At 51.0% G+C, this 57,671-nt stretch carries 51 protein-coding genes and 6 pseudogenes (1 of these 57 running past the window's edge); 43 read left to right on the plus strand and 14 right to left on the minus strand.

Going from position 1 to position 57,671, the window contains the following annotated elements:
* Positions 1-228 precede the first annotated feature (228 nt).
* Positions 229-489, plus strand: a pseudogene (locus tag ACLBWT_RS15320) (thiol reductant ABC exporter subunit CydC); the annotation flags it as partial.
* 491 nt (positions 490-980) lie between these two features.
* Positions 981-1,514: a TetR/AcrR family transcriptional regulator gene (locus ACLBWT_RS15325; protein WP_447664000.1), complete on the plus strand. Its 534-nt coding sequence runs from the start codon at positions 981-983 to the stop codon at positions 1,512-1,514.
* Between the two features lie 27 nt (positions 1,515-1,541).
* Here the strand turns inward: ACLBWT_RS15325 and ACLBWT_RS15330 are convergent.
* A pseudogene (locus ACLBWT_RS15330) lies at positions 1,542-1,940 on the minus strand (TetR-like C-terminal domain-containing protein); the annotation flags it as partial.
* 53 nt (positions 1,941-1,993) lie between these two features.
* Positions 1,994-2,201: pseudogene (locus ACLBWT_RS15335) on the minus strand (TetR/AcrR family transcriptional regulator); the annotation flags it as partial.
* 196 nt (positions 2,202-2,397) lie between these two features.
* On the opposite strand from ACLBWT_RS15335, the gene ACLBWT_RS15340 reads away from it, so the two are divergent.
* From ACLBWT_RS15340 to ACLBWT_RS15350, 3 genes are read left to right on the plus strand one after another with little or no spacing between them, the layout of a single operon-like run.
* Positions 2,398-3,342 carry an ABC transporter ATP-binding protein gene (locus ACLBWT_RS15340; RefSeq protein WP_447664001.1) on the plus strand — a complete coding sequence of 315 codons (945 nt, stop codon included), beginning with the start codon at positions 2,398-2,400 and terminating at the stop codon, positions 3,340-3,342.
* Positions 3,326-4,231, plus strand: a complete 906-nt coding sequence (locus ACLBWT_RS15345; RefSeq protein ID WP_447664002.1) for an ABC transporter ATP-binding protein — start codon at positions 3,326-3,328, stop codon at positions 4,229-4,231. Before ACLBWT_RS15340 ends, ACLBWT_RS15345 begins: the two co-directional genes overlap by 17 nt.
* Positions 4,224-5,009 carry an ABC transporter permease subunit gene (locus tag ACLBWT_RS15350; RefSeq protein WP_447664003.1) on the plus strand — a complete coding sequence of 262 codons (786 nt, stop codon included), beginning with the start codon at positions 4,224-4,226 and terminating at the stop codon, positions 5,007-5,009. The genes ACLBWT_RS15345 and ACLBWT_RS15350 overlap by 8 nt, the downstream gene beginning before the upstream one ends.
* A gap of 107 nt (positions 5,010-5,116) precedes the next feature.
* On the opposite strand, the gene ACLBWT_RS15355 is transcribed toward ACLBWT_RS15350, so the two are convergent.
* On the minus strand, positions 5,117-6,061 hold the full coding sequence (locus ACLBWT_RS15355) for an NADP-dependent oxidoreductase (protein WP_447664004.1): 945 nt from the start codon (positions 6,059-6,061) through the stop codon (positions 5,117-5,119).
* 173 nt (positions 6,062-6,234) lie between these two features.
* On the opposite strand from ACLBWT_RS15355, the gene ACLBWT_RS15360 reads away from it, so the two are divergent.
* From ACLBWT_RS15360 to ACLBWT_RS15410, 11 genes and pseudogenes are all read left to right on the plus strand, one after another.
* Positions 6,235-6,438, plus strand: coding sequence for a hypothetical protein (locus ACLBWT_RS15360; protein ID WP_447664005.1), 204 nt, complete (start codon positions 6,235-6,237; stop codon positions 6,436-6,438).
* Positions 6,435-6,629: an HXXEE domain-containing protein gene (locus ACLBWT_RS15365; protein WP_447664006.1), complete on the plus strand. Its 195-nt coding sequence runs from the start codon at positions 6,435-6,437 to the stop codon at positions 6,627-6,629. Before ACLBWT_RS15360 ends, ACLBWT_RS15365 begins: the two co-directional genes overlap by 4 nt.
* Positions 6,630-6,856: 227 nt before the next feature.
* Positions 6,857-7,237 (plus strand): MerR family transcriptional regulator, encoded by a 381-nt coding sequence (locus ACLBWT_RS15370; RefSeq protein ID WP_447664007.1) that lies wholly within the window; start codon positions 6,857-6,859, stop codon positions 7,235-7,237.
* A 29-nt stretch (positions 7,238-7,266) separates the two neighbouring features.
* Positions 7,267-7,933, plus strand: a pseudogene (locus ACLBWT_RS15375) (MFS transporter); the annotation flags it as partial.
* Positions 7,934-8,790: 857 nt separating this feature from the next.
* Positions 8,791-9,363 carry a hypothetical protein gene (locus ACLBWT_RS15380; RefSeq protein WP_447664008.1) on the plus strand — a complete coding sequence of 191 codons (573 nt, stop codon included), beginning with the start codon at positions 8,791-8,793 and terminating at the stop codon, positions 9,361-9,363.
* Between the two features lie 534 nt (positions 9,364-9,897).
* Positions 9,898-12,819: an EAL domain-containing protein gene (locus tag ACLBWT_RS15385; RefSeq protein WP_447664009.1), complete on the plus strand. Its 2,922-nt coding sequence runs from the start codon at positions 9,898-9,900 to the stop codon at positions 12,817-12,819.
* Positions 12,816-13,118 (plus strand): hypothetical protein, encoded by a 303-nt coding sequence (locus tag ACLBWT_RS15390; protein WP_447664010.1) that lies wholly within the window; start codon positions 12,816-12,818, stop codon positions 13,116-13,118. The genes ACLBWT_RS15385 and ACLBWT_RS15390 overlap by 4 nt, the downstream gene beginning before the upstream one ends.
* Before the next feature lie 302 nt (positions 13,119-13,420).
* Positions 13,421-14,029, plus strand: coding sequence for an SDR family oxidoreductase (locus tag ACLBWT_RS15395; RefSeq protein ID WP_447664011.1), 609 nt, complete (start codon positions 13,421-13,423; stop codon positions 14,027-14,029).
* Positions 14,030-14,047: 18 nt separating this feature from the next.
* Positions 14,048-15,052, plus strand: coding sequence for a glycosyltransferase family 61 protein (locus ACLBWT_RS15400; RefSeq protein WP_447664012.1), 1,005 nt, complete (start codon positions 14,048-14,050; stop codon positions 15,050-15,052).
* Between the two features lie 32 nt (positions 15,053-15,084).
* The gene (locus ACLBWT_RS15405; protein ID WP_447664013.1) at positions 15,085-16,329 is read left to right on the plus strand and encodes a glycosyltransferase family 4 protein; all 1,245 of its coding nucleotides are present in this window, start codon (positions 15,085-15,087) and stop codon (positions 16,327-16,329) included.
* 406 nt (positions 16,330-16,735) lie between these two features.
* Positions 16,736-18,241 (plus strand): glycosyltransferase, encoded by a 1,506-nt coding sequence (locus ACLBWT_RS15410; protein ID WP_447664241.1) that lies wholly within the window; start codon positions 16,736-16,738, stop codon positions 18,239-18,241.
* 447 nt (positions 18,242-18,688) lie between these two features.
* Here ACLBWT_RS15410 and ACLBWT_RS15415 read toward each other — a convergent pair whose 3' ends face one another.
* Positions 18,689-19,882, minus strand: a complete 1,194-nt coding sequence (locus ACLBWT_RS15415; RefSeq protein WP_447664014.1) for a glycosyltransferase family 4 protein — start codon at positions 19,880-19,882, stop codon at positions 18,689-18,691.
* A 240-nt stretch (positions 19,883-20,122) separates the two neighbouring features.
* On the opposite strand from ACLBWT_RS15415, the gene ACLBWT_RS15420 reads away from it, so the two are divergent.
* From ACLBWT_RS15420 to ACLBWT_RS15495, 16 genes and pseudogenes are all read left to right on the plus strand, one after another.
* Positions 20,123-21,400: a nucleotide sugar dehydrogenase gene (locus ACLBWT_RS15420; RefSeq protein ID WP_447664015.1), complete on the plus strand. Its 1,278-nt coding sequence runs from the start codon at positions 20,123-20,125 to the stop codon at positions 21,398-21,400.
* A 28-nt stretch (positions 21,401-21,428) separates the two neighbouring features.
* Positions 21,429-22,397 (plus strand): NAD-dependent epimerase/dehydratase family protein, encoded by a 969-nt coding sequence (locus ACLBWT_RS15425; protein WP_447664016.1) that lies wholly within the window; start codon positions 21,429-21,431, stop codon positions 22,395-22,397.
* A gap of 42 nt (positions 22,398-22,439) precedes the next feature.
* Entirely contained in the window at positions 22,440-23,606 is a 1,167-nt protein-coding gene (locus ACLBWT_RS15430) for a glycosyltransferase family 2 protein (RefSeq protein ID WP_447664017.1), read from the plus strand.
* A 13-nt stretch (positions 23,607-23,619) separates the two neighbouring features.
* Positions 23,620-24,348, plus strand: coding sequence for a GT-D fold domain-containing protein (locus ACLBWT_RS15435; protein WP_447664018.1), 729 nt, complete (start codon positions 23,620-23,622; stop codon positions 24,346-24,348).
* Positions 24,349-24,354: 6 nt separating this feature from the next.
* Positions 24,355-25,149, plus strand: coding sequence for a glycosyltransferase family 2 protein (locus tag ACLBWT_RS15440; protein ID WP_447664019.1), 795 nt, complete (start codon positions 24,355-24,357; stop codon positions 25,147-25,149).
* 20 nt (positions 25,150-25,169) lie between these two features.
* Entirely contained in the window at positions 25,170-26,183 is a 1,014-nt protein-coding gene (gene galE, locus ACLBWT_RS15445) for a UDP-glucose 4-epimerase GalE (protein ID WP_447664020.1), read from the plus strand.
* A gap of 13 nt (positions 26,184-26,196) precedes the next feature.
* A complete protein-coding gene (locus ACLBWT_RS15450; protein ID WP_447664021.1) occupies positions 26,197-26,964 on the plus strand; it encodes a GT-D fold domain-containing protein in 768 nt (255 codons plus the stop codon).
* A 528-nt stretch (positions 26,965-27,492) separates the two neighbouring features.
* Positions 27,493-28,482, plus strand: coding sequence for an aldo/keto reductase (locus ACLBWT_RS15455; RefSeq protein ID WP_447664022.1), 990 nt, complete (start codon positions 27,493-27,495; stop codon positions 28,480-28,482).
* A 46-nt stretch (positions 28,483-28,528) separates the two neighbouring features.
* Positions 28,529-28,927: a MerR family transcriptional regulator gene (locus ACLBWT_RS15460; protein ID WP_447664023.1), complete on the plus strand. Its 399-nt coding sequence runs from the start codon at positions 28,529-28,531 to the stop codon at positions 28,925-28,927.
* Between the two features lie 259 nt (positions 28,928-29,186).
* Positions 29,187-30,038, plus strand: a complete 852-nt coding sequence (locus ACLBWT_RS15465; protein ID WP_447664024.1) for an aldo/keto reductase — start codon at positions 29,187-29,189, stop codon at positions 30,036-30,038.
* Positions 30,039-30,253: 215 nt separating this feature from the next.
* On the plus strand, positions 30,254-30,730 hold the full coding sequence (locus tag ACLBWT_RS15470) for a nuclear transport factor 2 family protein (RefSeq protein WP_447664025.1): 477 nt from the start codon (positions 30,254-30,256) through the stop codon (positions 30,728-30,730).
* A 12-nt stretch (positions 30,731-30,742) separates the two neighbouring features.
* The gene (locus tag ACLBWT_RS15475; protein WP_447664026.1) at positions 30,743-31,054 is read left to right on the plus strand and encodes a hypothetical protein; all 312 of its coding nucleotides are present in this window, start codon (positions 30,743-30,745) and stop codon (positions 31,052-31,054) included.
* A 41-nt stretch (positions 31,055-31,095) separates the two neighbouring features.
* Positions 31,096-31,923, plus strand: coding sequence for an SDR family oxidoreductase (locus tag ACLBWT_RS15480; protein ID WP_447664027.1), 828 nt, complete (start codon positions 31,096-31,098; stop codon positions 31,921-31,923).
* 573 nt (positions 31,924-32,496) lie between these two features.
* Positions 32,497-33,198, plus strand: a complete 702-nt coding sequence (locus tag ACLBWT_RS15485) for a hypothetical protein (protein ID WP_447664028.1) — start codon at positions 32,497-32,499, stop codon at positions 33,196-33,198.
* Positions 33,199-33,237: 39 nt separating this feature from the next.
* A pseudogene (locus ACLBWT_RS15490) lies at positions 33,238-33,467 on the plus strand (GlsB/YeaQ/YmgE family stress response membrane protein).
* 1,169 nt (positions 33,468-34,636) lie between these two features.
* Positions 34,637-35,155, plus strand: coding sequence for an AAA family ATPase (locus tag ACLBWT_RS15495; RefSeq protein ID WP_447664029.1), 519 nt, complete (start codon positions 34,637-34,639; stop codon positions 35,153-35,155).
* Between the two features lie 678 nt (positions 35,156-35,833).
* Here ACLBWT_RS15495 and ACLBWT_RS15500 read toward each other — a convergent pair.
* Together ACLBWT_RS15500 and ACLBWT_RS15505 are read right to left on the minus strand one after the other, a co-directional pair.
* Complete coding sequence (locus ACLBWT_RS15500) at positions 35,834-36,376, minus strand: GNAT family N-acetyltransferase (RefSeq protein WP_447664030.1); 543 nt, start codon at positions 36,374-36,376, stop codon at positions 35,834-35,836.
* Between the two features lie 76 nt (positions 36,377-36,452).
* Positions 36,453-36,836 (minus strand): VOC family protein, encoded by a 384-nt coding sequence (locus ACLBWT_RS15505; RefSeq protein ID WP_447664031.1) that lies wholly within the window; start codon positions 36,834-36,836, stop codon positions 36,453-36,455.
* Positions 36,837-37,211: 375 nt separating this feature from the next.
* Between ACLBWT_RS15505 and ACLBWT_RS15510 the strand changes: the two genes are divergently transcribed.
* Complete coding sequence (locus tag ACLBWT_RS15510; RefSeq protein ID WP_447664032.1) at positions 37,212-37,394, plus strand: hypothetical protein; 183 nt, start codon at positions 37,212-37,214, stop codon at positions 37,392-37,394.
* A gap of 204 nt (positions 37,395-37,598) precedes the next feature.
* Here the strand turns inward: ACLBWT_RS15510 and ACLBWT_RS15515 are convergent.
* Positions 37,599-38,272: pseudogene (locus ACLBWT_RS15515) on the minus strand (SDR family NAD(P)-dependent oxidoreductase).
* A gap of 304 nt (positions 38,273-38,576) precedes the next feature.
* Between ACLBWT_RS15515 and ACLBWT_RS15520 the strand changes: the two are divergent.
* Positions 38,577-39,389, plus strand: coding sequence for a serine/threonine protein kinase (locus ACLBWT_RS15520; protein ID WP_447664033.1), 813 nt, complete (start codon positions 38,577-38,579; stop codon positions 39,387-39,389).
* A gap of 471 nt (positions 39,390-39,860) precedes the next feature.
* Here ACLBWT_RS15520 and ACLBWT_RS15525 read toward each other — a convergent pair whose 3' ends face one another.
* Positions 39,861-40,637 (minus strand): phytanoyl-CoA dioxygenase family protein, encoded by a 777-nt coding sequence (locus ACLBWT_RS15525; RefSeq protein ID WP_447664034.1) that lies wholly within the window; start codon positions 40,635-40,637, stop codon positions 39,861-39,863.
* A gap of 139 nt (positions 40,638-40,776) precedes the next feature.
* Between ACLBWT_RS15525 and ACLBWT_RS15530 the strand changes: the two genes are divergently transcribed.
* Entirely contained in the window at positions 40,777-41,664 is an 888-nt protein-coding gene (locus ACLBWT_RS15530; protein WP_447664035.1) for a helix-turn-helix domain-containing protein, read from the plus strand.
* A 74-nt stretch (positions 41,665-41,738) separates the two neighbouring features.
* On the opposite strand, the gene ACLBWT_RS15535 is transcribed toward ACLBWT_RS15530, so the two are convergent.
* Complete coding sequence (locus ACLBWT_RS15535; RefSeq protein WP_447664036.1) at positions 41,739-42,620, minus strand: helix-turn-helix domain-containing protein; 882 nt, start codon at positions 42,618-42,620, stop codon at positions 41,739-41,741.
* 145 nt (positions 42,621-42,765) lie between these two features.
* Here ACLBWT_RS15535 and ACLBWT_RS15540 point away from each other — a divergent pair, with 145 nt between their 5' ends.
* On the plus strand, positions 42,766-45,687 hold the full coding sequence (locus tag ACLBWT_RS15540) for a family 78 glycoside hydrolase catalytic domain (protein ID WP_447664037.1): 2,922 nt from the start codon (positions 42,766-42,768) through the stop codon (positions 45,685-45,687).
* Between the two features lie 404 nt (positions 45,688-46,091).
* On the opposite strand, the gene ACLBWT_RS15545 is transcribed toward ACLBWT_RS15540, so the two are convergent.
* Positions 46,092-46,244, minus strand: a complete 153-nt coding sequence (locus ACLBWT_RS15545; protein WP_447664038.1) for a hypothetical protein — start codon at positions 46,242-46,244, stop codon at positions 46,092-46,094.
* A gap of 144 nt (positions 46,245-46,388) precedes the next feature.
* Here ACLBWT_RS15545 and ACLBWT_RS15550 point away from each other — a divergent pair, with 144 nt between their 5' ends.
* The 4 genes from ACLBWT_RS15550 to ACLBWT_RS15565 all read left to right on the plus strand — a co-directional run bounded on the left by ACLBWT_RS15550 (position 46,389) and on the right by ACLBWT_RS15565 (position 49,334).
* On the plus strand, positions 46,389-47,273 hold the full coding sequence (locus ACLBWT_RS15550) for an ABC transporter permease subunit (RefSeq protein WP_447664039.1): 885 nt from the start codon (positions 46,389-46,391) through the stop codon (positions 47,271-47,273).
* Positions 47,270-48,190, plus strand: a complete 921-nt coding sequence (locus tag ACLBWT_RS15555; protein WP_447664040.1) for an ABC transporter permease — start codon at positions 47,270-47,272, stop codon at positions 48,188-48,190. Before ACLBWT_RS15550 ends, ACLBWT_RS15555 begins: the two co-directional genes overlap by 4 nt.
* 229 nt (positions 48,191-48,419) lie before the next feature.
* Entirely contained in the window at positions 48,420-49,073 is a 654-nt protein-coding gene (locus ACLBWT_RS15560) for a C40 family peptidase (protein WP_447664041.1), read from the plus strand.
* 75 nt (positions 49,074-49,148) lie between these two features.
* A complete protein-coding gene (locus ACLBWT_RS15565; protein ID WP_447664042.1) occupies positions 49,149-49,334 on the plus strand; it encodes an alanine racemase C-terminal domain-containing protein in 186 nt (61 codons plus the stop codon).
* Between the two features lie 11 nt (positions 49,335-49,345).
* Here ACLBWT_RS15565 and ACLBWT_RS15570 read toward each other — a convergent pair whose 3' ends face one another.
* A complete protein-coding gene (locus ACLBWT_RS15570; protein ID WP_447664043.1) occupies positions 49,346-49,909 on the minus strand; it encodes a DinB family protein in 564 nt (187 codons plus the stop codon).
* A gap of 103 nt (positions 49,910-50,012) precedes the next feature.
* Entirely contained in the window at positions 50,013-51,422 is a 1,410-nt protein-coding gene (locus ACLBWT_RS15575) for a HEAT repeat domain-containing protein (protein WP_447664044.1), read from the minus strand.
* A 112-nt stretch (positions 51,423-51,534) separates the two neighbouring features.
* On the opposite strand from ACLBWT_RS15575, the gene ACLBWT_RS15580 reads away from it, so the two are divergent.
* Positions 51,535-52,365 (plus strand): helix-turn-helix domain-containing protein, encoded by an 831-nt coding sequence (locus ACLBWT_RS15580; RefSeq protein ID WP_447664045.1) that lies wholly within the window; start codon positions 51,535-51,537, stop codon positions 52,363-52,365.
* Positions 52,366-52,441: 76 nt separating this feature from the next.
* On the opposite strand, the gene pepF is transcribed toward ACLBWT_RS15580, so the two are convergent.
* Entirely contained in the window at positions 52,442-54,241 is a 1,800-nt protein-coding gene (pepF, locus tag ACLBWT_RS15585) for an oligoendopeptidase F (protein WP_447664046.1), read from the minus strand.
* Between the two features lie 175 nt (positions 54,242-54,416).
* On the opposite strand from pepF, the gene ACLBWT_RS15590 reads away from it, so the two are divergent.
* Positions 54,417-55,070 (plus strand): TetR family transcriptional regulator, encoded by a 654-nt coding sequence (locus tag ACLBWT_RS15590; protein ID WP_447664047.1) that lies wholly within the window; start codon positions 54,417-54,419, stop codon positions 55,068-55,070.
* Positions 55,067-56,344: an MFS transporter gene (locus ACLBWT_RS15595; protein WP_447664048.1), complete on the plus strand. Its 1,278-nt coding sequence runs from the start codon at positions 55,067-55,069 to the stop codon at positions 56,342-56,344. The genes ACLBWT_RS15590 and ACLBWT_RS15595 overlap by 4 nt, the downstream gene beginning before the upstream one ends.
* Before the next feature lie 220 nt (positions 56,345-56,564).
* Here the strand turns inward: ACLBWT_RS15595 and ACLBWT_RS15600 are convergent, their stop codons facing one another.
* Positions 56,565-57,671, minus strand: the 3' portion of a protein-coding gene (locus ACLBWT_RS15600; RefSeq protein ID WP_447664049.1) for a beta-L-arabinofuranosidase domain-containing protein. 756 nt of this gene lie beyond the right edge of the window; the window shows 1,107 of its 1,863 coding nt (coding positions 757-1,863); its start codon lies beyond the right edge, outside the window; the stop codon is at positions 56,565-56,567.

Genomic DNA, 57,671 nt, shown 5'->3' on the forward strand with positions numbered 1-57,671 from the left:
CGACATGCCCGTATTCGTGGATATAACGGGAGAAGCGGTCAGCGCCTTTCGGGCAAAGGCGCTTCCGACTTCCATTCTTATCTCTCCGGAAGGAAAGATCGCCCGTATCGTCCAAGGACAATTCCAAAGTGTCGCGGACATTGAGAAATCCCTTGCTGAGGCATTATGAACACCGAAAAACCCACTTCGATTGAAGCGGGTTTTTCGTTTTTCTAAAGTCTGCGCTAAAACCTGTCGGATGGAGAGAAGCAGCGACTCGCGCTGGCGCGGGCGATACTCCGCAACGGACGGTTGGCAGCTATTCAGACAGGCTACGGACGATACGCTCCTCCTGATTTGCCATCGGCTTGCCGGTTTGGAGGCGATGGACCGAATTGTGGTCATGGATCAAGGCAGCATCGTGGAAACGGGTACTTTGCGGAATTGATGGAGCAGAAGGGTTATTTGTACGAGATGAAGCAAATCGAGCTGCAGGTTATCGGAGAAGCGGGAGAATTGTCCAGAAGGTTGAGTCAAGGTTCGGAGACGCTAATGACTATTCAAAAAGTTGCCCCCAGTACACTTTGGATCGAGCTGTTATATGAGCCTACTCAAGAAAAAGTGTTGAGCTACGCGAAAGACGTCCTATCGAATGGAATGCCTCCAGGCGTCATCATGATCGGATCGGAATGGCGGGACGGCGATTCGCAAGTGGTGGAACGGAAGCTGGAGCGCGGTGCTGGATTGCACCAACCCTGCGGCAATCGAGTGGATGCATGTACAGCTGGAAACTCTGCAGCGCGAATATGGGATCGATGGCTTCAAGCTGGAAGCCGGCGACCCCGACCCAGGCCGCTTTATGGCTTGGGTTTCTCTTGTTGAGCATTTGTATCATCCAAGAATACGGGTTAGACTGACAATACGAGTCAGCATACGTTTTGAAAGGTTAGATGATGATGGCAGATAAAATACATGACCGAATGGTGGAGAGAACGCGCCACTTGATAAAAGAAACGCTCCTGCTGTTGATTGAAGAAAAAGGGTTCGCCAATGTAACCGTCCGGGATTTGACGCAACGGGCGAAAATAAATCGAGGCACCTTCTACCTCCACTATCTGGATAAATATGACTTGCTCGAAAAAGTGGAGAGCGAGCTGCTTGATGGTTTGCAGCAGCATATGCACGCGCTCGATTATCAGGAGATGATGGACAGCCATAAAGAAAACAAGCCGCATGCTCCGTTGGTCGACGTTTTTCGCTATTTGAAGCAGAACGGGCCGATATTGAAAGCATTGCTTGGCGCCAAAGGAGATCCTGGATTTTCACCGAAGTTGAAGGATTTTCTGAAAAACGGCATTTTCAAAGAAATCAACGATCACTTCCAGGATATCTCGATTCCTAAAGAGTATTTTTCCGCGTTTGCCACTTCCGCTTATCTTGGAGTCATTGAAGATTGGCTGAACAGCGGAATGCGGCAATCTCCGGAAGAAATGGCGGTCATTTATGTGAAGATCAAATTTTTCGCGATCAAGTAAAAGGAAAGAGGAGCGGGGCTGAACTTGTCAGCCTTGCTCCTCTTTTGGTGTTGTTTCAGCATCCGGCAGCAATTGTTCGGCCTTCAGCCCTGCAGCTGTGAAGGGACCTTTTACCGTTATGGTCGACAGGATGCGAGCCATCTCTTCCGGCGTTTCCTTGCCGTCTCCATTCAACCATTGCTGAAGGACGCCCATATGGGCCGAAGCGATGTAGGCGATCAAATATTCGCTCGGGACGAGCAGATTTTCTTGCTTGATGAGCGGAAATTCTTTTCGCACAAAGAGAGTGTTCCACATAAAGTCCTTCAGCTTCGTTTGGAAAGTCAGATCTCCTTTTGGGCCTGATACCGCTCTCAGGATTTCTCGATTGACATCCAGATAGTTGAAAAGGGCGATCGAGACCGCAAGCGGCGCCGTTGAGGGCACAAATTCGTGTTGATTCTCTTCCAAGCCGGCAAAGTTCTGTCTGACGATGTTGGCCAGCTCCATCATGATATCTTCCTGGCATTTGGCCATCAAATCGTATTTATCCTGATAGTGCGCATAAAAAGTGCCGCGGTTTATTCCAGCCCTTGTCGTAATGTCTTTTACGGTAATCGCTTCAAAGCCTTTTTCCTCGATGAGATGAATCAATGCCTTTCGAATCGATTCCTTCGTACGAATAATGCGCAGATCCGTATCTGCCATCTTTCATTCATCTCCTCAGAAAAGATAAACACATTTACATATGATGTTGGATAACAGACATACGAGACCTTTCTGATCATTGTTTCGCTGATTCACGATAATTATAAAAAAAAACGAGAAGTAAAACAACACGTTGTTTGTTTGAGGGGATCTGAATAGGACATAAGAGTCCATATCATGGAGAAGGGGGTTTATTATGCCTATCATTGAGATTGAACATTTGACCAAGGATTATGGTCATAACCGGGGGATTTTCGATGTTTCCTTCAACGTCGAAAAAGGAGAAGTATACGGATTCCTGGGACCGAACGGAGCCGGCAAAACGTCGACGATCCGTCATATCATGGGTTTTTCCCGTCCGCAGAAAGGGCGCACCTTGGTGCATGGACTCGACAGCTGGGAGCGTGCGAGCGATATTCAGAGAGATCTGGGCTACTTGCCCGGTGAAATCGCCTTGCCTGAGTCATTGACAGGGACTGAATTCATAGGAATGATGGCCGATTTGCGAGGGATATCGGACATGACCCACACTCGGGCCTTGATGAAAAAGTTTGAGCTGGATGCTTCCGGAAGCTTGAAGCGCATGTCGCTCGGCATGAAACGGAAACTTGCGATTGTAACGGCATTCATGCATGACCCTGCCGTGCTTGTGCTTGATGAACCGACGAGCGGATTGGATCCCATCATGCAGACTTTATTTATTGAATTCATCAAAGAAGAAAAAGCGAAGGGAAAAACCATTCTGATCTCGAGCCATATCTTTTCCGAAATCGATGCGACCTGCGACAGGATCTCGATCATAAAAGACGGCCGGCTGATCTCTTCTTTCGTAGCGGATGACTTGCGCCATATCGAAATCAAAACCTACGAGCTGGAATTCCAAACGGAAGCCGCCTTCAAGCGGTTCAGCGATGAAGCGAAGACGATCCGGCAGCTTGAAGTGCTTTCATTGTCGCCTCAAAAGCTTCAGGCGACACTGAGCGTCAAGGATAAGGATATCAACAGCTTTGTTTCCTTCATAGCCGGATTCGAGGTGAAGTTTTTCTCGGAGATCAAATTTACGCTGGAGGATTATTTCATGAAGTTTTATGACCGCAGCTCGGAAGCAACGGGAGGTGCCGGACATGATGCCTTACATTGAAATCAAGGATTTGACCAAGGATTATGGAGATGGAAAAGGCGTTTTCAACCTGGATCTAACGATCGAGAAGGGCGAGGTTTTTGGTTTTGTAGGCACGAATGGAGCCGGCAAGACGACGACCATCCGCCATATGATGGGCTTCCTGAAGCCGAATAGCGGTACGGTGACGATCAACGGAATGAACGGCTGGACGGATTCAGCGGAGCTCAAGAAGCTGATCGGATATATTCCAGGAGAGATTGCATTTCCGGATGCCCCGACGGGAACGGAGTTTCTGAAACGGCAGGCGGAAGTAATGGGACTGGCGGACATGTCCTATGCAGAGCACATGATAAAGAAGCTTCAGCTCGATCCGACAGCCAATCTGAAGCGGATGTCCAAGGGAATGAAGCAGAAGACGGCTATCGTGGCCGCATTGATGGGCGATCCTGACATTCTCCTATTGGATGAGCCGACGACAGGTTTGGATCCGCTTATGCGGGCTGAGTTCGTTGAACTCCTGAATGAAGAAAAAAAGAAAGGCAAGACGATATTCATGTCCAGCCATATGTTCGAGGAAGTCGAGCATACCTGCGACAAGGTGGCTCTGATCAAAGACGGAAGGCTGATCGCGGTCAAACGGACCTCCGAGGTCAAGCACAATGAAAACAAGGAATACAAAATCGAGTTTTTATCCCCGGACGATTATCGGCGGTTTTTGTCCGAGCCGTTTCATTTCGTGAAAAAGCGCGATGAACACAATCAAGTGGTGATCCAAATCCATGATGCCGATATCAATAGGTTGTTCGGAACGCTGAAGGGCTATTCCATCAAGTTCATCAAGGAAATCAAATATACGCTTGAGAATTACTTCAAAGGGATTTACGAGGAGGATAAAGCCCATGCTTAGCAAAGCGATTTTCAAACAGACCTTGAAGGCGAACATGAAGCTATGGCTCGTGTTCACGGTTATCATGACCGTTTTTCATGTCGTGCTGATCGCAGTCTTTGACCCCAGCACCATCTCCGATATGTCGGGCATGGTGAAGGACACGCCTCTGGCCAACCTGCTCGGCGAGGCTACCTTCCTCGGCATGCTCGCCAAGACGTTTTATGGCATTCAAGGGATCCTGCTGCCGATCGTATTCATCATCATGACCGCCAACAGCCTCATCGCCTCGCAAGTGGATAGGGGCTCCATGGCATACCTGCTGTCGACTCCGACGAAAAGAAGCACCGTTGTTTTGACCCAAGCGGCTTATTTGATCTCATCGCTCATCCTGATGATTCTGATCGTCACGATAGCGGGCTGCGCTTCGATCCAGCTCTTCCAAGGCGATACCGATTTCCAGCAGAGCAGCTATTTCATGCTCAATCTCGGCTTGTTTCTGTTGATGTTCGCGACAAGCGGAATTTCTTTCTTCTTCTCCTGCGTATTCAATCTCACCAAAAACTCATTGGCATGGGGAGCAGGAATTCCAATGGCCTTTTTCCTCCTCAACCTGATGGGGGATGTCGACAGCAGCTTGGAAAAGCTCAAATATATATCCATGAACGCTTTGTTCGACACGAGCGCCGTATTGAACAACGGCAATTATGCGATTTCGTACGCCGTGCTTGCCGCAGTCGGCATAGTCCTTTATCTTCTTGGAGTTCGAGTCTTTAAAAATAAAGATTTGCCGCTGTAGGCGTACAAGGCTACAATCAGAGCGAAGATGAAGCTCGAAAAAGAAAAGGCCCTAGGTCAATCCTTCCGGGAGGACCTAGGGCCGTTCTATTTCGTCAGATTAGGCTGTCAGGACTCGACATCGTCTACAAGAAGCAGGACTTTCCCACGCATTTGTCCCATTTTTTCATGAACGGAAGCGAGATTGCTGAGCGGATGTCTCTCGGTAATGAACGGGCTGACAGCGCCGGCATCGACAAGCTGAGCGATCTGGGACAATTGCTCCGAATTGCGCTGTACAGCCATCCTCTCCGCATGAACGCCGAGCTCTTTCGCCGCTTCTTCATCGGCAGGATTCAATGCCGTGACCAGCTTGCCGCCCTCCTTGAGGAGGCGAAGCAGCTTTGTTACTTCCTCGGAAGGAATCGGGGCGAGGTTGAAGATCAAGTCGACTTTCTCAGTCACTTTCTCCTCTACAGCTTCAGTCTTGTAATCGATGATTTCATCGATTCCCAATTGCTGAAGGGCAGAGAAGCTGCTCTCGGAAGCGGTCCCGATGACGTAAGCGCCTTTCCACTTCGCCATTTGAACGGCAAACGAGCCGACGCCGCCGGCAGCGGCCGTAATCAAGACACGTTGGCCGGACTGCAGATTCCCATGGTCGAAGAGGCCTTGCCAAGCGGTCATCGCTCCACCCGGAACAGCTGCTGCGTCCTGGAGGGCAATCGTTGCCGGCGCAATAGCGACATCCGCGGCCTTGCTGACTACATACTCGGCTGCCGCGCCGTTGCGGGTCATATCAAGAAAGGCAAATACTTTGTCGCCTACATTCAGGCCAGTAACGGAATCTCCCACCCTTTCAACGATGCCGGACACGTCCACGTTCGGGATGAAAGGCAGCTCCAATGGCAGGAAATCTTTCAATGCGCCCATTCTCACCATGGCATCTGACGGATTGAAGGCTGTCGCCGCCACCTTGATCAACACTTCATCTGTGCTTGCTTCCGGAATCGGAGCTTCCTCGTACTGAAGCACGTCTGCCGCTCCATATTGATGATATCGGACTGCTTTCATCCTTGAATGCACCTCTGCTTCCTTTTAGGTTGATTTCAATGAACAACATGTTGATCGTCATTCAATCTGGTTCTATCTTAGAATAGAGGCTGCTTATATTCAATCAACACTATAATCCTGTGTGTTGAGCGTATGATATCCCGTTATTAGCATGGACGAGGAGGGTTAAAACGATGGATTTGCAGTGGTATGCCTATCTGGCTCATAACGTGGAGGAATATGGCATTGATTTGAGAGGGAGGCTTCACGAATTTCCCAATACGATGGCAACGATGCTTTATACGGCTGCTTCTCCAGGCGGGCTTTTGCCGAACGGATTTTTAGGGCGGTCAATCTTTCCATCGCATGGTTCGCTGCGCCGATTGCCGCTCTTGTGAGCCGACATCATCCCTTGGTCGGCTTGTCGATGTATGGAATCATGGCTGTAAACGCTTTGTCTCATCCAGTTCCCGTATTCACGGGTGAAGGCTACACGCCAGGCCTGCTTACTTCCTTGATCCTATTCCTGCCGCTCTGCGGATGGGCTGCGCACGTTTGCTTCGGTCCATCTAAGGAGAGTGCCCAATAATGAAGACTCTATTCCAAAACAACTAGCAGGTTCACGAGGACTGGTTCTCTTGTCTCACATCGTTAATTGGGAATATAGCTGGATTCGCAGCATTCTGCACGGAAAGGGAGAGTTTGATCAAGAGCGCAATATCCAAACCTAAGATGACTCGCTGCGGCGATCAAAAAAACCTTGACCTGAAGTTCACTTCAATTGTTATGCTTCGATAAGGGAAGGAGACGATTTGTATGATAATTTCAGAGATATCCGAGAAATTCGGTATTTCACCCGATACGCTGCGTTATTATGAGCGAATAGGTCTTATTCCTCGTATAAGTCGAAACAATAGCGGGATAAGGGGATACTCGGAGCTTGACTGTAAATGGATTCAAACCATCATATATATGCGTAAAGCAGGTATGTCCATAGAGTTGTTGCTTGAATACGTAGAAATGGTACATCAAGGTGACGAGACGAAGCAAATGAGAAAGGAATTATTAATTGAACAACGAAATCAGTTGGCTGCAAGAATGGATGAACTGCAAAAAACCTTGGAGCTTTTGAATCGAAAAATTGAGAACTATGAACAGTCAGTCGTACCGGTTGAAAGAAACCTGAGAGCAGATTAAGAATTAAGTAATGGACTGAGGAAATGAACATGACTTCACAGAATAAATATCTTATTTTCATATTGGCTGCAGGTGTTTTCGGTATCCTGACCACGGAGATGGGCTTTATTGGAATACTGCCTTCAATTGCTTTGCATTTTGATATCAGTGTAGCCAAAGCAGGTCTCCTTGTAAGCCTCTTGCCCTTGCTGTCGCACTATCCGGTCCTATCATGCCGTTATTGTTCTCGGGAATGAATCAAAAGACGGTCATGCTGCTCGTACTTGGTATTTTCGTTGCCGGCAACATCGTTTCTTTGTTTGCTTCAAGCTTTACCGTTTTACTAATTGCTCGCGTGATTCCAACCTTTTTTCACCCCATATATTACTCCATGGCTCTGACAGTCGCCCCAGCCTCTGTAAGACGGAAGAAGCTCCAATGGCTGTTTCTAAAGTGATTCTGGGAGTAACCGCTGGCATGATTATTGGTGTCGCAATCACAAATTTTATAGCTAGCGGAGCTTTCATATACGAAGAAAGACTTTCTTATGGCTCCCAAATAAGCGTATTGAAGAAGCCGGTTCTATGGCTGGCCATTGCTGCTGTTGTTTTTATAGGTTCAGCAACTTCGAGCATTAATAGTTTCATCACAGAATATCTTGGAACTGTAACGAACATGTCGGGAAAAACCTTAACGTTCGCCTTATTTTTATTTGGTTTATAAACGGCAGCCTTGTTTAATCCAACTTATTATTTTATATCTACAAAACAGAGGGATATAAATGTATGACACTAAATCAATGTCGGGTGACAATAACATAGTAACAATAGAACGCTGATTATGGGGCTTTTTATATTTATGTTATCGCTATGGCCGGATGCTATTCGGGTGTTGGAAAAATGCGGGTGAAGACAAGGGGTTTTCCAATGTACGTGCTGAGGAAGTCGAAGAATATGTTTTAAAGTTGCCTTCTAAGGCAGAGTAGCAATTTCAATATTTCTCAGCTAACGGGAAACGTTAGTTCTTTAAGAACACGACGGTGTCTACGTTAGCAAAGTAATTTCGTTGTCAGTTATAAGAGAGAAATGAGAGGATTAAACATGTGGGAGAATTTTGACCCGGGGTGTTATATCACACTAGAAAGCTGTTTTCAGGTTGCGTGTCGTGTGACGAGGAAAAAGTGATAGATAAGATTGCAGCAGGAAGTTTTGTGAAAAAAATCAAAAATTGTCGGAAGTCAAAAACATTGTTCCAATAAAAGTCGCATTAATCGCGGCTTTTTTGTTTTATGGGATCAAGTTCTTGTCATTGGCCGATGTCAAGAACATGATCCCATTTCCGATGCGTGTCAAGAACATGATCCCATTCCCGACGACTATCTGTAACGCGGAATAACCGATTTACAAAGTGGAACGTCAAGGGCCTGAGCAGATGTGCTGGAACATGCAAACTAAATGTTGAGACGTCAGGAGGGTGGAATGTGGTAAAATAAGGATGAAGCTAACAGGCAGGATACTTCCGTGTAACTCCGATTCTGGTATCCTAGAGATACCATATAACGGAGGCGTAATCATTTGAATTTGAATCGATACCATCTTAAAGAAGGATCATACGATCTAAACGTCGTGCATCTGCACCAACAAGAGATCGGGGTGGTTGTGACAGAGGAGATGGGGCATTTTCTGCTTATTGACGTAAAAGATTCCTCAGAGATGTTTTTGCTTTCAGCTCTCATTAAACATTGTCATGACACTGATGATGTGCTTTATTTTCAACGCGGAAGTCCCGAAAATGCTGACCTTTTTATTTTTAATGGTGCTGTCACTCCATTAAACCGAAAGCTTAGTAAGGAAGTAAAATCAGCCCTTAATCGCCATAAGCCGATCAGGAGATATGAGCTAGCTGTTGAAAATAGAGAAAATGATGTGTTTTGGGATACATGGGAAAGTTGGAAATACGAAAAGCAATTAAGAATAGATGCGGGTCAAGACCTTATCCTCCTAAATGCCTCAAGGTTAGGACTTGAATTACTGACCCATTCCTGCGAGCTTTTGGCAACTTCATATGCTGGTCATACTCATTTTAATTGGTACTCGACTTCAAAATCACCTGAACTAATAATTCGTAATATTGCTCGAAACGATTAATCTAACGGAGAACTTTAGTTCAGCGATCCAGGAGTAGTTTGCCGCCGCCGCTCCTTCTGTTGTTAAGCTAAAGGGCAGTTTACATCAATTGACCCTTTCCGGTAGGTGATGCTTGTGAGAGAACATGTGTAGCGACAAGAACTTGCTTGAATATGAGGCGATCAGATTTCAGTGATCGGCGAGTTTTTCAAAATTCATCTGTACAAGAACAACGGCGCGGCATTCAGCATGCTGCCCAACCAGCGGCAAAAAGGTGCTTCGCGAGACTTCCGACAAACGGATGTATGAGCGTTGTTTGGCGGTTCTCCACCGCCTTGGGGGCCGTACGATTAAAGGTTTCCGCCAGAGTCTTCTCTTGCTCATCCGTAAGGCGGCGAGGTTTGCCAGGTGAATGGCCCAGCGCTAGACCTTCGCTTCCGTCACGCTCATAGCTATGAATGTATCCAGCGGTGGGTTTTTCCTCATACCTGCTCATAGCTATGCGGATACAAATGCAACCATGATCCTTAGAAAAGTACAAAGGAATGACGGTCGATGCGGAAAAGTACCATCAAAAGCTTTTTGGAAACCACATATGAAAACATATTCAAGTTAAATACCAAGCCTCTCGTAGAGGATGAATATGTCTATAAAAACGATCTATTATTTGCTGTTATTGATACCTTCGGCTATTTGATCAGCAGAGACGGGGAGGGACGCATCAACAGAGTCAGTGAAGGATTATCTTCCAACCTAAAAATAAAGGATTATACCGGAAAAAAGGTTGATCAGGTAATCCGAATCGCGGACAACCATGAACAATTGATGACGTTTACCCAAGAATCGGATCGAATCACGTGGGAATCCAAACAAAAATTTCAACTGCAAACCTCTCTTATGCTTGGCGGAAACTCGGCGACCTTTGATGTCGTAAAAATTCCCATTTTTAATCCGGACCATTCCCGCCGTGAAATCCTTACCTTTCTGTTTGACATCACGGCTCGAAAAGAAATGGAAAACAAATTGAGGAAAAGTGAAAACCGGCTTGCCTACGCTCAAAAGATGGTTCAGACAGGCAACTGGGATTGGGATCTCGTAAACCGCAAAATACACTGGTCCGACGAATTATTCCACATTCACAGCATAGAAAAATCCTCGAGTTTTTCATTGGATGACCTAAAACAATCACTTCACCCGGAGGATGCTGATGAAGTATTCCGCTTTTTTGGAGACATCATCAACGGAGGCCAAGAATCATCGGAGATCGAGTACCGGATCAATCGTGGTGCCGGGGAAGTACGCACTTTATTGGGGAGAGCTGAAGTCGTAACGGATGAATCCGGCAAGGCTAAAGAACTTCTCGGTATTGTTCAAGATATCACCGAGAAAAAAGCGATCCAGGATAAACTGCGGGAATCCGAATTGATTTATCGCAGCCTGGTTACGGAGGCCCTGGTTGGCGTCATCATCTTGCAAAATGGGAAACTGACTTATGCCAACCCGTATATTATCCATAAAACCGGTTACAGCGAGTCGGACCTGCTCCAAATGGATGTTCTTCAGCTGTTGTCGCCCGAGTACAGGGATGCCATGAGAGAAAGAATAAGCGACATCGTGAACGGGTATCCGAAAAACAGTTCGGAACGTATAAAGATTATCCAAAAAGACGGGCAATTAATGGATGTCGAAGTCTATGTGAAATTATTGATTTTGGGCGGGATTCCCTCCTTGGTAGGAACATTGGTTGATATCACGGATGAGGTGCGCGCGTCGGCCGAACTCCATCATCTGGCCTTCTATGATTATTTAACGGGATTGCCGAACCGGAGATACCTGGAAAACGAAGTAACCGATACGATCAAATCCACGATCGAAAAGAAAAACAAAATCGCCGTTATGCAATTGGACTTGGACCGTTTTAAATATGTGAATGAAACATTGGGATATTCATACGGCGATGAGCTTCTAAAAATGGCGGCCAAACGAATAAGCTCGTGTATCGGCGCCGGTAATACGATATTGTCTAGGGTAGGAGAAGACAATTTTACGGCAATCGTTCGTGATCTGAAAAGCGAAAAGCAAGTAAAAGTCTTGTCTGCAAATATTTTAAAAGAGATTCAAAAGCCTTTCTATATCGATCAATATGAGCTGTTCCTAACAACCAGCATAGGCATAAGCATCTTCCCTTTTGACGGTAACGACGGCGAGACATTGCTTAAAAATGCCGATATTGCGCTGGCTCGCGCCAAGGAAAACGGCAAAAACAATTACCAATTTTACACTTCATCGATGAACGTGAATACCTTTCGGATCTTCTCGCTTGAAAAAGGCCTGCGAAAGGCCATATCGAATGAAGAATTCGTGATCTACTACCAGCCCAAAGTGTGCCCCCGATCCGGAACGATCCTGGGCGCCGAAGCGCTCATTCGGTGGAACCATCCGGAGTGGGGCATGGTCTCGCCGGAGGAATTCATCCCTCTGGCCGAAGAGACCGGACTCATATTACCCGTTGGAGACTGGATATCAAGAACTGTATGTGAACACCTGTCCAGGTGGGATCGGCTCGGTCTGAAAAAAGTGCCCGTATCGATCAATATCTCTCCCAAAAGCTTTTTGGAGAGAGACTATGTGTCGAATTTGCATGATACGCTCCAAACCTTTGGCGTACAAGGGAAATGGATCGAGCTCGAAATAACGGAAAGCGTCTTTTTGCAGCATGAAGAATCGCTTCAGGATACCATGGCCGAATTGAAAAATCTGGGCATCAGAATGGCCTTGGACGATTTCGGCACCGGTTACTCCTCTCTGTCCTACCTGACTCGTTTTCCTATTGATATTTTAAAAATCGACCGGTCCTTCATTAAAGAGGTAACCGCAACAAACAGCAAGGAAAAGTCCATCACACAAGCGATCATCCAGATGGCCAAAAGCCTGAACATGACAATTGTTGCTGAAGGCGTAGAGACCTTGGACCAGCTTCAGTTCGTGAAAGAGCATCTTTGCGATCAAGTACAAGGCTACATATTTAGCCGTGCGGTTCCCGAGCATGAATTTATCATGTTGCTGAGCCGGGGTACACTGCCTCCCAAAGAGGCCGAGTCTGAGAGCGGCCTTCACGGAAAAGACAAAAAAGCCGGGAAGCGAAGTTATTTCACACCTCCCTTACATGCAGATATGACCATAATCAAAATAAAGGACGAAGATATTAAATTAGGCGTAACGGAAGTCGAGATTAAAGAAATAGGCATTAACGATCTGCATTTCGTATCGACGTTGAGTCTGCCTGTAAGTCGAGACTTTGTGATACAAATCAGGGCCAAACTCCTTGATCGAACGATCCGGTTCAAAGGGAACATTGTTTTTAAGAACGAATTGGAAGATATAAATGAATATGGATTGGTCTGTGACCTTCATGATAAAGACCGCACTTTATTAAATCAGTATTTGAGCAGCTTGACGACAGGAACGTCTATTTGAACTATGAAGTGCTCAAAAGGCAAAACGAGCTGAAGCAGGAGGCGCCGCTGATCGATTCGTTCAATCTGTACCGGTACAGCGAGCTCTGCTGCAAGCTGCTCCACGTACCTCCGGAGGCTTTCACTCCCATTTCTCGACGGGTCAATGCCCTTTCATTCCTTCGTTACGCCAACAGCAGCTCGACGATTGGGCAAAAACAAAAAAGTAATCCCATAATAGAGGGTGCCCTCGCCATTTTCATGGCTTCTGGGACACCCTCTTTTCGTGCGTTACCGGTACGGGTAAAAGCCAATTTTTAACGGTGAAGGTAATCGTCCACTACTCATCCGAAATGGATGCATATCATAGTAGCATGGTATTATCTGAGATCCTATCTCGAGAGAGAAGGAGTTAGGCAATGAAAGGCATCATCTTAGCTTAAAATGTCCGATGCCGGCATCCATGATATATACTCGTCACCGGCAAAGGACGGCTGGGAAATAGAGTACTTACGGGATGGTGGACCGACGCCAGAACGCAGCTGTCGCTGCTTGATGACGGACTTCGGCTGTCAGGGAATGTGAAAGAGTAATAGCTTCCGAGTGAAGGAGGAAAGGGACGAATGAACATCTTTATTACGGGTGCCGGCGGGCATCTCGGACGAGATCTGCTCCGTGTTCTCGAACCAACGTTTGCGTGTACGGCTTTTAGCTGGCAGGAACTCGACATCTGCGACCTGCGGGCAGTGCAGAAGATGGTTGGTGATGTGAAGCCCGACGTTGTTATTAATGCGATGACCTACTCCAATGTGGATCAGGCCGAGGAGGCTGTTGAGGAGGCTTACCGGATCAATGCGCTCGCAGTCAGCAATTTGGCAATTGCCGCGGAGTCAGCCGGTGCGAAGCTGGTGCATGTCAGTACGGATTATAGGTTTGACGGTACCAAGGGAGTGCTAAATAGCGATATGGATCGGACCAATCTCAATATTTATGGCAAATCGAATCTGCTAGGGGAGCAGTTCGTGAAGGCGGTTTGTCCCCGGCATTTCATTGTACGCTCACTCGCCGAGAATCAGGAGACGATTAAGGCGGTTGATGATCAAGTCGGCCACCTTGCGTATACGGTTGGCTTAGCGGAGTACATCGGAAGGTTAATCACGACGGAGCGGTATGGAACCTACCAAGTTTCCAACAGCGGCATTCTCGAACGTACGGGATTCGTCCAAGTCTGAGAGGGGGTATTCCGTTTAATGAACAGGCCAACGGATTATTATTATTGGATGAAAGATTGGGCAGTCAGCTCGGGCTACGCTTTATCGGATGTATACTGCGAGGTCGCTGTGAATGCCCAGTTCCCAACCTTTGTAGCTGCGATTCCCCGGGGCAGGGTGTACGGTAACAGCGGAACCGTGATTTCTCCTAATAATGTGTTGATTTGGGAGGTCTCCTATGATTGGAGCAATGATCCTCACAAACATCCGGTGTTTCTCACTCAAACGTTACCGCCGGTCGAATATATGCAGGGGAATATTGCAGTCCTTACGAAAATCGGCTCATCCAACTACTATCACTGGATGCATGACGTCTTGCCCCGGATCTATCTGCTGTCCTGCAGCAGGATACCCGTAGATAAATACATCGTGAGTAAAGATTTGCAGCCCTTCCAGTATGAAACGCTCGGGATGCTTGGCATCACGGCTGACCGCTTGATTTACAGCGATAATCAATTTCATATCGAAGCGGAACGGTTAATTGTGCCATCAATCGGATTCGGACAGAAATGGGTCAATCATTTTTTAAGAAGCGAATTTCTCTCTCAGGAGCCAAGGCCTTCAAGAAGATTGTATATAAGCCGCGGACACTCGGTCGGAAGAACCTTAACGAATGAAGACGAGGTCATTCAGGTCCTGCAATCCTATGGGTTTGAGACCATCTATCCGGAGGACTTGCCGGTCAAAGAACAAATCAAGCTGTTCTCGGAAGCCGAATACGTCATTTCGCCTACCGGAAGCGCGTTGACGAATCTCACCTTCTGCAGCTCACAAACCAAGGTGCTTGAATTTTTTTCTCCCAATTTCATTGTCCATGATATTAAGCGAATATGCGATTACGGTGGGCTGCAGCATGTTGCCTATACCGGAATCGGCTCCCGGCCTCCCAGCTATGAAGGGATTCCGTGGTATTGGGCGGGTCTTGACAACATATACGTTTCGATCCCTGACCTTAACCACTTATGTAAACAGATGGGCTTATAGAGAATCGCACCGGAAAGGAAGAAAAGAAAGCCATGAAAATTCTGCTGGCCACCTTTTGGGGTTTGCCTCATGTTGGGGGAGTGGATCTCTATATTCGGCAGCTGAAGCTGGGGCTGGAACAACGCGGCCACCAGGTGGATATTCTGTGCAGGTATCCTGATGGCAGCGGCTATTCCATCTTGAACAAACGTCGGCATTTACCGAGAAAATCAGTAAAATCCTTAGTGGAGTCGAACGTGAAGGCGTATTTCCAGGAGAGCCTGTCCGGTTTGGATCCGATCATTCTGGATGCGGAGACGGAGAAGTATTGCTATGAGCTGGGGGCGGCTTATTTAGGCGTGGATTCTTATGACCTCATCCATGCGCAGGATGTCATCTCCGCACGGGCATTGTTTCGGATCAAGAGTCCGCAAACCGCGTTGGTTACCACCATCCACGGGCATCTGGCAGGCGAATGGTTTCTTACGTTGCTCAGACAGGGGGACCTGGAGAACCCGGAACGCAAGGAGCGGCTGTGGCAATATGCCGTCATGCGCGAACAGCTCGGTTTGAATGCAGACGCGGCTACTCTGCCGACACAGTGGATGAAACAGATGTTGGTTGACGAATTTGCCATTCCCCGGGATCGGTTAACGGTCGTTCCTAACGGTATCGATATTCGAGGCTTCACGGACCAGCTGCACGGCGAAAGCGATATGCGTCCTGCTTCAGGAAAAAAGGTCATCATTTGTCCAGCACGCTTTGATGTCATCAAAGGTCATAAGTATCTGATACGGGCGCTCGCCAAATTAAGACGGGAGAGAGATGACTGGGTATGCTGGCTTGTTGGCAGCGGCGGGCTGGAATTCAATTTCCGCGAGCTCGTGAAGCTGCATGGCATCGAGGCAGACGTTGCGTTTCTGGGGACGCGCAGAGATGTTCCGGCACTGCTTCGGCAATCCGATATATTTGTCCTTCCAAGCTTGCAGGATAATCACCCGTACGCGGTCATGGAAGCACAAGTGGCGGGAAAAGCAGTCATCGTGTCCGATGCAGGGGGCATGCCCGAAATGGTCGCTCACGGAGAAACGGGTTTGGTATTTCCGGTAGGCAATGATGAACAGCTGTATCAATATTTGCGTACGCTCTTGAACGATGAACAGCTGCGCCATCATCTCTCTTCACAGGCGAGGCATGCCGGGAACGAACGATGGTCGCTAGATCTCATGATGTCCCGAATGGATGCGGTTTACGAAATGGCGCTGACTCGGAAACGAGAAAGGATTAGTGGCCTATGAGCATGCGTTCAAGAATGGGCAATTTTGTCATACAGCGATCATCGAGCAATAAGCCGATCAAGCCTGCCCCGAAAAGAACAACGACTGCCAAGAGTCCATGCAAAGATATCGGTGATCTGTATACGAAGTTGTTTCAAAAGCCCCGAATCAAGAAGGTGATTGACATCGACTCTAGAGTGTGGAAAAAAATTATTGCGTCGGTACCGGGCAGTTACCAAATCCCAGATACTGAAGCGCTGAACAAACTTCTTGCGGCTAGCCGGCATCAGGAACTGGACTCATGAGAAGAAAAATGACGGCGAGTAGAATCGGAAGGCGCAAGCGTAGAAGGAAAACCGCAAATAAGAGCCATTTCCCCATCCTTAATCATCCGGCAATAAAAGCCGGAGGAGCTCGCTTGAAAGTTATGCTATTCTCGCACATCTGCGGACAACGATTCATTACCGGCGCGGAAAAATATTTGTTTTTGCTTGCGAAGGAGCTCTCTCCTTACACAGAATGCACCTTGGTCGTGCCCGAGGATGGCATCTTGAAGAGGGAAGCCGAGGCAAACGGAATCCGAACCGTAATCGAACCGTTTGATTTGCTATGGGCAATCTATCGCCCTGATGGTGAGCTCGAGGTGACGGAAGCCTCTGTCTTAGCAGAAGGAAAGCATGCCATGCTTATTCAGCAGCTCCAGGTTTACAGACCCGACATCGTCATTGTGAACAGCTGCGTGAACGCACTTCCCGCCATGGCGGCTAAATCGTTGGGTATACCGGTTGTTTGGATGATCAATGAAATCATTCAAGAGCATGCAGCAGCCTTGCAATCCGTTCATTTTATCAATCGATATGCCGACTTTATCGCAGGTGTATCCAATCATTCACTCGCCCTGTTCCGTGAAATAGTGCCGGATGAGAAGCTTATGCTTCTTCCTCCGTTCTCTCCGGTTTGTGAGGCGAGCTCTCTGCCTCGGGTCCAACCGAATGAGGAGTTGAAGAAGAGATTCCGATTCCCCGAGCACAAACATCTGATCGGTTATATCTCGGCAGGGATGCAGAGGGAGAAGGGATTGGAGCACTTTCTGCTCATGGCCTTCAAGCTTTGTGCAGAGCGGCAGGATCTTTGTTTCCTATGTATCGCAAGTCCTGCCGGCGATGCCGACTATGAACGATACTGCCGGACACTGGTAGAACAGTCTGAATTCCGAGACCGTTTCTGGCTGCTGGGCTTTCAGCCCGACATCGAGAGCATGTACCCCCTGATGGATTTAGTCGTGGTTCCGAGCTTAATCGATGAGGGGTTCGGCATGATCGCTCTTGAGGCTTTGTTATTCGGAAAAAAAACGGTTGCCTATCGTTCGGGAGGATTGGAAGAAGTTTTAACGACGGTAGGCCAGGAGAGCATGCTGGTGGATAAGGAGGATATCAACGGGCTCTCGGGCAAAGTAAAAGAAGGACTTCATGCGCAGTCCGCAGATGTGGATGTCGACCGGGTAAAGCAGAGCTTCGGTACGGAAGCCTATCGGGTCAGATTGGCGTCTTTTATGAGCACGCTCCGTCTATTGGAGGCAAGGGCAGGCATGCAAAGAGCTGCCGCACATGTAAAGCTTTTGAAGCCAGGCCGATTATATCGGGGCAATCTAACCCCGACCGTGTATCTGCTGGAACTGGGAACAAAACGGCCTTTCTCTTCGCCGAAAGCCTTCAGGCGCTACGGCTTCCGACTGTCCGATGTATTTGTTGTGTCGGAGCGAAGGCTCTACGCATACCCCGTCGGGTTGGAAATCCGGCACGAGCGCCGATCCTATCCCCCTTTGAGCCGAGTACTAAGAAAGAGGCTCGGGAAGAGAAGGGGGAAAAAGATCCACAAAGGGAAACCGATACGAAGATTCAAAACGCGCAAAAGGCTCCGAAAATCCGTCTAGTCTTGCACCCTCCTATTACTAGGGGGGCCCAGGACAGATGATGATGCAAAATGGACAAGCCTGCGAATAAAAACTGACCGGCTCCGAATAGTACGCGAGGATCGCAACCGGGACCGACCAGAGAGATTTAGAGACTGTGAGAATACTGCTTCATATGCTGCACGAAATCAATATCAGGCGCCAGGTAGGACGGGGGGAGTTCGGCAGCGATACGATCCCAAATTCGGCGTTCCACTTTTAAACGAATCGTTCGGTGGGGGGGGAGAAAAAAACGGTTATATCTGTTAGCGGAGACGAGGGAAACGTAGCGGCGCTTCCTCCTCAGCTTCTTCCTTCCGAGACGCAAGGTACGCCGGTTTTTTCTGTTCGTGCTCTTACGTCGTCGTCCTCGGGATACCCTTATATTCGATTTCCCGGGTTTTATTTTTTTTCGCACGGCCATGATGGTTACCTCCATCTCTTTTGGAGTGCTCTATCGTAGATCGCTAAGGTTCTCTCGGTCATCGCTGGGAGAGTCCAGTGCTGCAAGCCAAACGCTTTAGACTGTTCTCCGAGCCGGCGCCTAAGATCGTCTTCGCTGAGAACGGCAAGGAGATTATCGAATAGATCCTGATCGTTCCCTGCAGGAAAGATCAGGCCGGTCTTCTCATGTGCCACCATTTCCGGTATGCCGCCGGCATTCGAAACGACAACCGCTTTCCCGGCAACATGAGCTTCCATAATGGCGTAGGGGTGATTATCCTGCAAGCTCGGAAGCACGAAAATATCCGACTTATTTAAAAGAGCCGGAATGTCCTCGCGGTTTCCCAGGAATACGACTTCGTTATGAAGTCCGTAGGTTGCAGCTTGCTCTCTTATCCTTCCTTCCAATTGCCCATTTCCCGCCAGCCAGCACACCCAGTCGTTTCTGGCCTGCTTTAAGCGGACTAAAGCCCGAAGTAAATGAATATGCCCTTTGACCGGGTCGAAGCGGGCTGAGCATAAAATGACCTTCTTCCCGCCGGCGTCGGGCATAATGGCGGGTTCGTTCATTTTAAGCAAGAACTCCTCAATATCCATTCCGTTCGGGATCGTTGTCATCCGATCATCCGGGACGCGAAACTCCCGGTTCATGATCGATTTAAGCCACTCTGTCGGCATAATGGTTTCATGGTTCTGCATAATACCGAAGTGCTCAATTAGACCATAGTAATACCAGAGCGGAGTTTTACGAAAAACGTCGATCATAACACCTTCCGCTTGATGTCTGGCAAGACTTTCGGTCGAGAGGCATCCGTGGATCGTAGAAACGAGTGCTGTATGTGCGTGGCGGATCCGAGCGAATGCCCTGGCGGAAATCACGTCCTGCGTATGGATAATGTCATAGGTTGCCGGGCGGAAATAAGCTGCGGCAGCCTCATAGCAATATTTATCGATTTCCATAGATTCGACTTCGTGATCAAGCCCGGTGAGGTGGTTCGCGAAGTAAGTATCTGCTTTGGCCGAAATCATGGGCCGAATGCAGCTTTTAGCCAACCCCCAGCCCTTGTTTAGAATATGAAAACCGGAGTCATCAGGCATTCTGCAGAAAATATCCACTTCATGTCCCCTTGCTTCCAATCCCCTCTTCAGCTGCAGCACATATTTCTCCAATCCTCCCACAGAAGGAAGCCCCCAATAGGTAGCTAGCAGAACGCGCATAGGTAACCTGCCTTTCTGGTCTCATGTCCTTACATGTATATGTGTAATCTTGGCTTCCCGAAAGGGACAAAAACCCGTTTCAAAAATATTAGACCTGGGACAATTTCCTATTTTCATAAAAAGAGGCAGCTATCCAGCGCTTTGCTAGACCAAGATGCGTACGATGATGGCAGGAGTATTCTAGCTGGGAGGGACTTATTCATGCAGCCTAGTGAACGCTATAAGATCGCCATCATCGGGCTCGGATACGTTGGGCTGCCGCTGGCCAGGCTTTTTTTGGAAAAAGGCCACACCGTCATAGGCGTTGATACAGATCAGAGTAAAATCAAGCAACTTCAGATGATGCAGCCCTACTTATCCGATTTAACCAGCAAGGAACTCAAAGAAATGTTTGCCGGCGGACATTTTCATGTAGGCGTTTCATACGAAGCCATTGCTGAGGCTGACTGTATCATTCTCTGCGTGCCGACTCCAACCAATGAAGCGGCGATGCCCGACTTGTCCTATGTGTTTCAAGCCATGAGACAGGCGGTACCCCATTTGCGTCCGGGACATTTATTGCTACTGGAAAGCTCCACCTATCCAGGCACGACGGAGGAGGAGCTGAAACCATTTATTGAACAAAGAGGGTTTCGGGTCGGTTTCGATGTGTTCCTGGCCTATTCCCCGGAACGAATCGACCCTGGCCGGAAGCGATCAGCTTTACAATCGATTCCCAAAGTGGTTGGAGGAGTAACTGCTGCCTGCACCCAATATGCGGCGCGTATTTACGGAAAGGTGTTTGATGAAGTGGTCACCGTTTCTAACGCAAGAACGGCAGAGATGACGAAGCTGGTTGAAAACTGTCAGCGTTTCGTGAATATCTCATTTATGAACGATCTGGTAAAGGTATGCGAGGCCATGGATATCAGCATATGGGAGGTTATTAGAGCAGCAAGCACCAAGCCTTATGGCTTTATGCCGTATTACCCTGGCCCAGGGGTAGGAGGACACTGCATCCCCGTTGATCCCATGTATTTGCTTTGGAAAGCAAAGCAATATAACATCCCTTTGCCTTTCATCGAGTTAAGTCATCAGGTGAATGAAGAAATGCCCGGCTATATAATGGCCCGGACGGCGAAGAGCCTTTACCCGCTTACGCTGGACCAGTGCAGCATCATGGTGGTTGGCGTAACGTACAAGAAAGATGTCAACGACCTTCGCGAATCCATGGCATTGAAAGTGTTTGAGCTGCTGATGAAGCAGGGGGCCCAAATGAGCTTCTACGACCCTTATATAGCCGAGCTTCATATTGCGGAAACAACATTCGTACGGACTCCGCTTACGGCTCGAAATGTGAAGCGGATGGACTGTCTGCTGATTCTAACGGATCATTCTTCGATTCGATACGACGAGCTCGCCAAGCACGCCAAGTTAATCGTAGATACGCGAAATGCGACGGAAGGCGTGAGAGACAAATCGAAGATCGTCTTACTCTGAAAGCGGAGACGGGAGGTGAGTTCCATCCATGAATATTCTTGTAACCGGAGGTGCGGGGTTCATAGGATCCCATCTGGTGCAGGCTTTGCTGCTGCAGGGACACAAGGTTATCACGCTTGATGATCTGTCAGCAGGCAGGGAGGCGTTTCTGCAGGAAGTACTTACTCATGAGAACCATACCTTCATCCAGGGGTCCGTTCTGAATCGCCGTGTGATCAAGCAATGCATAGATCAAGTGGAAGCGGTGTTCCATTTGGCGGCAATCCTTGGCGTGAAAAATACGGTAGAAGACCCCATAAAGGTCATCGAAGGAAATATAGACGGAACGAGGCAAGTCTTAGAGTCGGCCTTTAGAAGAGGGATCAAGGTCATTTTTGCTTCTACGTCGGAAATATACGGCAAGAATACAAGTCTCCCGTTCTCGGAAACCTCGGATCGGGTGTATGGAGCGCCGTCCATTCATCGGTGGTGCTATGCGACGGCCAAATCCATTGACGAGCACTTATGCTTTGCTTACGCCGATAAGGGATTGCCCGTTACCGTACTTCGATACTTTAACGCTTTTGGCCCCAGGCAAACGATTTCGCAGTACGGAATGGTCATCCCCCGATTCATTCACGCCGCGCTTAGAGGGGAGCCTCTCCTCGTCTATGGAGACGGATCACAATCCCGCTGCTTCACCTATGTGGACGATATGGTGAGAGGGACCATAAGTGCTCTTGGCCGGCAGGCGGATGGACTCGCTTTCAATATCGGATCGAATCGACCGACTACGGTGCTCCAATTGGCACGCATGATCGTTGAAATGACGAACTCGGAATCGCCCATTCAATTCATATCCTATGAAGAAGCCTATGGGAAGGGCTACGAAGACATGCCGGCCCGGATCCCGGATTTAACACGTTCAGGCTCTGTCTTGGGATTCTCTTCGTTCGTCTCCTTGGAAGAGGGGCTCGAGCGTACGATTCGCTGGTCCCAGGGGCACGGAAGCGAATAATCATCACAAGCCATCTGTCCAAAGGGAGGTTTTACTGCAGCCATGCCTGATGATCCGCTCATAAGCGTCGTCATTCCATGTTATAACTACGGACAATTTTTGGGAGAAACGATTGATTCTGTATTGAATTCGACGTTCCAAGACGTTGAAATCATTGTTGTCGATGACGGTTCGACCGATCCGGCAACGATTGCCATGTTAGCTGCCTTAACGAAGCCGAAAACCCGTGTAATCAAGAAGAAGAATCAAGGAGTGGCTGCAGCTAGAAATAGTGGGATTTTAGAAGCGAGAGGCACTTATATTTTGCCGCTTGATTCAGACGATTTGATTCACCCGACGTTCTTGGAGAAGGCATTCTGGATTATGGAGCTCTTTCCGAAGGTCGGTTTTGTATCCCCGTGGGTTAAGGCTTTCGGTACGGAGAATTGGGTCCATGACGCCCCTCAATATAATTTCTATACCCAGCTGTCTCACAATATCACGTGCGGAACGTCATTGTTTCGTAAAGAAGCCTGTATTCAAGCAGGTGGTTATAAATCCGGGTTTGTGGTCATGGGTTACGAGGACTGGGATTTCTGGATCTCGCTAGGCGAAAAGGGTTGGCACGGTTATCAAATTTTTGAAAGGCTCTTCTTGTATCGAAGGCATGGACGGTCCATGGTCCATGAAGCGATCGATCACCATGACCAGCTGGTCGAGCAAATCAAGGCACGTCATCCGATGCTGTATCAAGAGGATTATTTAAAGGAGTTGAAGCGGAAGTGGGAGCTCTCACCACTGCTGGATATGAGCCCGCGCATCTTGAAGGGAAGCGCCTGGCATAATTATTCGACCAAACCGATGTCCACAAAGTTGCCGAAGTGGATGCTAATCGTGCCTCAGACACGAAGGGACCGCCTGTCCCCCCGATGCTTGAATTTTATAGATGGTCTGCATTCCGACTACTACTCGGTCACCATGGTTGCTACCGAATATATAACGGATTCGGATGTGGATGAGTTTAGCTGGTTGACGAGCGATATTTTTCATCTTTCGCTGTATGTTCCCAAAATTGAACTGAAGCTTGACATCATGGAGAGATTAATCTCCAAACTTATCGTTACTCGTGGGATAGACCGCATTTTTCTGCTCGGATCACGTCAAGGTCATTACTTATTGCCCTATATACTAAACGGGTTCCCGCACATTCCAATCGAAGTCATTGAATGAAAGGAAGATGGTCTTGGAGTACAGGGATAACCGATATTTTACGAATGATTTCAGCTATGAACGTTACCTCCTTACGACGGAAGAAATAATGGGCTGCATCGATGACGCGGTAAGGGATGGCAAACCGTATTCGCTGTCCCGTTTCGGTCACGCCGAAATTGCCGAGCTGCGGATTTTTCCAGATTTTTATAATGGCATGACCTATTATCGCAGGTATAACGGCCTTGCCGGCCAGAATATTCGCGCGGAGCTGATTAAGGCTTTTACTTCCGCAACGACAGCAGGCATTCTGTCGACCTGGGAGAACGCCTCAGGTGCGGAATATTCAAAGAAGGCGTTTCTGGATCTTAGCCTGGGCTTCTATACCATTTGCTCGGCCTGGGTTACGCATCATATGACGAGGCTGCCCAATTTCTGGCAGTGGATGCAGCAGTACCGTGTCATACTGGCAGGCCGCAGAGCCGCAGAGGCTGCGCCAGTTTTTCAAAGGAACGGCGTGACGGTTGTCGATACTGTGAACCTGGAAGGCTACGAACAGTTGGAGACGGCATATGAGCAGCTGCGCGGCAACAAGGAGTGGCAGGTCTCGCTTATCGCGGCAGGTATTCCTGCGACGCTTCTGGCTCCGCGTTTGGCAAACGATACCGGCAGGGTAGCGCTGGATTTCGGCCATGCGCTGGATTTGCTTATAGACGGCCAAGACGGATTTGATTTCGAAGCTTTAGTCAGGAACCTGAGGTGAATGCGGATGGAGTCGGAAGTGACGATAATCATCCCTACGTATAATGCAGGAGGTTTCTTGAAGGAAGCGATTGAAACCGTATTTAAACAAACCTACGAGCATTGGAAGCTCATTGTGGTTGATGATGCATCAACGGATGAAAGCATTGTTCTTGCTAAGCCTTATCTCGCGGATTCTCGCGTAACATACATGTGCAACGAACGAAACATCGGTCAATCGAAGACGATGAATGCCGGTTTGGCTGCCGTCACAACACCTTATGTCATCCAGTTGGATGCGGACGACTGGTTCTTTCCATACACGCTTGAGGTTTTGCTCGCCGAAGCTCGTAATCAGCCTGAGCATGTCGGATTGATCAGCGGAAACATCAACTCCATCTCGATTAATCCGAGTGGCGGCTTATTTTTTAATATCGTAACGAAGAATCGTTCATTCCGGGATAAGTACGATTTTCTGCTATCCAATATGTCGCAATGGCCCCGGTTTTACCGGACTTCCACGTTGAAAGCAATAGGCGGCTGGCCAACGGATGACCCTTATGAAGGCAGGTATATGGAAGACAAGCGGGTGCTGATGCGTTTGATCGAGGTTAGTCATTTCCATTGGATCGACGTTCCGCTTTACATCCACCGCCGGCATCACCACAATCAAACGAATTTGGTTGATATCTACTGCGAGATTACCGAATGGAATATACGTGATGCCCTGAAGCGCTGGGGAGATGAGTTTGAACCCGTGTTCGTGAAGGATAGCGGTTGGATCAAAATCGTCGACCTGCAGCCCAAATCGTCAAGCAGTTGAAAGGGAAAGGAGAGGATATCATGTCGATCCTTCTGACCGGGGGAGCAGGCTTTATCGGGAGCCACACTTGTGTGGAGCTTTTGCAGGCAGGCTACGACGTCATTGTGGTTGACAACTTGTCCAATAGTAATCCGGAGTCTCTAAACCGTGTACAGGAAATTGCAGGCAAGCCGCTGCGATTTTACAATGTCGATTTATTGGACAGTGACGGGCTAGGCAAAGTGTTCACCGAGCATGTAATTGAAGCCGTGATCCATTTTGCCGGGTTTAAGTCCGTGGAAGAATCTATAAGGCATCCACTGAACTATTACCAAAACAATATTACCGGTACGCTGATTCTTACGGATACCATGCTGAAGTACAATGTCAAGAAATTAGTATTCAGTTCTTCGGCTACCGTGTATGGGTATCCGGAGCATGTACCGATCAGAGAGGAAGAGTGTCTTAAGGCTATCAACCCTTACGGGCGGACCAAGCAGATGATTGAAGTCATATTAAGGGATCTTACGGCTGCCGACCCGTCGTGGAGTATCTCTTTGCTTCGTTACTTTAATCCGGTAGGAGCTCATCCAAGCGGGCATATAGGAGAGGATCCAAAAGGCGTACCTAATAATATCATGCCGTATCTTACCCAAGTTGCGGTGGGCAAGCTTCAAACACTGCACGTGTTCGGCAGCGATTATCCGACGGCGGACGGCACGGGGGTCAGGGATTATATCCATGTGGTTGATCTTGCCCGGGGCCATTTGAAAGCTTTAGAACGTTCGTTGCATACGGAAGGAATAGCAGCGTATAACCTGGGGACGGGAACAGGGTATAGCGTGCTCCAGCTTGTGCATGCGTTTGAGAAGATTGCAGGCTGCAATGTGCCTTATCAGTTGGTGGACCGTCGGCCTGGCGATGTGGCCGTCAGTTATGCAGACCCGCGGAAGGCCGAACAAGAACTCGGCTGGAAGGCTGAAAAGGATTTGGAGGCGATGTGTGCAGACGCTTGGCGCTGGCAGTTGCACAATCCTGGAGGATATGCATTGTGAGGGGGGCGCATGATTGGCGTATCAAGAACTGACTACCGGGCAAGTCTTGGATCGAATCCTATATTCACTTGACCGGCGTTTGCCGCTCTCCGTGATATCCGTAGGGGTGACCGAAACGCATGTCCTGGCTCAATATGAGGTTTATTCGGAAGAGCAATTTATGAACCATCCGGAAGCACATGTTGCGAATTATTCTAAAGTAAAAAGAGGACATCAGCATCGCGGGATTACGTTTCCAAACATTGAGGCTCGCGATGCTACGTTAGAAGCGGTGCGAAATGCGGATATCGTCGGAATCAACATTCGGGTATCGAGGTCAGGGGAGTTCACCAGAAAAGTATTCGATTTCTATGGCATAGCTCCGAAGTTCGTATTTGAGGCTTATACTAGACGAGTCATGATGATTTCTCAAGAACAGAAATTCCATGACATGTTAACAAACAGAAAGATCGCCATCGTGTGCGGCTACGCGGACGAGGTAAAGAAAGCCTTGGAAAACCAACTGCAGGCTGCGCTAAATTTCCAAATTACGGGTACGATCAAAATCGAGAGCTATGAGGATATTCCTAGGGTAAAGCAGGAAATAAGGGAATGCGAATTTGACTTGTGTTTACTGGCTGCAGGAACAAACGCTGTCATTCTTGCTCCGCATATCGCCAGAGATTTAGGGAAAGTCGCTTTGGATCTCGGTCAGGGCATTGAAACGTTAATCACCGGCAAAATCGAAGGGGAAGAGTGGCTCACCGGACAAATCGAGCTAGCTAAACTCATGGAAATGTAACAGCTGTCGGCCGGCACCAGTCTATATTCGGTTGCCGGTTGTTTTATTCCATAGACGGAACGTTCTCAAGATTGAATTGAGGACGGCGAATTGGAGTCATGTTAAGTTTTTGTCTTGAGTATTCTATACGGGATGGATAGGCAATCAATTAGAACTTCATATGTGGGAAGATAAAAAAACAACCTGCCCATTTCATTCTGTTTAGAAGGAGACCATGATTTATTATGGTCTCCTTTAAAATTAGGAATGCACATATCTTGCTGATCTGAACAGTGATGGGATGCTGGTTCCTGATACGCCTAATTTTACGTATATTCATGTCTTAGAAAAGGCTCTTGATACCCACCATAGGTGGATCGTCTCCAGATGAATCACGAAATTGATTTGCGGGCGGCATGCCGCCGCCGAGATACATGGCAAGACCTGCACATAGAACAATTCTCCACAGATGCTTGACTTGGAGTTAACTCCATATGGGATAATATCGCCGTATGGTATAGGCACCCAATTGAGAGAGGAATGATGGATTTGGAATACGTAAAATTGGGCAATACCGGCTTGGACGTATCCAGACTTTGTCTTGGCTGTATGAGCTTCGGCGATGTGAGCCGGTGGACACATCCATGGATTCTCGACGAGGAACGCAGCCGTCCGATCATTAGAAAGGCCCTTGATCTCGGCATTAATTTTTTTGATACGGCCAATGTATATTCGACTGGCGCGAGCGAGGAAATCGTAGGTAGGGCTTTGAGGGATTACGCAAAACGAGATGAGGTCGTCATTGCAACAAAGGTTCATTTCCGCATGCATGAAGGACCTAACGGCGCCGGCCTTTCCCGAAAGGCCATCTTGAGCGAAATCGATAAGAGCCTCAAGCGACTCGGAACGGATTATGTGGATCTGTATCAAATTCACCGCTGGGACTATGACACTCCTATCGAAGAAACAATGGAAGCATTGCACGATGTAGTGAAGGCAGGGAAAGCAAGGTACATAGGCGCTTCCGCGATGTTCGCTTGGCAGTTCCTCAAAGCCCTGCATGTTGCGGATCGGCATGGCTGGACTCGGTTCGTGTCTATGCAGAACCATTACAATCTTCAATATCGTGAGGAGGAGCGTGAAATGCTCCCACTCTGCAAAGAAGAGAAGATCGGCGTAATTCCATACAGCCCGCTGGCATCCGGAAGGCTGCTGCGCGATCCAGGAGAAACGACGCCTCGATCTGAAACCGATCAAGCGCAGAAATGGAAGTATGATGCGATGATGACGGCCGACCGGCCGATCGCGGAACGTGTTGCAGCCATCTCGGCGCAGCACTGCGTTCCCCGCGTTCAAGTCGCGCTCGCCTGGATGCTGCAAAAGGAGACTGTAACCTCACCGATCATCGGCGTGACGAGCTTATCCCAGCTCGAAGAAGCGGTACCGTCACTGTCCGTCAAGCTGAAGCCGGAAGAAATCGCATTGCTCGAAGAACCCTATGTGCCGCATCCTGTCGTCGGTGCGTTGACATCACGTTGATTATCATGATAGCGGAGTCGACATGAATAAGAAGGTGGGCTGCAATATGACGATGACGATCGCGGCAGTGAGCGAGAAGTTTGGGCTTTCTCAGGATACGCTTCGGTATTATGAACGCATCGGATTAATCCCGCCCGTTACCCGAAACAGAAGCGGAAACAGGGAGTATACCGAGGAAGATATCAAGTGGGTTGATTTTATCAAATGTATGAGGCAAAGCGCAGGGCTTCCCGTCGAAGCATTGATCGAGTATGTGGATCTCTTTCAACAGGGAGACGACACGCTCGTCATCCGCAAAGAACTGCTGATTGAGCAGCGCGACCGGCTTGCCGCCAAAATCGAGGAAATGACGAGCACGTTCGTACGTCTCAATGATAAAATTGCTCGCTATGAACAGACGATTGTGATGAAAGAGAAAACGTTACACAAAAAAGTTAAAAGCTGACGTAATCTTCACCAAAAGCTCGAAACAGGATTCCCTAGCATGCGGTTGCCACAAGCAACCAAGTCTTTGAAGGGGAAGCGTATGGCAGATCGTGCAAGTATTTTGGCGTATAGCGCCAGTTACTGTGGGTCAGGGTTTATGTAGTATGAAAATGGTGGTTACTCTCCGCTCAATGGAGGATGCACTTGATCCACCAATGGAGAAATTGACTCCATTTCAGTACGGGCAACTTTAAATTTAATCACACTGGAGGGATTGTATGCAGCACGTAATTTTAAACAACGGCGTGAAGATGCCGATTCTGGGCTTTGGCGTATACCAAATCCCGGACGGTCAGCAATGTGAGGCAAGCGTTTATGACGCTCTTATGACTGGCTATCGGTTGATCGACACAGCAGCTGCGTACCGTAATGAGGAGGCGGTCGGCCGTGCCATAAAGCGGAGCGGCGTGGCGAGAGAGGAGCTTTTTGTTACAACCAAGCTTTGGATTCAGGATACCGGTTATGAACGGACAAAAAAAGCATTTGAAAAGTCTCTGGCCAATCTGCAACTCGATTATCTGGATTTGTACTTGATCCATCAGCCGTTCGGTGATGTTTACGGTTCTTGGCGAGCGATGGAAGAGCTTTATCGTGAAGGAAAGATCAGAGCCATCGGCGTCAGCAATTTTCAGTTAGACCGCCTAATCGATCTGATCATTCATAATGAAGTGACACCGGCCGTCAACCAGGTTGAGACCCATCCGTTCTGCCAGCAAATTGAAGGTGCCCAATTCATGCAGGAGAACAAGGTACAGATAGAGTCTTGGGGTCCGTTTGCGGAAGGACGCAATAATCTGTTCCACAATGACGTGCTGCTCTCCATCGCCGGGAAGTACAACAAATCTGTTGCTCAGGTTGTTCTCCGCTGGTTGACGCAAAGAGGGGTCGTGGCCATCCCGAAATCGGTTCATAAAGATCGAATTATCGAGAACTTCAACATCTTCGACTTTGCTTTAAGCCAAGAGGATATGGATGCGATTCAAACGCTGGATTCGAAGAAAAGCTTGTTCCTGTCCCATAACGACCCGGAGATTGTGAAATCCCTCAGCAGCTATAAATTTGAGGCATAATCCATCCGAAACTGTCGGCGTTTCCGTCAGTTTCTTTTTTTTAAGTCGATCTCGCCCAACAAATAAAACTGCACAGTTGGAAATCATAAGCGGCATCATCAATTGGCATGTCACGCTAGAACCTTGGCGTGTGCCGCTAGTCAAAAAGGAGATTCAAAGGGGTAAAATGATTATCGTTGAGAGTGCCGGACTATTAAACACAAGGAGGAAACAAAATGACCAATGCAAATGAGCAGGAATCGCGCCTTTATGAGAGAATTGTTGAACTCGAACAAGTAAGAGCCATAAGAGAGCTCGTCGACACGTTTTCTATATTGGCTGATCGGAAAGAAACACAAAAGCAGACTACGCTTTTCACCGCGAACGCAACCGTGGACTCTATTGTAGATGGAAATGTGGTTTCAAGCTTGCGAGGAACGGAAGAAATCGGGACTGCATTTGAAAGCTTCTTGAAAAATTTCGATATCGTCTATCACTTCAATGGCCAGCACACCGTGTCGATCAGCGGAAATACAGCAAAAGGAACGCTTTATTGCCTGGTCGACCTTATCGCTACGGTGGACGGCAAGAAGATCAACATCAAAAGCGGCGTTCACTATGATGACGAATATGTTAATGAAAATGGCCATTGGCTAATCGCAAAACGAACCTCGACCTTTGCATGGCAAGACCGTCAGGAAATGAATTCATGATAAAAGCAGTCGGTGAATGAAGCTGTCTTTTTAAAGGGTTGGCGGCAGTTGCCTCCACAACTGTATCCGCATGGCACGGCCGTCATGAATACGGTGCAGCAAGTAACAGGCTCGATTGCAACGGCTGTTTCAATTAGTATTCTTTCAACCGGTATGGAACATTATCTGCAAACTTCCGCAGCCCCTAAACAGCCGAACGAGTTGGCAAATGCGATGACGATGGGATCGCAGCATGTGTTCTGGTTAGCGGCAATCGTTGCGGTATCGGTCTTGTCATTTCATTGTTCATCCGGCGTGTCGTCGTGGGTAAGGCTGCAGGGGTAACATCGCCACATTAACCTTTATCATGAAATGGAGGCAGACAAATGCGTAATACAAATGATCAAGTATGGTTAATTACAGGTTCCAATAAAGGTATCGGTGCGGCAATCGCCAAGGAAGCGTTGAATCAAGGCTATAAAGTCGTTGCTGCGGCCCGGAAAACGGAAGGGATGGAAACGAAGCTTGGCGATTCGCCGAACCTTCTTATCACCCAGCTTGATATAACGAATGAGAATCAGGTACAAGCTGTTGTTCAAGCGGCAATGGAGCAATTTGGGCGAATCGATGTGCTGGTCAACAACGCCGGATACGGACAGCTTGGTTACTTCGAGGAGATTTCGGAGGAGCAGCTCCGTCAGCAAATGGAAACCAATGTATTCGGGACGATGAGACTGACCCGTGCCGTACTGCCGATCATGCGTAAACAACGTTCGGGAACCGTCATGGTATTCAGCTCCATGATGGGGTTGATGTCGATTCCGGGAGGATCGGTGTACAGTGCCTCCAAGTTCGCGTTGGAAGGGTGGGCAGAGGGGTTGAATACCGAACTGAAGCCTTTCGGCATTCAGGTCTTGCTCGTGGAGCCCGGACCATTCCGCACGGACTTCACCAATAAACAGTCGTCGGCCAAGTTTTCCGACCTCCAGATCGACGACTATTCGGCCCAGAGAAATTCGATGCATGACTTCTACTTTGAAGGAGAACAATTCGGTGATCCTGCAAAGCTTGCAAAGGCGCTCATGAGGGTCGCAGGCGATGCCAATCCGCCTTTCCGCTGGCTTGCGGGCAAAGGCATGGTAGATGCAGTCATTCAGCATTATCAGCGGCGTCTGGCTGAGTACGAATCTTGGCGCGTAGTGTCCGATAAATGAATTTTGATTGAGCTTGAATTCGCAGACACAATCCGTACGAAGTTTGTATACACAGTCTAATCGACCGGAAACCATTCAGTGGCTTGCTGACCGAAAGATTGATCTTTAAGATAACGATTAGGGTTGGGGAAAAGAGAACTCCCTGACCCGTTTTTTATTCATTCTTATGTATTTCCATTCAAGAGATGGAACAGTCGGACGGCGTATTGTGTCATAAATTTGTGACACAATACTCCCCTTTTAGTTGGAGATTGACACAAATGTCCCTCTATAGTAAACGATAAACAGAAGCAGTGACACAAATCTCCCCTTATAATGTGCGGAGTAATACAAAATAAGCCTAGTGAAAAGCAATTGTTCATTAATCTTAATTCCCGAAAAGAATTACGATCAATTAAATTTTTAATTTAGTACGGTTACTATTTCATTACGAAATCAATAGTTAGATGAAAGCTCCCCTAAGAGTGAACTTTTTTTGGATAGAAAATACAGGTCATTCCCATTGAATTTCCTTTTATCTGTAACCTTATGAAAAAAAACGCGTTTAAAGGGTAAAGAGAAAGGAGAGAAAATATGAAAAAAAAGCTACTTCTGCTGGTAATGATGTCTGTACTGCTCGTGCTAGCTGCCTGCAGCAATACAGCCAATGAGGAGCCGAATAACGCGCCAGAACAGGAAGAACAGCCACAGCCGCCGAAGAATGAGAAGCCGGAGGAAAGCGTGCCAAAGGATACACCAGCAGAAGAGGAGGCGCCCGAGGAAGGTACACCACCGACAGCCCTCGAGTCTGCCAAGACCGTCATAACTGCGCTTGAGAGAGGCGACATGAGCACAGTAGCAAACTGGGTTAGCAGGGACAAGGGTCTGCGTTTCTCCCCTTATGCAAATGTAGATCTGAAGAAGGACGTACACTTTTCTAAGGATGAGGTTGCAGGCTTGATGGAAGATACGACTTCATATGTATGGAGAACGTTCCCTGGCAATGGTGAGCTTATTGAAATGCCTTATTCTGAATATCATAAAAAATTTGTATATGATGCCGATTTTATAAACAAGGGTGAGATTTCACTTAACACGGTGCTTGATGAGAGCACTACACCCAGCAATTTGCATGAGGTATATCCACAGGAAAGCTTTGCCTTCGTCGAATACCATATCAGTGGCATCGACCCGGCTGTAAAGGGAATGGACTGGCGAAGTCTTCGTCTAGTGTTCGAGAAGATTGGTCAGGATCACGCACTGGTTGGAATTGTTCACGATCAATGGACACCATAAAATGATGAAAATCAAAGCACTGCATGCAGTCAGCATGCGGTGCTTTACCTGGAAGCTCAAATAGAAAAACCTACAGATGCGGACGTCCCGGGAGGCGTGCTTGGAAATATCATTGCCGGCTTTATTGAATCGTGGTTAGGGTCGGAACTGTTGGGCCCGAGGGGACCGGTGGTGGGTGGGTTCACATCATCCCCGCGATCGTTGGGTCGATCATTGCGCTGTTGATTCTCTTTGCTCTGGCGCGCGGCGGAACGTTCCGAAGACGTTAACAAGCGGAGACGGGAACCTTTTTTGAAGTCCACATACGATGCGAACCAGTCATCCAGTGCCTGAACGACGTGCTGGAGCTGCTCCTGTTCCGTAATTTCAGGCGATTTTAAAATTCACGAAAAGAATTACGAATGTAATGGCTGCTTTTTTCATTCCACATAAAGGTGAGATTGTTGAGTCTGTTTTTGATATGTGGGTTTTATACTCGGATGAAACGGAAAAATTCATCGAAGTGATGTATGAATGGGATAGAGTGAGGATTGTTAACTTATTTTTTGATGACTCAAAAAATAATTCAATATATCTAAATGGATGATACACAAGAGGTTGATATTATTTGGTCAGAACGGATGGAGCTGCACGGACTCATATTCCCCGGCAAAATACGATAATGGTGCGGGTGTTGCAGGAGATTTTAATCTTAGCGGAACGGCAAACGACTTTAAAGGTAGTCTGCAACAATTTGTCTACACCAAAAAAGCGTCAGGAGCTTCAAACGTGTTGTTTAGATACGGACACAGACTTATTTCAGGAAGTGTAAGTGTTGATGTGTATCCAACTCTCGGACTGTCCGTTGTTCCATCGGCTCAAACCGAAACAAAAGATTATTTGATAAGTTTCAGTTGGTAAATTAAATCACCAATGTATAGGAGGGGTGAAATGGGTAAATACATTCTTTATTTCTTATCCTCCTTGTTACTCAGTTTCGTTTTATACTTTATAATATCATCAATCGCAAATATATCTACCGATATTCAAAGTGTATATGTCGTAGTCATAATTATATCGATTCAAATTTCCTTACTTACTAGTGTCGTCTTAAGTTCAAAAAGAAAATAGTAATTCAGCCACAGTGTACTTCAACTGTGGCTGTTTTTTTAAAAGACATCGCGTCAGCGATGGCCATCTTTTCCGACGGCGACGAAAAAAAACCAGCGCTCGGCTGGTTAAAACGACGTTGGTGACGCCGGCGGATGTTCAGCTTTAGGAGCGCGGCTCGGATGACGCCGGAAATCGCCTTCGTAAGCTGGACCGCGACGCCGTTGGCCACTTGCTGTTGTAGCGATCCCTCGAAGGAGAACGAGTCCGGAACGCCCAAATACCAAGTTTAGTGACAGATAGAAACCTCTAATATATTGTGCTTATCCAGTTGAATGGAGGGTCTGACATGGGTATTAGGAATTATCTGATTGCAGGCGTTTCCGGCGCCGGCAAAACTACGGTCTGCAACGAATTGCAGCGGCGCGGCTACCATGCCATTCATGGTGACCGTGAATTGGCTTATCAAGGCGATCCGGAAACTGATACCCCGACGGATGGCTTTAAACCCGAACACCACATTTGGCATGTAGATAAAGTAAAAGCTTTGGTCGACAATCAGGATGAGGCGGTAACATTTTTCTGCGGTGGTTCACGGAATTTCCCCAAATTCATCGATCTCTTCGACGGCGTGTTTGTCCTTGAGGTTGACCTGGAAACCTGTCTCCAGCGGATTGATGAGCGAGTGGCACTAGACCCAACTGACTGGGGTGGCAGACCAGAGGAACGGGAAATCAGTGCGCGCTTGCATCAAACGAAAGAAGGCGTTCCTAAAAACGGGATTATAATCGACGCCACCGCACCGATCGCGCACGTCGTTGATGAAATTCTCCATCAAATCGAAGCAAATGAACGCCAACGACAGTAACTTACGGGCGCTCAAGGACAGCCCAATACATCAGTGCACCTGTGAATACCGCATCATAATAAGCGAAAGGCCAGCTTATAATTTCGCATTTAAGCACGCTTCAAATTCGGGGCAGTGAACGAAAAAGTGGAAGTGATATAAATATCGACAAAAATAAAACGTAATGATTGTGACACAAGCCATGCGAATCCAGTAACAACAAGGGTGTATTCTGTTTTACTGACATATGTATAAAATACGAGTTTTGTGAACATCTATAACGAATGAGGCTAAACTTCCAACTTGTTGTGCTCTAATTGGTCCGATGCACTTTGTTCCCCAATTCTCCCAAATAACTCTTCAATATCGGTTTTAACACTACCTTTAGCGCATCCCAATCGCGGCTTAAAGCAACAAACTTACAACTCTTAAAAATAAGACAACGTCCAAACCGCGGTCGATGCTCTTAAAATCGACAACGTCCAGACCGCGATTGATGCCAGACGATTTTTCCGCTTTATCGATATTAGAGTTATTATGAAGACTGTCCGCATATTTTTATAAGGATAAAAAATAACCGCGCTTGGCGCGGTTTCATGTTGTAAACATTGCAATCCCAAAGGTCCCTGGGAACCGAATTCATTAATTTTTATGAAAACGCTCCCAATTGAAGCGCCATCAGATATACCCTGTTGAATCCTATACATCCCCGGAAGGATTGATAAGAGCCAGAACCTGATGATCCTCCCACACCCCGTTGATCTTCAAGTTGCTGCGGGAAATGCCTTCTTTGTGGAAGCCGGCTTTCTCAAGCACGCGAATCGATCCGGGATTCCTGGGAGAGACTTCTCCTACGATGCGGTGGAACTTCAGCTCTTCAAATGCATAACGAACCACCTGCATTACTGCCTCTGTCATAAAGCCTTTGCCATTATAAGCCTGATCCAGGCTATATCCGATCATGCAGCTCTGCAGCGATCCCCGCGCCACAAAGGCAAGCCCTACGCTGCCAATTATCCTGTCGTTCTCTTTGCGGCAGATGACAAATTCGTATTTACGATCCTCCGCTATATCCATCTTGCTCTTTCTTATCGCTTGAAGCTGATGCTCTTCCGAATAGTACTCATCCTGGTTGCTTGGAGAAAATCTCTCAAAGAACTCCCGATTACGCTTGTAAAGTTCAGACAAATCTTTGGCGTCGGCTTCCTCTGGAAACCGGACGTAAACTTGCTGCTCCAACATCTGCATCATCCCTATTCATGAAAATATATGGTTCATTATATCACGGGATGAATTCTCGTTTATACCGTCAGTCCAATCAGGAACCGTAAGCGGCACCGAACTCAATGATATTGTGGTCCGGATCAAGCACGAATATTTGAGAGAATCCCGCCAGGCTGTCTGGCCTCGCTTCGTAAGAAATTCCCTTTGCCTCCAATTCGGTGATCGTGTTCGCGAAGCTTTTCACCCAAATGGAGAAATGCCCGTCGATCGTATCGATCGGCCCCCGCCGCAGCGTCTCTCCTTGGGGATTCTCCAGCAGATGAAGCTGCTGCGAGCCGACCGCGTACCAAGCTCCCTTGGAATCGAACGGCGGCCGCTCGAGCTGCTTGAAGCCCAGGAGCCCGGAATAAAACTTATGGGCCTGCTCCAAATTCCGGACAGAAAGGCTGACATGATGCAAAAACTCATACTCAAACATGGACTTGCCTCCTCATGGCCCCTTCCCGCCCAATTGGCGTGTCTTGGCCGATTAGTATGACAATCATTTCTCCACGGAGCCAACGATTTCCTTTTGATTATTCCTTCATGAGCATCTTGTCTATCTCGCTGTGGCCTGATCCAGGGATTGACAGTGGTCGCTATTAATCCATGGTCATGAAAATAGCCCCTTTCGGTCTCGTCGTGATTTTCATTCGTTTCCTATATGGATGGTTGATTTGAGGTCCATACATAAAAAAACTCGCCCAGTGCTAAGGAAGAAAAAAGGTCGTTATTGCTTGCGATTGGGTAGTCGCATAGGAACGCAGAACCGCACCGGCATATATTGAGAAAAATGGACTTATGGGGTGATGTTGTGGCCAAACCCAGACAAAATACCTTATTGACCAACGAACTCTCCTCCCTGGACTTAGCTAAAATCGGACTCACCTTGAATGTGATCGGAGATCTGTTTGGCTACTTCTCGATCATCAAAGCGGAAGAGGAGATGCAAAGCCTGGAAGAAGAGCGAAGAAGCCGTAAAGCCGCCGGATCCTAGCAACACTCGATAGGCCGGCTGCGGGCTGGTGCCGATTGCAGTTATGCAGCTTAAAAAGGACAGGGAGAAAGACAGAAACACGAATCTTGACATGCCTTGACCCGCATTCCATTCGATGAGAATGCGGGTGAAAAAAGATGCACAGGTACGGGAGTTTGATGCCGGTAGGTTCTTGGCGGGTTAAACGTTAGAGAATAGTCGGCATCATCCCCCATCCATACGGATCGGAGAGCCTTTTAAGGCGGATGCATAAGGGCTGCTTAGAAAGGCGGCCAATCTGCCGATTTCCGCCGGCCTGATTAATCGCTGAATTTCCGATTGGGGAACATTGTTCGTCATGAAGTCGATTTCTTTTTCCGCGAAGGACATCTCTTCATCGGGGAAGATGCTCTCAATGATTTGATGCACCTTTTCCGATAGGGTTGGTCCCGGCATGATCGTATTGGTGCTGACTTACGCTCCTCTCGTTAATTTGGACAAGCTTTTGGACAAGGACAACAGCATGGATTTGGTCGTCGCATACTGCGGCATCTGTCCGGATGGCATGACCGCTTTTTCACTGGCAATGAAGATGATGCGGCCGAAATTGTTTTCGATCATCTTAGGCAGATAAAACTTAGATAATCCGTGTTAACCAGAATATCAGTCTCGGGATACTTTTCGAACAAGGCTTCTCTCTGTTGAACATCCACAATATCGGCCGCAGCATTTTGAGGAGAGGTCGCCGGGAACGCTGTTTTGATTTCGTTGCCCATTTTTCGACCTCTGCATAATCCCGTCCGTTTATCCGTACGTCGGCCTTCCCTGGCAAGCTCCATGGCGATTGCCCTGCAGTGTCGCCTGCAAGATCGGAAAAGGCTTGCCAAAGGGCCAAATATTCCGCGGAAGTAAGTACCGGTTCCTTCCTAATGTCCAGCGGCACGGACCAACTCGCGATCATCCATTCCTAATTGCTGTATTCCTGACCTTCGCAAAAACTCCAATCAATCCCCGTACTGGCACAGAAGGTTTCGGAGAATCGTTTCCGTCCGCAATTTCACAGAACGGAAGCTATTTTATCCCGTATTAAAAGAAATCCCGATTGATCTGCTGAACGGATCGAGAGGCTATCGTTCCCTGCTGCCAATTATCCGCTTTCAAAGAAACGGGAAAAAACTCGCATTGGTCTGTGAGGAGATGAACATGAACGTATTGAAATATCTGAGGGGATTCTATCAGGCTTGGATTGATTATCCCCTACAGGAAGGCGATGTAATTGCGGACCGATACCGCATTGTCGAGCTGCTCGGCATCGGAAGCTTCGGCTTGACCTATCGATGCTTGGATCTGCATTCGGGACAAGAAGTGGCTATGAAGCAAGCCAAGCCGAGCAAGGGAGAGCTCGGCCGGGAGCTGCTGCTGCGGGAGATGAATGTGCTGGCCAAGCTGCGTCATCCGTCCATTCCGCGCGCTTGGGACTTGTTCGACTATAAGAACCAGCTCTATTTGGCTAGCGAGTTTGTACGAGGACAGACGGTGGAGGATCTGATCTTTGAGCGAGGCCAGCTGTTTTCGGAGAGAGAAGCTTTGGATTTCATCTGCAAGCTGATGGAGATTGTCGCTTATGTCCACCAGCAAGGGTATGTGCATCTCGATATCCGCATTCCTAATGTCATTGCCAGCGGGAATCGGATTCATCTGATCGACTTCGGTTTGGCCAGGCCGATCGGCGAGGCTGCAGCATTGGAGCTGCCTTTCCAGTCGGGCACCAGGCTGTCTCAAGACGCTGATCCCGCAGCCGATCTGTTGGATATAGGCCATTTGCTGCTATTCATGCTGTATTCAAGCTATCATCCGACGAAAAAGGCCGACATGGGATGGGAGCAAGAGCTGGATTTGACTTCTGCGGCTCGGCATCTTCTTCGCAGACTTCTTCGGATTGAGGCTCCATATGAGGATATTGATGCCTTCATGCTCGATCTGAAGCAATGCCGGTATCCACATTCGGAATTATAAAAAGCCAACCGGTGGACGGTTGGCTTGGGCATGCAGGATGAATCGTGTAGGGGCAGATGCAGGTAAAGCATCAGCTGGAGCTTCTTTTACGGCTCTTGTAATAGCTGTGACCGTTATTTTTATGTCCATACGCCTGATCGGATGAGCTGAGCCGGCTGTGGCCGTAATGTTTTTTTCCGCTGCTGGAGCTGTACCGATGGCGTCCATGCTTGGAATGCTGGGCTGACCCTAACAGTTTATTGATAAAACGTCTGATCATGTCTTCATTCCTCCTTTGGATTTATCCGTACTACGCGCTTTCGGCAGCGTGGTTCCAATTTGTTCGCGCGGATCCGATCGATATGGACGAGTATCTGTTACGCAGCTCCAATGGCTGCAATCCGCCGTGATGGCAAGATCGGGCAGTTTCCTAAGAAGCGCCGACGTATTCCCAGGCGTGTCGTATCAAACAACCTTCGCGTCTTCGAGTCCCTATTCCTTGATGCTGAAATCAGGCCTCGCCTTGTCAAACCGCGGATTGCCCCCGCATACCATAAGGCCGGAGCCCCAGTCGATATGGACATTTTCCGTTGGCTCATCCGAAGCGTCCTTGTATTGGAACAGCACATTCCGTCGCGTGCGCTCGCTGCGGTTCGCATCCGAGCCGTGGATCGTCAAGTAGTTGAAGAACAGCACATCTCCTGCCTCCGCCGGGCATGGCAGTCCGTCCGATATCGGATATTCCTTGTGGTTCAAATAGTAAGAGCCGACATGCGGCAGGCTGCCCTGGGCATGCGAGCCCGGCACGACCCTCAGGCAGCCGTTCTTCTCGTCCGCCATGTCCAGGTGCACGCTCGCCGCCAGCATCGAATGGTTTTCATGAGGGAAGTAAGGATAATCCTGATGCATCGGGAAGGCAGCCCCGTTTTCCGGCGGCTTGACGAGCATTTTCGTGTGGTGAAGCTGGACGTCGGGTCCGATGAGCTGCGAGAGGATCGCGGTCATATTCGGGTGCATGACAGCCCGCGTGAAGCAGGCCTCATGGTAATGGACGTCGTGGAAGCCCTTGAGCACCAGCTTCTTCAGCTCCGCCGGAGGCAGGAAGTCGCCTTGCCAGGCGGAGTTGTCGTCCCGCTTGGCAAGGGCGGCACGCTGGATGATCCGCTCCACCGCTCCACGCATCTCCTCCACTTCCGCCTGGCCGAAAACTCCTTTGACGAGCAGATACCCGTTTTCTTTGTAAAAATCCACATCGCGCTGACTGATCATGCATGCTCCTCCTTAAAAGGAAAGATTGATTTCAAGCGGTTCTTGCTTATAATCATAGTCAAAGTCCCGATGGACGTCTTTGCGAATAGGCGTCTGGTTTTTGCACGTTGACGCCATCATTGTACTGGAGGACAAGCCGATGTACCGATACCAGGCAAGCGATGCCATGCTGAACAGCCGGATCATGGAAGCGATCCATCCGAATGCCCGCTTTGTCATCTACTATTGGGGAGTCGACGAGCGGCTGCACAGCAATCCGGTTCACAAGCATTCCTTTTACGAGGCTTGCTATGTGCTCGGAGGGACGGGTACCTATACGGATAATGGAAGGCAATATGCATTGAGGAGCGGGACGCTGTTTCTCTCCCGTCCCGGCGTGACGCATCAAATTCTCACGAAAGACGGACTCAGCATTCTATTTGTCGCTTTTGAGCCCGATGAAGCCAGGACGGATCCGGAGACGCTGGCCGCATTCCGCGCTCTGGCCGATGCTGACCGAGTCTGCGTAGAGGACGGCTCCCGCTCGCCGACCGCACTGCTCTGGGAATCGCTTCTGCTTCGCAATGAGGAGCGTTACAATCTACCGGGCACAGCGGTTGCGCCAGCCGCCTCCGCGCTTCTGCTGTCTTTCCTTGCGCTGTTCGGAGAGCAGGCATCCTCGCCCAAGGCCGGCATTCCGCGCGACAACATGATTCTGCGCCGGGCCAAGCTATACATCCAAGACAATCTGTCGAAGCCGCTCTCGCTGCCTGAGATGGCGGCGATGCTCAATGTGTCCGAACGCCATCTGTCCAGGCTGTTCTCGGGCGGCATTCACGAGAGCTTCACTGGTTATATCCGCAGGGAGCGCGTGCGCGAGGCGGCACGCCTGCTGAACGAATCCGAGCTGCCGATCAAAGAGATTGCCGAGATGGCCGGTTTTTCTTCCGTCCACTATTTCTCCCGCACGTTCACTTCCATGATGCATGTCCCGCCGGGCGTATTCCGCCGACAGGCGCGTTTGGCCAGTCCTGCGCATGCCGAATAAGCCGTTCCTTCATCGGAAGCGGCTTATTCGGCATGCGCAAAGCGGTCATGATCAATCTGCCCAGCCGAACGGGGCTATCGTGGCTCCCGGTACTCCCGCGGAGTCAGCCCTGTACGCCGCCGGAACAGGACCGTGAAGAAGCTGCGATCCTGGTAACCGCATGCCTCCGCGATCTGCTCCACGCCCATTGAGGTACTCCGGAGCAAGCGGCATGCTTCGCGGATGCGCTGCTCCTGCACGAAGCGGCTGAGAGGCTTGCCGGCCGCTTCGGCGAACAGCCGGTGGAAATGCCGGACACTCAGTCCCGCCTCGCCGGCAAGCTCTTCCGCCCGATACGGGTTGCAAGGATCGCTGCGCAGCTTGCGAAGAACCGCTTCGATACCGGGGTGGCTCCCGCTCCCCCGGCAAGAGCTTTTTGCCATTCCACGGCAGTGTACCTCCAGCTCCGCCAACAGAAGGATGAACAGAGCATGCAGCTGCGCCGTACCTCCTGGCCGCTTATCCCGGAGCACTTCCAGTCCTTCCTCCATGATGCGGCGGATAACGCCCCTGTCATCCCTCAGCCGGAACCATTCCGGAGAACCGGGCAGCAGATTGAGCGCCTTCCGGGCCGATTGCAGCTCGTCCAGGCCCGGGAAGCTGCTCAGCGCTGCCTCCGCCTGCCCGGGAACAAGGATGAAGTTGCCGATCATGAGCGGATACCTGGACGATGTCGATCTGGGCCGGAATACATGAGGGGTTCCCAGCGGCAGGACAAAGACATCCCCGGCTTGCACATCCATGGACTGCTCCCCGATATAATGCACCCCCGCTCCCTCCATCACGAGACAAATCTCCGTGAATTCATGCCGGTGCAGCTGCAGTTCGAAGGACTCCGATACCCGGTTGATATAGTAAGGGCGATTTTCGTCGAAGAACAGATGCGCCGGAGTGACCGCAACCGACTGCTGCGCCATCGTAATCCCTCCTTTTTGTCAGGATAACCAACAGATTTGGCCGGATCAACCCCTTTTCAACAAATGCCTGCGCTTACAATAAGAAAATGACAACGCAATCAATGCCATTTCAGTCCATCCCAGCCCGAAAGGAAGCGGAGCAATCATGACCGAACGCACTTGGCAAGCCAAATGGATATGGGGAGGCTTGGAAGCGAGTCCCCGGAACGAGTGGCGCTGCTTCCGCCACAGCTTCGACCACCCGCCCGCTGCCGAGAAGGAAGCCACTCTCCACATCAGCGCCGACTCCCGCTACGTCCTCTATGTGAACGGCGTCCTGGCCGGCCGCGGGCCGGTGAGGTCCTGGCCGGAGGAGCAGTCCTACGACAGCTACGATATCGGCCGCCTGCTGAAGCCCGGCCAGCGGAACACGATTGCCGTGCTTGTGCTCCACTTCGGCATCTCTAACTTCTGCTACCTGCGCGGGCAAGGCGGTCTCATTGCTGAGCTCGAGACGCCCCGAGGGATCAGCCTGCCTACCGGCGAGGACTGGGAAACCGCCCTGCTGGGAGGACAGCTGCCCAGCTCGCCGCGGATGTCCTGCCAGCAGGCATTCGCCGAAGTCATCGATGCCGGCGAGCAGGACGAAGGATGGATGACGGGAGCATCCCGACTCATGGACTGGTCGCCTGCGGCAGCCGTCTGCGCTGCTGGAGAAGGACCATGGAAAAAGCTCGTTTCCCGCGACATCCCTTTCTTGACGGAAGAGAAACGCTATCCTTCCCGGGTTGCCGGGCTGAGCCGCGTCAAGCCTCCTGCCTTCATGGCCGCCATCGATCTGCGGACAGTCATGGTTCCGGACAGTGCCGGCCACGCCAATCCCGTCAGCTATTGCGGATTTCTGGCCTCTATTCTGCAGCTTGAGGACAAGGGCCGAGTCACGATCGGATTCCCCGGAGGAGCGCGGCCCGGGGGCATTCTCGTGGACGGCGTCTCCATCGATGCGCACCGGGGCGTCCAGCCGGAACGTTATTACGATCTGGAGCTTGCTGCCGGTCCCCATACGCTGCTCATAGACGTCACCTCCGGCGACCACGGAAGCAGCTTCCATCTCGGCGTGGATGCGGATGTGCCGTTCGCTCTGTCGGCTCCAGCGCAAGCGCCCGGAGGAGAGGCGCATTCCGCTTCTGCTGCGGGCTTATCGGATATGACCTCCCCGCGTGCTCCCTTTGCCGCAATCGGACCGTTCGACGCCGTCAAGCATGTCGATCATCAAGCCGGCAGAGAGCTGGACACGGGTCATTTCCTCTTTTCGCGGCTGAAGGAAGGCAAAGTCTCGATGGACGATCCCGATCTGAAAGGCTGGCTTCGCGGCATCGATCCCCGCCTGATTACCGGGCAGGATGCCTTCGGGCTCAGCGTCTGGCATCGCGAGCACGAGCGGCTGGCCGTGCCAGCCTCGCTTCAGAACGCCGTGCTGCCTGTGCCGGAGCCTGCCGAGCTGCCGCTGTTCCCGGGCTGGGACTGCGAGCTTGTCATCGATCTCGGCGAGCAGCGCTCCGGCTTCATCGGCTTCGAGCTGGATGCTGCTGCAGGAACGGTCGTGGATATTTACGGCATCGAGCATATGCAGCATGACTTCCGGCAGCATACGTACGGTCTGGACAACACGCTGCGCTACATATGCCGCGAGGGCAGGCAGAGCTATTTGTCCCCCGTCCGCCGGGGCTGCCGCTACTTGATCCTGACGATAAGATCTGCAGCTCGTCCCGTCCTGCTGCAGGAGATTCATTTCCACCAAAGCTCTTATCCCGCAGCCGACAACGGCAGCTTCCGCTGCTCGGATGCCCTTCTGAACGAGATCTGGAGCATCAGCCGCCGGACAACGAGGCTGTGCATGGAAGACACGTTCGTCGATTGCCCTTCGTACGAGCAGGTGTTCTGGGTAGGCGACGCGCGCAACGAGGCGCTGGTCAACTACTATGTCTTCGGAGCGACAGAGATCGTGAAGCGCTGCCTGAACCTCGTTCCGGGCTCCGCTTCCGATACGCCGCTGTATCTGGACCAGGTGCCGAGCGGCTGGAGCAGCGTCATTCCCAACTGGACGTTCTTCTGGATCATCGCCTGCGAGGAGTTCGTCGAGCATACGGGAGACATCGAGTTCGCCCGCGAGATCCTGCCCCATGTCCTCCGGACGATCGAGGCCTACTCCTCCCACATTGACAGCTCCGGATTGCTGAACATGCGGGGCTGGAACCTGCTCGACTGGGCTCCGATCGACCAGCCCGGCGAAGGCATCGTCACTCATCAGAACCTGTTCATGATCAAGGCGCTTCGCCAGGCGGCCCGTCTGGCCGAGACCGCAGGCGAAGCCGGCACGGCCCATCATTGGCGGGAGCAAGCGTCGTCCCTGCAGTCGGCTGTCAACGAGAACCTTTGGGATGAGCGGCAGCAAGCATATCTGGACTGCATCCATGCCGACGGCAGGCGGTCTTCCATATTCAGCATGCAGACTCAAGTCGCTGCCTACCTGTGCGACGCGGCGGACGGAGAGCGCTTGGCCGCTCTGGAGCAATACCTTGTGGAGCCGCCGGCTCAATGGGTCCAGATCGGAAGCCCGTTCATGAGCTTCTTCTATTATGAGGCGCTCTCCAAGCTGGGCCGCCATGAGCTCATGCTGGACGACATCCGCCTCCACTATGGCCGGATGCTGGAGCATGGCGCGACGACCTGCTGGGAGATGTATCCCGATTTTGCGGAGAACCGCGCCAATCCAGATCTGTTGACCCGCAGCCACTGCCATGCCTGGTCGGCCGCTCCCGGGTATTTTCTCGGCGCGTCCATACTCGGCGTCCGCAAGCTGTCGGCAGGCTGGAGTTCCGTTGAGATCGCTCCCCAGCCTGCAGGCCTGAACTGGGCCGAAGGCATCGTGCCGCTGCCGGACGGAGGCGAGATCAGCGTCAGCTGGCGGGTTGCAGGGAGTTCGATTTCGCTTCGGGTGGAAGCTCCATCCGATATCGCCATTCAAGTGCGATGGCCGGAAGGCCATACCGGTACAGTGGAGCATTTCATGACGGCACGGATGTGAAGGTCGTTGGCCGCGCCTATAGCATCTCGCCGCATCGCCGCTGGATATGCTCATGACCGGCCACCCTGCCGGCGATGCAGCGAGATGCTATAGGCCCATGAGTTGAAGCTCCTCTCCGCAAGGGCAGGCAAACAAAAGATCGCGTGCTCGGTTCCGGAAGCCTTGGAAGGCTTGTCCGGATCCCGATACGCGTTCTTGGTCATTCCATGAAACTCAATCGGCGATGGGTTGCAAAAACCGGCGAGTCAAAGCTTCGGTCAATTGCCGGGCATGCTCGGAACGGCAGATCGTTTAGCGGCAGATCCGTTCAGCCGACCTCGCGCTCAAGCGTGACCTATTGGGTGCAGCTTTCTTTCTCGACGCTGATCGAAGCTCCGAGGATGATGTGCAGGCTCCATTTCTTTTTATGCTGTCCAGGCCGGATTCAGGCCGTCGCTGATGGAGTCGACAGCATTGGCGACGAGCTCCTCCTTGCCGGCTGCGGTCAAAGGTTCGCCGTTGTCATCGGCCGCTCCAAGCTCGGGATGCGCCAGCATGACATCGTACAGGGCGTTCATGGACTCATTCAGGCCGCTGCGGTCCGACGCCAATTCCGCTACAACGAAACGCTTCCCGATTGATACGAAACAAATCTAGACTTTTCAAGGTTTTAAAAGATATACTTAATGGAATTTCCAAAGGAAGGGAATCCAGAGATAGCGATGTCAAAAATGAACCGATTTGTTTTAAGCATTCCTATGGTCTTCATCCTCGTCTTGATCATGGCCGCGCTGCCCCTCTTGCTCCAGCCCGACGGGAGCCACTCCATCCGGCTCGATTGGCCTCAGAGCGCGGCAAGCATGAAGGATTATTTTTCCGGCATCCGCACCGGCGATTCCTTCCGGTTTCTATCCGGACAGAACACGCTTTCCTTCTGGGAGCAGGTCGGAAGCTATTTCCTCATTTCATTCGGTTATCTCGCCTGCGGAGCTCTGATCGGCACGACGATAGGCGTCCTGATCGGAGTTTATTTCTCGTTATCCCGCGCGGAATGGCTGAAGCGGATCGTGGAATTTTTGGGGGCGATGCCCGACTTTGTATCCATCCTCCTCCTTCAATTTCTGGTCGTATTCGTGGCGTCGAAAACAGGAGTCGTTCTTTTTCAGATCGCGACCTTGTCGGTCAAAGATCCTGCGATCGTGCTTCCCCTCGTATCGTCGATTCTCATTCCGGCCAGCTATATGATCCGAAACGTAACGATGCAGATGACGTATACGCTGGCCGAGGATTATATCGGCTTTGCCAAAGCCCGCGGATTGAGGAAGATCCACATCGTTTTCTATCACGCTCTTCCCAATGTGCTTCCTTTCATAAGAGCGGATCTACATAAGTTTCTGGGGATTTTGATCGGGAATATCTTTATCGTGGAGTATTTGTATAATCTGCATGGCTTGACGATGCTCTTGTTCAGCAATGTCTACTCATCGAGCGGCTACCAATTCCCGCTTGTAGTGAATGGACTCCTCACGCTTCTTCTTCTTTACGCTGTTATTTATACGTTGCTGAAAACTTATCTATGGGGATGGGAAAAGGTGTTGTCTCGATGAACAAAACGCTGCTGGCAGGTTTGATCCTCACAACCGCAATTATAGGCGTGGCCATTTTCGGCACATTTTTTATCCAGCATGATTTGGACGAGCCGTTGAAAATTCAGTATGCAGTCGACAGCAGCGGAAAAGGAACAATCGTTGCGCCGCCGCTGCCTCCAGGCAAGGAATACCCGCTTGGAACCGACTTTTACGGCTACGACCTGATGACCCGCATTTTGGTTGGCGCCAAGTACACGATTTTTCTAGCCGTCTCGATCGCTTTTGCACGAGTGTTTTTCGGCGGGATCACGGGCATGCTGCTGGGCTATGTCGCCAGGAAGCCGGCAAAACGCCGACAGCCGGCGACAGCCTTGAAGCTGCTGAATGGAATTCCGATTTTCTTGGTCATTTGGCTGCTGCTGGCCGGATTGTCGATCAACTCCAGCCTCTCTCCGATCCAATTATGCGTGATAATGGGAGTTGTGCTTGCTGCCATCGGGATTCCGTCGATTGTCATCTCGATCAAGGAAAAGACGGAGCTTATTCGAGAAAAGCCATTCATCCTCGCTGCTCGATCGATCGGTACGGGTCATCGGAAAATGATCGGCGCGCATCTCTTTCCTCATTTGAAGGACAGCTTCCTGATCTTGATCGTCCAGGAAGTCGTGCTGGTCTTGACTCTGTTCGGGCAATTGGCCATCTTCCATCTGTTCGTTGGAGGTACGGTCATGACTTTCGATCCGATCGAATACAACAGCCGCACCAACGAATGGGCCGGACTGATCGCGGCTGGACGGAGCAGCCTGGACGTCTACCCATGGATCCTGTTTGTTCCTCTCGCCGCTTACCTCGTCCTGATTCTGGGATTCCAGCTGCTCGCCAGAGGCCTTCAAACCCTGTTCAATCAAAAATACACGAAGCCCTCCCGTCTTTAACTTGCTGCACGCATGAACGTAACCTCTCCTTCTTCTTGGTATGGATCCATAGTCAATATGGCTTTGATGATTTTTTTCTCATGGTTTTCTAACAATCGGGCTCAACCGCAAGGTCGGGCAGGATTTCCGTCCACATTGGGAAGTAGTGGGGATTGGGGCTGTGTTATGGTGTTCCCAAGCGATCAACAGCCATTATCAACCTACTTTACCGAGCGGGAGGAACTTAACCATGCGCCTTACACCTCGCAACAATCGAGTGAGAACCAAGCTGCTTGGCGTTACGCTGAGCCTGTCCATGGCATTTTCCGGAGGTATGCTTTTGGCTCCGAACACGACTCATGCTGCGACAGCGGAAGCTTCCGCAGCGGATGCTATTATTGCAACGGGAAAGCAATACTTGGGCGTGCCGTACAAATTCGGGGCAAGCTCCGGATCAACCGATGCCTTCGACTGCTCTTCGTTCATGCAATATATTTTCAAGACAAACGGCATCGATCTGCCTCGCTCGTCCAAACAGCAAGCGGCTGTCGGCACGCCGGTAGCGAAAGACAAGCTGCAGCCGGGCGATCTCGTGTTCTCGGATACGAATCGAGACGGAGTCATCAATCACGTCAGCCTCTACATCGGAAACGGCAAGCTGCTTCATACTTACCGTGTCGGCATCGGCGTCACCGTCTCGACTTTTGCCGGCAGTACTTGGGACAACACGTTCGTGACCGCTCGTCATGTCATTCCAGGCGCTAGCGGAACGATAGATCTCCCTCGATCGGACGAGCCGGCCTCCGTATCTTCTGCAAAGACGGGCAAATCGGCTGAATCGGCAAAGCCGGTCTCTTCAGAAGGCAAAAAAAGATCAAAGTGGAATCCGTCCAGACATAGCTGACATGTCTGCTTCCAGAATGAATCCCATAGAAGGCTCTCTGCTTGTTGTTCAAAGCAGAGGGCTTTTTTTTGGCGGATGGATCAGATGACGGTCGACTTCACGGGGATCGAAGGAGTCAAGCAAGGAGATGCTGCCGCGCTGATCGGCCGGGACGGAGCCGAAGCCATTACGGCCGGCGGCATAGCGGCATCCGCCGGAACGATCGTGAACGAGGTGATCAGCAGGCTGGGACCTCGATTGGAGCGGATGTATCTGTCTTAAGCTGAAGCCGATCAAGCCTTATGTCGCCTTCCACTCGGCATTTGGCCCCCGTTGGCCAATTGCCTCTTGATCGCCTGAATAGCCCCGATATGCAGCCCTTCATGAAAAATAGTCCGAATCATCACCTGCTCGATGGTATGCATCCCCATATTGATCGGAGCGAATTCTTCCTGCATCCGATTCCCGTAGCGTTCTTCAATGATGGCAGGCTGCCGCTGCAGGATGAGTGAAAGCTCGGAAAAGGAAGGCGTATCAGACGTGAACGCGGACGGGCCCGTACCGTACCCGAACCATGCAGTGAAAGTCGTCGGAACCGGCATGTCTTCCTTGGTGAGCGCACGGATCCATAAATATTGATCGATGATGATATGTCCCAAATTCCAGCGGATATTATTGTTGAAGCCAGCCGGAATTTCCTCTGCTTCCGCTTCCGATACGTCCGCGATCATGTCCATGAGCTCTCTGCGATAAGCATGCAGCTGTGTGAATAAAACCGCATTTCTGGTCTCCATTGGATTTCCTCCCTCTTTTTCTTTTACATTCAATTGGATAAAAAAGGCTGTTTTCCTCTTCATGCAAAAAACAGGAGCAGCTCAAGCCGCTCCTGAAATTCGGTTCGTTGCTTCGCTTCTTTTCAGCCGTACCGGGAAAATCTTTATGGACCCGCAGAACCTGCGGTCAGAACGTGCTGGCCTTGGTCGTATCGGAGCACCAGCGCAGGTTGAACAGCTCGCGGAACAGAACCTCCCGCGCTTCCGGGCTGTCGATGTAGCGCAGAGCTTCCGCCGCATGTCCGCGCACATAGCGGTTCGGATCCTGCAGAGCTTCCGCCAGCTCAGGCACGGCGTCCGCCGCCGCACCCTTCAAGCGCAGCAGCGAGAGAGCAGCCATGAACCGGACTTGATTGTCCTCGTCGCGCAAGCCGCGGATGAGCGCCGGTACGATCCGCTCTGCCGGAGTGCCGATCAGTCCGAGCGAATCGACGACCTGGCGGCGAACCTCCGCCGACTGTCCTGTCAGCAGCTCGGCAAGCTGCGGAACTGCAGACTCCGCAAGCTCTCTCAGCTCGCCAAGGGCGAACGCGGCATGGCAGACCGTCGCAGTATCGGAGCTGTCAAGCGCCGCCTGCAGGCCGGCAACCGAACCGGCTCCGGCAGCCGACAGGCCGTAGGCAGCCATACGGGAAATTCGGCTGTCCTCCTGTCTCAAAGCCTCCTCCAGAACGGCGATTCCCCCTTTGCCTCTGGCCGCCAGGCTGTAAGCCGCGCCAAGGGCTGACCGCTCATCCGAGCCTGCAAGAGCGCCCGCAAGCTCGGCAATGGCTTCCGCATCGTCCGGCTGAGAATCCGCCAGGCTGCCGATCCGTCCGGAGAGCCAGTTCCACGTCTCTTCCCAGATGATGGCCGCATCACACTGTCCGGCAGCCGCATCCGCCGCCGGTGACCATACCGGATTCCGGCAGTCCCAGGATGGCGCCGACGGCGCCGTCGTGCGCATGAATTCGAACTTCAGCATATAACGGGGCTGGCCAAGCACGTTGGCAGTGGAACGATGCCAGATGTCGTAATGGATGAGGGCGAAGGTGCCGGCTCCGCCCTGCGCCGTCACCTCTTCCTTCGGGTTCTCGTCCTCGAAGACGCGGGATTCCAGCAGCTGGGTGCTCGGGAAGATCCCTGTCGGTCCCAGCTCAAGAGGCGTATCCTGCGGAAAATACATGATCATCGCCCACCAGGGATGGTGGTTCCTCATCCGGTCATAACCCCAGTAGCTGTCCTTATGCCAGCCTCCCGGCTGCGCTGAGGCGTTGAAGTGGCCGTGACGGTGAGTATGCATCAGGTAATCGGGTCCGAGCACGCTTGTGAGCGCGCCGGTCACGACCGGATGGTCGAACACCTTCTGCAGGTCCCTGATCCGCGGCAGGATGTTGTTGCCCGGATTGCCTTCTTCGTTGTAGACCTCATTCAGCTGAGAGACGAGTCCGTCGTGGAACTGCTGCGGAAAGTCGGTTTGGAGCAGCAGCACTCCGTCGCGGATAAACGTTTTCATTTGTTCGTCTGTAAGCAAGGCCGGCTTGTGGATCGTGGTCATGATCGATGTCCCTCCCGGAATCTGATACACTGATTATAGTTCGCGATTCCATGGGCGGGAATGGAAGTTCCTAAGGGAATAGGGGACAAAACTAAGCGATGGGGCTGGACGAATGATGCTTCGACAAGAGGAATCCACGCTGCTTGAATTGCTCGGCAACTTGCAGATCCGGGTTCAGGTCGCCCACCGCACCCAGTGCACGGCGGATTGGCGGGATCTGGACTATGTGCCTGAATTCAACCGGCTTTACTTCATTATGGACGGGGAAGGCTGGCTCAAGGTAGACGGCCGGGAATGCTTCCCGAAGCCGGGCCAGCTATGTCTGATGCCGGCATTCGTCAAGCAGTCGTATTCGGCTGTTGCGGACAAGCCGCCTTTCTCCAAATACTGGTGCCACTTCAATGCCGGCGTCGGTCCGTTCGACTTGTTCCAGTGGATCGACGCTCCGCTCTGCATCGATGCGCCCGATCCGCAGCGGATGCAGAGCCTGTTCGCCGAGCTGGCGGAGCTGAATGCCCGCCCTTCCCTCGTAACGCTGCTCCGGGAGAAGGCGGTCATGCTGGAAATTCTGTCCTCCTTCCTGGAAAGCATTCCGGTACAGGTGCTTACCCATCGCAGCGAGGACATGCAGAGGATCCGCGTCATCCAGGACTACGTGGAATCCCATCTGCAGGAGAGCTTGAGCATCAACGATCTGGCGGCTTCCCTTCATCTTCACCCGAACTATTTCATCTCCTACTTCAAGAAGCACTTCGGGATGCCGCCGGCCAAATACATCAGCCGCAAGCGGATGGACATGGCGCGCAAGCTGCTTGCCTCCACCTCCCTCAGCGTCAAGGACATCGCGGAACGGACCGGATACCCGGATACCCACTACTTCGCCAAATGCTTCCGCAAGGATACAGGTCTCAGTCCGACGGAGTACCGTTCGGCGTATGCATAAAAAAATCAGCTTGAGCCGATCCCGTCGGCAAAAGCTGGTTTTTATCGTTTATCGTTTGCCTGCAACGCGTGGCCGGTCAGTACAAGCTTTCCAGCTCTTCGATCAGGGATCCGACGTAGGCCGCGGCGGTACGGATCGGATCCGGCTTCGACATGTCGACGCCTGCAAGCCGGATCAGCTCCAGCGGACTCATCGAGCCGCCGGCGCGGAGCACCTCGAGCCAGCGGTCGACAGCCGGCTGCCCTTCCTCCCGGATGAGCTGCGCGGCCGCAGTGGAGACGGTCAATCCAGCCGCATAGGTGTAGGGATACAGGCTCATATAATAATGCGGCTGGCGCATCCATGTCAGCTTGGCATCGTCATCGATGACGACATCCTCGCCCCAGAACGAAGAGAGGATGTCTCCCTTCAGCTCGCACAGCTTCACGGCCGTGATCGGCACGTCCTTCATGGCAAGGCCGTAGACGCGGCGCTGAAGCTCGCCTTCGAGCAAGTGGGTGACGAAGTTGTGGAAATAAGTGCCGAGCAGCTGGGATATGACCCAGCGGCGCATGCGGGGATCCTCCGAGCGGGACAGCAGATGATCCGCCAGCAGCAGCTCGTTCATCGTCGATGGCGCTTCGATGAAATAAAGCGACGGCCTTGCGTTCGTCGGGCGCTGATAACGGCTTCCCAGCATCAGATGGCCCGCATGCCCTACCTCGTGGGCGAGCGTGAATGCGCCTCTCATGCTGTCCGCCCAGCTGATCAGAATATAGGAGTGGACGCCGGGAATCGACATGCAGAACGCGCCGGTTCGCTTTCCGGCGTTGTCCGCATAATCGACCCACCGGTCCCGGAATGCATCCGACACGATCTCGCCGTATTCGGGACCGAGGACGGCAAGGGCTTCCTTGATCAGCTCTCCCGCTTCCTGGAACGTAATGCCGGGACTGAAATCGGGATCGAGCGGAGCTTTCAGATCCGCGAACGTCATCTCGTCCAGCTGAAGCACCCGCTTCTTGAGCGCCGCGTACTTGCGCATATGAGGCGCCAGCTCTTCCTGCAGAATGTCCAGGATGTTGGCGTACATTTCGGCCGTCACCTGCTGCGGCGACAAGAGCATGTCCGTGACGGACTCATATCCCCGCAGACGCGACTCGATCACCTGGCGCTTCACTTCGGTGCCGTAGGCTTCGGCGAAGGTGTTGCGGTATTTGTGCAGCGTTCCGCTGAACGCTTTGAACGCATTGCGCCGCAGCTCCGTATCCGGCGACTCCACGTATTTGTTCTCATAGAGCGCAAACGAAACCGGCAGCTCTTTCCCGCTCCCGTCCTTCGCGGCCGGGAAGGTCATATCCGTCAGCTTGCCGCGTTCGTAGATGCGGTATGGCGCGCCCAGCACTTCGCCGAAGGAAGCCAGAACCTTTTCCGTCTCCGCCGTCAGCCGATGGGGCTTCGTCTGCAGCAGCAAGCCGAGGCTCCGCTCGAAATCCCGCAAAGCGGGCTGCTCGCTCATATACCTGGCGATCGTTCCGTCCGGGAGCGAGATGATTTCCGATTTGATGAAGGAAAAAGCGGAGCCGGCCTGCGAGGAAAGATCGCGGGCTTTGGCGGCGTTCATCTGATTGTCCGGATCGATGCTGTCTCCGGATTGATGCAGATGGGCATACGCGTACACCCGGCTGATCCGGCTCTGCAGCTCTTCCTGGGCGATCAGGCAGGCGAGCAGCTTGTCCGCGCCTTCGCCTAACGTGCATTCGTATTTCGTGACGGAAGGAAGATCCTGCCGAACGGCATTCCATTCCTGCTCCCAAGCTTCCTTCGTTTCAAAAATGTCGCGCAAATCCCAAGTCGTCTCTACGTCGACCTCGGACCTGGTCAAGATTTTCGACATGATCAACACTCTCCTTCCGGATGCATCCAGGCTTGGCGCCTCCAAATATCTCCATTGTATCATGGCTGTCTATGCCGCCAATTGGTTTTGGATGGAAAATAGAGTTGAAATAGGAAACCATTCTCTTTATACTCAAAATGACATGTAGTTCATTTTGTGGGGGGGGGATACTGAAATGTCGCCTAAACTATCTGAAGAACGCAAGGAACTGCGGAGGCAACAAATCCTTGAAGCGGCCAAGCGCGTATTTGCCGAGAAAGGGTTCGGGTCTGCGACGCTCAAGGATATCATCGAAGAAGCCGGAATGAGCCGAGGATGGATATACTTGTACTTTCAGACCAAGGAAGAAATTTTCGAGGCGCTCCTGGACCATCAGGATGCCGATCACGACCGCTACCTTAAAGGGCTTGAGGCATCGTCGGCTTCGGTATGGGATGTGATTTCCGCTTCGTATTCCATGCGGCTGAATGAATGGGCGAGCTCATCGGATCGCGGCCTCATGCCCGCATTCTATGAGTATTTCCTGGTCGGCTGGAGAGATGAAGCGCGCCGCGAGCTTCTTCACCGCCGCTACGAGAAGGGCATCGCCCAATTCGCAGGCCTTCTCCAAGCCGGCATCGACCGCGGAGAATTCAATCCCGTCCTGGACGTGCTGGACATATCCCGGCTTGCCGCTTCTTTTCAAGAGGGCATTGTAACCCATACCTACGCGGTTGGAGCCGGGAAGGCGAATTCCCCGATGCAGATCGAAGCGCTTCTGGAATATTTGAAGTCTCTGCTTCAGCCTGTGACGGACAGCCGCCTGCCATCCCGGTGGGAGATCAAATGAGGACGCTGTTTCGCAATCCGACGTTCAGCAAGCTGTTCTTCGCGGCATTCGCCTCGCAGCTGGGCAGCGTAGTCGGAAATATGGCATTCGCCTTCTATCTGGTCGACCGGTACAGCGAACAGCCATCGCTGGCGGCGACGGCTGAGCTCATGTACTCCCTCCCTACACTGGCGGTATTCTGGATCGTTGGGGTCATTGCGGATCGATTCGACCGCAAGCTCATCGCGGCGTACAGCGACTGGATTCGGGCGGGCCTTACCGCGCTCCTGCTTCTGTTCGTCCATTTCGATCTGCTGCTCGCCTGCTTCCTGGTTTTGTTTCTCCGCAGCTCGATCTCCAAATTTTTCGGTCCCGCCGAAATGGGTCTCCTTCAAGGCAGCATTCCTCAGGACGCTTATGTACAGGCATCTGGCCTCAATCAGATGGTGATGGGCATGTTCATGCTTTTCGGCATGAGTCTTGGCGCGGCTGCCTATCGTTTCATCGGAATTGAAGGTGCAATCATCGTGGACGCCATCAGCTTTCTGGTCTCCGGCCTGTTGATTTCACGGGGGGATTTCCCTTCACATGCCCGCACTCCAAATGGAAAGAGCCGCATCCGAGATCTCCGATTCTCTCTGCTTCTCAAGGACTTTTGGCATGGCCTCCGTTACTTGATGGGCAATCGTCTGTTATTGATCCTGATCAGCGGGTTCCTGTTTTTCGGCCTCGTCAACGGCGTGTTCGCCGTGCTCCCCATCTTCGCCATGAAATACAAGCTGAGCCCCGATCAATACGTTCTCCACTCATCGCTGATTACGGTATTCCTCGGCATAGGCTTCCTCATCGGCAGCCTGCTCGGTCCATGGATGATACGCCGGCTGACGAGAGCTCCGATCCTGATCGGCGGCCTCTTTCTATCCAGCCTGCTTATTGCCGGCCTGGGCTTGGCGGATCGGATTGAACTGTATCTCATCCTTATCTTTTTTGCCGGAATCGCCATCGCTCCCATCAATATCGCGCTCGGGAGCTGGATGCCTGAGCTTGTCCCTCCGGAGAGAATGGGGCGGGTCAATGCTCTCATCGAGCCAGTCATGATGCTGGGGCATTCATTGGCTCTCGGGTGTATCGCGCTTGCTTTCCCCGCTTGGATCTCGGTCACATGGCTGCATTATTCCGTTGCCCTATGCACCGTTGCGGTCAGCGGATTTTATCTGGCCTCGCTCCCCCGGCTCGTCCGCAAGCTGCATCAAGGAGCGCGGATGGCAGTATTAGCCGATGGCGAACAAAACTGATGCTGCATTCAGGCCTGCCGCACAGTCGGCTGCCAACAATGGATGACAGCCGACAGAGCTCAACCTTCAGACATCGCCATGCCGTCAGCCGACAGAGCTCGGGCACTCGGCATGGCCATGACTTCCGGGTATTTTCACCTGCCGGACTTCAGCCAGACAGCGTTTTCTCCCTGGTGCATGCCGATGACGGCGGAATTTCAGTCCACTTTTCTTCCCCCTGCTAGCGGGATTGAATTCTCGGAAACTCTCCGATCCGAAGCTTCGCGCCTCCGTAAGGAACGAGGATGAGCTCTTGCTCCTCCTGCCCTTCCGTCGCGGGATTCAGAGGCGGAGAATCCGCATTGTTCCCGGCCATCGGCCAATTGCGCACGAGCTTGCCCTTCGTCTTCAGCTTCACGGGCGAATGCGCTGCCAGGAAGGGCTGGGAAGGAATCTCTCCGCTCGCGAATTCGAAGCCCGCATCCTCCATGAGCCCGTACCGCCATGCCGTCGTCGGATAGATCTCCCAATCGCTGAACTTCTCCCGACGGATATGCGGCAGCCAGTTCTCGCCGATCGGTAGCGCATAGACAAGAGGACCGCGTTCCACGCTGAGCGCATCCATATTGCGCGAGGCCAGCTCGACCTTCATCGGCAGGCTCAGCTCGATGACATCGCCGTCCTTCCACTCCCGCTCCACAATCGCAAATCCATTGACGGCTTGCAGCTGAACGTGCTTGCCGTTGATGGACAGCGCCGGCTCCCCGCACCAGGCAGGAATTCGCAAATGAAGGGCGAACCTCTCCGGTCCGGCGAGCGACAATCCGATGGAGACGTTCTCCCTGAACGGGTAACCGCCGCTGACGGTCAGCTCGGCTTCGCTGCCGCTCCCGACAGCGGCTTTCACGACGCAAGGAATGTAAGAGACGGCGGCAAGCCCGCCGCGGCGGTCGGACATCCAGGCATGCGCGGCCAGCTTGGGCCAGCCTTGATGCATATTGGCCGTACAGCAGCCGAAGTTCGGCTCAAGGCCGAACAGATTGGCTTCGTCGCCGTTGCTCCAGTTCCGCTTGGCTACGCTGCACATGATCTGGTTGACCTGCTGGTCATATTGATGGGAGGTCCAATCGGCCGATATCGCCGCAGGAAGCGCGTTGAAGGCGACCTTCTCCAGGATGTCGCCGAAACGTCCATCTCCGAAAATGCGGACCAGCTGCTCCAAGGTGAACATGTATTCGACGACGGCGCATAATTCAACGCCTTGGGAAGGATGCGTCCCGGACAGCCACTCATCGCCTGAGAACATCCCATGGGCTTGGCCGTGATAGGCCATCAGGCTGTCGATGCC

Source organism: Paenibacillus sp. D51F, from assembly GCF_053345695.1.

What these genes read in the sequence shown, in the direction of transcription:
- ACLBWT_RS15340 (WP_447664001.1), top strand. Translation starts at nt 2,398, where the DNA reads ATGCCTATCATTGAGATTGAACATTTGACCAAGGATTATGGTCATAAC.
- ACLBWT_RS15345 (WP_447664002.1), top strand. Translation starts at nt 3,326, where the DNA reads ATGATGCCTTACATTGAAATCAAGGATTTGACCAAGGATTATGGAGAT.
- ACLBWT_RS15350 (WP_447664003.1), top strand. Translation starts at nt 4,224, where the DNA reads ATGCTTAGCAAAGCGATTTTCAAACAGACCTTGAAGGCGAACATGAAG.
- ACLBWT_RS15355 (WP_447664004.1), bottom strand. Translation starts at nt 6,061, where the DNA reads ATGAAAGCAGTCCGATATCATCAATATGGAGCGGCAGACGTGCTTCAG.
- ACLBWT_RS15360 (WP_447664005.1), top strand. Translation starts at nt 6,235, where the DNA reads ATGGATTTGCAGTGGTATGCCTATCTGGCTCATAACGTGGAGGAATAT.
- ACLBWT_RS15370 (WP_447664007.1), top strand. Translation starts at nt 6,857, where the DNA reads ATGATAATTTCAGAGATATCCGAGAAATTCGGTATTTCACCCGATACG.
- ACLBWT_RS15385 (WP_447664009.1), top strand. Translation starts at nt 9,898, where the DNA reads ATGCGGAAAAGTACCATCAAAAGCTTTTTGGAAACCACATATGAAAAC.
- ACLBWT_RS15395 (WP_447664011.1), top strand. Translation starts at nt 13,421, where the DNA reads ATGAACATCTTTATTACGGGTGCCGGCGGGCATCTCGGACGAGATCTG.
- ACLBWT_RS15400 (WP_447664012.1), top strand. Translation starts at nt 14,048, where the DNA reads ATGAACAGGCCAACGGATTATTATTATTGGATGAAAGATTGGGCAGTC.
- ACLBWT_RS15405 (WP_447664013.1), top strand. Translation starts at nt 15,085, where the DNA reads ATGAAAATTCTGCTGGCCACCTTTTGGGGTTTGCCTCATGTTGGGGGA.
- ACLBWT_RS15410 (WP_447664241.1), top strand. Translation starts at nt 16,736, where the DNA reads ATGCTATTCTCGCACATCTGCGGACAACGATTCATTACCGGCGCGGAA.
- ACLBWT_RS15420 (WP_447664015.1), top strand. Translation starts at nt 20,123, where the DNA reads ATGCAGCCTAGTGAACGCTATAAGATCGCCATCATCGGGCTCGGATAC.
- ACLBWT_RS15425 (WP_447664016.1), top strand. Translation starts at nt 21,429, where the DNA reads ATGAATATTCTTGTAACCGGAGGTGCGGGGTTCATAGGATCCCATCTG.
- ACLBWT_RS15430 (WP_447664017.1), top strand. Translation starts at nt 22,440, where the DNA reads ATGCCTGATGATCCGCTCATAAGCGTCGTCATTCCATGTTATAACTAC.
- ACLBWT_RS15440 (WP_447664019.1), top strand. Translation starts at nt 24,355, where the DNA reads ATGGAGTCGGAAGTGACGATAATCATCCCTACGTATAATGCAGGAGGT.
- galE (WP_447664020.1), top strand. Translation starts at nt 25,170, where the DNA reads ATGTCGATCCTTCTGACCGGGGGAGCAGGCTTTATCGGGAGCCACACT.
- ACLBWT_RS15460 (WP_447664023.1), top strand. Translation starts at nt 28,529, where the DNA reads ATGACGATGACGATCGCGGCAGTGAGCGAGAAGTTTGGGCTTTCTCAG.
- ACLBWT_RS15465 (WP_447664024.1), top strand. Translation starts at nt 29,187, where the DNA reads ATGCAGCACGTAATTTTAAACAACGGCGTGAAGATGCCGATTCTGGGC.
- ACLBWT_RS15470 (WP_447664025.1), top strand. Translation starts at nt 30,254, where the DNA reads ATGACCAATGCAAATGAGCAGGAATCGCGCCTTTATGAGAGAATTGTT.
- ACLBWT_RS15480 (WP_447664027.1), top strand. Translation starts at nt 31,096, where the DNA reads ATGCGTAATACAAATGATCAAGTATGGTTAATTACAGGTTCCAATAAA.
- ACLBWT_RS15485 (WP_447664028.1), top strand. Translation starts at nt 32,497, where the DNA reads ATGAAAAAAAAGCTACTTCTGCTGGTAATGATGTCTGTACTGCTCGTG.
- ACLBWT_RS15495 (WP_447664029.1), top strand. Translation starts at nt 34,637, where the DNA reads ATGGGTATTAGGAATTATCTGATTGCAGGCGTTTCCGGCGCCGGCAAA.
- ACLBWT_RS15500 (WP_447664030.1), bottom strand. Translation starts at nt 36,376, where the DNA reads ATGTTGGAGCAGCAAGTTTACGTCCGGTTTCCAGAGGAAGCCGACGCC.
- ACLBWT_RS15505 (WP_447664031.1), bottom strand. Translation starts at nt 36,836, where the DNA reads ATGTTTGAGTATGAGTTTTTGCATCATGTCAGCCTTTCTGTCCGGAAT.
- ACLBWT_RS15520 (WP_447664033.1), top strand. Translation starts at nt 38,577, where the DNA reads ATGAACGTATTGAAATATCTGAGGGGATTCTATCAGGCTTGGATTGAT.
- ACLBWT_RS15525 (WP_447664034.1), bottom strand. Translation starts at nt 40,637, where the DNA reads ATGATCAGTCAGCGCGATGTGGATTTTTACAAAGAAAACGGGTATCTG.
- ACLBWT_RS15530 (WP_447664035.1), top strand. Translation starts at nt 40,777, where the DNA reads ATGTACCGATACCAGGCAAGCGATGCCATGCTGAACAGCCGGATCATG.
- ACLBWT_RS15535 (WP_447664036.1), bottom strand. Translation starts at nt 42,620, where the DNA reads ATGGCGCAGCAGTCGGTTGCGGTCACTCCGGCGCATCTGTTCTTCGAC.
- ACLBWT_RS15540 (WP_447664037.1), top strand. Translation starts at nt 42,766, where the DNA reads ATGACCGAACGCACTTGGCAAGCCAAATGGATATGGGGAGGCTTGGAA.
- ACLBWT_RS15545 (WP_447664038.1), bottom strand. Translation starts at nt 46,244, where the DNA reads ATGAACGCCCTGTACGATGTCATGCTGGCGCATCCCGAGCTTGGAGCG.
- ACLBWT_RS15550 (WP_447664039.1), top strand. Translation starts at nt 46,389, where the DNA reads ATGTCAAAAATGAACCGATTTGTTTTAAGCATTCCTATGGTCTTCATC.
- ACLBWT_RS15555 (WP_447664040.1), top strand. Translation starts at nt 47,270, where the DNA reads ATGAACAAAACGCTGCTGGCAGGTTTGATCCTCACAACCGCAATTATA.
- ACLBWT_RS15560 (WP_447664041.1), top strand. Translation starts at nt 48,420, where the DNA reads ATGCGCCTTACACCTCGCAACAATCGAGTGAGAACCAAGCTGCTTGGC.
- ACLBWT_RS15565 (WP_447664042.1), top strand. Translation starts at nt 49,149, where the DNA reads ATGGATCAGATGACGGTCGACTTCACGGGGATCGAAGGAGTCAAGCAA.
- ACLBWT_RS15570 (WP_447664043.1), bottom strand. Translation starts at nt 49,909, where the DNA reads ATGAAGAGGAAAACAGCCTTTTTTATCCAATTGAATGTAAAAGAAAAA.
- ACLBWT_RS15575 (WP_447664044.1), bottom strand. Translation starts at nt 51,422, where the DNA reads ATGACCACGATCCACAAGCCGGCCTTGCTTACAGACGAACAAATGAAA.
- ACLBWT_RS15580 (WP_447664045.1), top strand. Translation starts at nt 51,535, where the DNA reads ATGATGCTTCGACAAGAGGAATCCACGCTGCTTGAATTGCTCGGCAAC.
- pepF (WP_447664046.1), bottom strand. Translation starts at nt 54,241, where the DNA reads ATGTCGAAAATCTTGACCAGGTCCGAGGTCGACGTAGAGACGACTTGG.
- ACLBWT_RS15590 (WP_447664047.1), top strand. Translation starts at nt 54,417, where the DNA reads ATGTCGCCTAAACTATCTGAAGAACGCAAGGAACTGCGGAGGCAACAA.
- ACLBWT_RS15595 (WP_447664048.1), top strand. Translation starts at nt 55,067, where the DNA reads ATGAGGACGCTGTTTCGCAATCCGACGTTCAGCAAGCTGTTCTTCGCG.